Source organism: Liquorilactobacillus capillatus DSM 19910, from assembly GCF_001434915.1.
Lineage (GTDB): Bacteria > Bacillota > Bacilli > Lactobacillales > Lactobacillaceae > Liquorilactobacillus > Liquorilactobacillus capillatus.
In genome coordinates this window covers 1-57,671 of sequence record NZ_AZEF01000041.1, presented here as the reverse complement: position 1 = coordinate 57,671, position 57,671 = coordinate 1, and the positions used below count along the sequence as shown (strand labels likewise).

General features: G+C 37.8%; 56 protein-coding genes and 1 pseudogene (1 of these 57 running past the window's edge). 20 read left to right on the top strand and 37 right to left on the bottom strand.

The genetic code is table 11. The features are described from left to right. The 18 genes from FC81_RS08855 to mscL form a co-directional block, all read right to left on the bottom strand. Nucleotides 1-35, bottom strand: partial view of a carbonic anhydrase family protein gene (locus FC81_RS08855; RefSeq protein WP_057745893.1) — the beginning only. It extends 619 nt beyond the left edge of the window; the window shows 35 of its 654 coding nt (coding positions 1-35); its start codon is at nt 33-35; its stop codon lies beyond the left edge, outside the window. 151 nt (nt 36-186) lie between these two features. Beyond that, a complete protein-coding gene (locus FC81_RS08850) occupies nt 187-1,161 on the bottom strand; it encodes a ribose-phosphate diphosphokinase (RefSeq protein WP_057745890.1) in 975 nt (324 codons plus the stop codon). Nucleotides 1,162-1,306: 145 nt separating this feature from the next. Beyond that, nucleotides 1,307-2,554, bottom strand: coding sequence for a glutamate-5-semialdehyde dehydrogenase (locus tag FC81_RS08845; RefSeq protein WP_162254832.1), 1,248 nt, complete (start codon nt 2,552-2,554; stop codon nt 1,307-1,309). A 10-nt stretch (nt 2,555-2,564) separates the two neighbouring features. Further along, entirely contained in the window at nt 2,565-3,371 is an 807-nt protein-coding gene (gene proB, locus FC81_RS08840) for a glutamate 5-kinase (RefSeq protein WP_057745887.1), read from the bottom strand. 89 nt (nt 3,372-3,460) lie between these two features. Continuing rightward, nucleotides 3,461-4,804 (bottom strand): hemolysin family protein, encoded by a 1,344-nt coding sequence (locus tag FC81_RS08835; RefSeq protein WP_057745884.1) that lies wholly within the window; start codon nt 4,802-4,804, stop codon nt 3,461-3,463. A gap of 215 nt (nt 4,805-5,019) precedes the next feature. Then, a complete protein-coding gene (locus FC81_RS08830; RefSeq protein WP_057745882.1) occupies nt 5,020-5,838 on the bottom strand; it encodes a MetQ/NlpA family ABC transporter substrate-binding protein in 819 nt (272 codons plus the stop codon). Between the two features lie 33 nt (nt 5,839-5,871). Continuing rightward, a complete protein-coding gene (locus FC81_RS08825) occupies nt 5,872-6,558 on the bottom strand; it encodes a methionine ABC transporter permease (RefSeq protein WP_057745879.1) in 687 nt (228 codons plus the stop codon). Then, nucleotides 6,551-7,594: a methionine ABC transporter ATP-binding protein gene (locus FC81_RS08820; RefSeq protein WP_057745875.1), complete on the bottom strand. Its 1,044-nt coding sequence runs from the start codon at nt 7,592-7,594 to the stop codon at nt 6,551-6,553. The genes FC81_RS08825 and FC81_RS08820 overlap by 8 nt, the downstream gene beginning before the upstream one ends. Nucleotides 7,595-7,676: 82 nt before the next feature. Next, nucleotides 7,677-7,814 carry a hypothetical protein gene (locus tag FC81_RS11290; RefSeq protein ID WP_162254831.1) on the bottom strand — a complete coding sequence of 46 codons (138 nt, stop codon included), beginning with the start codon at nt 7,812-7,814 and terminating at the stop codon, nt 7,677-7,679. A gap of 183 nt (nt 7,815-7,997) precedes the next feature. Then, entirely contained in the window at nt 7,998-8,483 is a 486-nt protein-coding gene (locus tag FC81_RS08815; protein ID WP_057745872.1) for a hypothetical protein, read from the bottom strand. Nucleotides 8,484-8,519: 36 nt separating this feature from the next. Continuing rightward, on the bottom strand, nt 8,520-9,935 hold the full coding sequence (locus FC81_RS08810) for a C69 family dipeptidase (RefSeq protein WP_057745869.1): 1,416 nt from the start codon (nt 9,933-9,935) through the stop codon (nt 8,520-8,522). A 136-nt stretch (nt 9,936-10,071) separates the two neighbouring features. Beyond that, nucleotides 10,072-10,284 (bottom strand): hypothetical protein, encoded by a 213-nt coding sequence (locus tag FC81_RS10935; RefSeq protein ID WP_157054773.1) that lies wholly within the window; start codon nt 10,282-10,284, stop codon nt 10,072-10,074. Nucleotides 10,285-10,478: 194 nt separating this feature from the next. Further along, complete coding sequence (locus FC81_RS08805) at nt 10,479-11,123, bottom strand: L,D-transpeptidase (protein ID WP_057745867.1); 645 nt, start codon at nt 11,121-11,123, stop codon at nt 10,479-10,481. Between the two features lie 13 nt (nt 11,124-11,136). Next, nucleotides 11,137-12,684: an ABC-F family ATP-binding cassette domain-containing protein gene (locus FC81_RS08800; RefSeq protein ID WP_057745865.1), complete on the bottom strand. Its 1,548-nt coding sequence runs from the start codon at nt 12,682-12,684 to the stop codon at nt 11,137-11,139. A gap of 161 nt (nt 12,685-12,845) precedes the next feature. After that, nucleotides 12,846-12,986, bottom strand: a complete 141-nt coding sequence (locus FC81_RS11050; RefSeq protein ID WP_164477449.1) for a hypothetical protein — start codon at nt 12,984-12,986, stop codon at nt 12,846-12,848. Between the two features lie 91 nt (nt 12,987-13,077). Further along, nucleotides 13,078-13,986, bottom strand: a complete 909-nt coding sequence (locus FC81_RS08795) for a helix-turn-helix domain-containing protein (protein ID WP_057745862.1) — start codon at nt 13,984-13,986, stop codon at nt 13,078-13,080. Between the two features lie 404 nt (nt 13,987-14,390). Next, nucleotides 14,391-15,629, bottom strand: coding sequence for a glycosyltransferase (locus FC81_RS08790; protein ID WP_057745860.1), 1,239 nt, complete (start codon nt 15,627-15,629; stop codon nt 14,391-14,393). Between the two features lie 446 nt (nt 15,630-16,075). Further along, the gene (mscL, locus tag FC81_RS08785; protein ID WP_057745857.1) at nt 16,076-16,450 is read right to left on the bottom strand and encodes a large-conductance mechanosensitive channel protein MscL; all 375 of its coding nucleotides are present in this window, start codon (nt 16,448-16,450) and stop codon (nt 16,076-16,078) included. A 173-nt stretch (nt 16,451-16,623) separates the two neighbouring features. Here mscL and FC81_RS08780 point away from each other — a divergent pair, with 173 nt between their 5' ends. Continuing rightward, nucleotides 16,624-19,272, top strand: coding sequence for a calcium-translocating P-type ATPase, PMCA-type (locus FC81_RS08780; RefSeq protein ID WP_057745854.1), 2,649 nt, complete (start codon nt 16,624-16,626; stop codon nt 19,270-19,272). A 164-nt stretch (nt 19,273-19,436) separates the two neighbouring features. Here the strand turns inward: FC81_RS08780 and FC81_RS08775 are convergent, their stop codons facing one another. After that, complete coding sequence (locus FC81_RS08775; RefSeq protein WP_057745851.1) at nt 19,437-20,309, bottom strand: diacylglycerol/lipid kinase family protein; 873 nt, start codon at nt 20,307-20,309, stop codon at nt 19,437-19,439. Nucleotides 20,310-20,558: 249 nt separating this feature from the next. On the opposite strand from FC81_RS08775, the gene FC81_RS08770 reads away from it, so the two are divergent. Next, complete coding sequence (locus FC81_RS08770; protein ID WP_057745848.1) at nt 20,559-22,130, top strand: Nramp family divalent metal transporter; 1,572 nt, start codon at nt 20,559-20,561, stop codon at nt 22,128-22,130. A 46-nt stretch (nt 22,131-22,176) separates the two neighbouring features. Further along, on the top strand, nt 22,177-22,605 hold the full coding sequence (locus FC81_RS08765; RefSeq protein WP_057745845.1) for a universal stress protein: 429 nt from the start codon (nt 22,177-22,179) through the stop codon (nt 22,603-22,605). Nucleotides 22,606-22,710: 105 nt separating this feature from the next. Here the strand turns inward: FC81_RS08765 and FC81_RS08760 are convergent, their stop codons facing one another. The 4 genes from FC81_RS08760 to FC81_RS08745 form a co-directional block, all read right to left on the bottom strand. After that, nucleotides 22,711-22,953, bottom strand: coding sequence for a GlsB/YeaQ/YmgE family stress response membrane protein (locus FC81_RS08760; RefSeq protein WP_057745842.1), 243 nt, complete (start codon nt 22,951-22,953; stop codon nt 22,711-22,713). Between the two features lie 199 nt (nt 22,954-23,152). Next, on the bottom strand, nt 23,153-23,371 hold the full coding sequence (locus FC81_RS08755; protein ID WP_057745839.1) for a CsbD family protein: 219 nt from the start codon (nt 23,369-23,371) through the stop codon (nt 23,153-23,155). Nucleotides 23,372-23,530: 159 nt separating this feature from the next. Beyond that, on the bottom strand, nt 23,531-24,199 hold the full coding sequence (locus FC81_RS08750; RefSeq protein ID WP_057745837.1) for a class A sortase: 669 nt from the start codon (nt 24,197-24,199) through the stop codon (nt 23,531-23,533). Nucleotides 24,200-24,280: 81 nt separating this feature from the next. Next, on the bottom strand, nt 24,281-27,019 hold the full coding sequence (locus FC81_RS08745; protein ID WP_057745834.1) for an HAD-IC family P-type ATPase: 2,739 nt from the start codon (nt 27,017-27,019) through the stop codon (nt 24,281-24,283). A gap of 284 nt (nt 27,020-27,303) precedes the next feature. On the opposite strand from FC81_RS08745, the gene FC81_RS08740 reads away from it, so the two are divergent. From FC81_RS08740 to FC81_RS08695, 10 genes are all read left to right on the top strand, one after another. After that, on the top strand, nt 27,304-28,743 hold the full coding sequence (locus FC81_RS08740) for an MFS transporter (RefSeq protein WP_057745831.1): 1,440 nt from the start codon (nt 27,304-27,306) through the stop codon (nt 28,741-28,743). Nucleotides 28,744-29,002: 259 nt separating this feature from the next. Beyond that, complete coding sequence (locus FC81_RS08735; RefSeq protein WP_057745828.1) at nt 29,003-30,121, top strand: ABC transporter ATP-binding protein; 1,119 nt, start codon at nt 29,003-29,005, stop codon at nt 30,119-30,121. Next, nucleotides 30,081-31,037, top strand: a complete 957-nt coding sequence (locus tag FC81_RS08730; protein WP_057745825.1) for a carbohydrate ABC transporter permease — start codon at nt 30,081-30,083, stop codon at nt 31,035-31,037. Before FC81_RS08735 ends, FC81_RS08730 begins: the two co-directional genes overlap by 41 nt. Continuing rightward, entirely contained in the window at nt 31,037-31,867 is an 831-nt protein-coding gene (locus FC81_RS08725) for a carbohydrate ABC transporter permease (RefSeq protein ID WP_420806353.1), read from the top strand. The genes FC81_RS08730 and FC81_RS08725 overlap by 1 nt, the downstream gene beginning before the upstream one ends. Beyond that, nucleotides 31,864-33,228 (top strand): ABC transporter substrate-binding protein, encoded by a 1,365-nt coding sequence (locus FC81_RS08720; RefSeq protein ID WP_057745823.1) that lies wholly within the window; start codon nt 31,864-31,866, stop codon nt 33,226-33,228. Before FC81_RS08725 ends, FC81_RS08720 begins: the two co-directional genes overlap by 4 nt. 50 nt (nt 33,229-33,278) lie before the next feature. Further along, a complete protein-coding gene (locus tag FC81_RS08715) occupies nt 33,279-33,983 on the top strand; it encodes a glycerophosphodiester phosphodiesterase (RefSeq protein WP_057745821.1) in 705 nt (234 codons plus the stop codon). Between the two features lie 224 nt (nt 33,984-34,207). Further along, nucleotides 34,208-34,660 (top strand): Rrf2 family transcriptional regulator, encoded by a 453-nt coding sequence (locus FC81_RS08710; protein WP_057745818.1) that lies wholly within the window; start codon nt 34,208-34,210, stop codon nt 34,658-34,660. 326 nt (nt 34,661-34,986) lie between these two features. Next, nucleotides 34,987-35,991 carry a tryptophan ABC transporter substrate-binding protein gene (gene trpX, locus FC81_RS08705; RefSeq protein ID WP_057745815.1) on the top strand — a complete coding sequence of 335 codons (1,005 nt, stop codon included), beginning with the start codon at nt 34,987-34,989 and terminating at the stop codon, nt 35,989-35,991. Next, nucleotides 35,988-36,893: an ABC transporter permease gene (locus tag FC81_RS08700; RefSeq protein WP_057745810.1), complete on the top strand. Its 906-nt coding sequence runs from the start codon at nt 35,988-35,990 to the stop codon at nt 36,891-36,893. The genes trpX and FC81_RS08700 overlap by 4 nt, the downstream gene beginning before the upstream one ends. Beyond that, nucleotides 36,880-37,659, top strand: coding sequence for an ABC transporter ATP-binding protein (locus FC81_RS08695; RefSeq protein ID WP_057745807.1), 780 nt, complete (start codon nt 36,880-36,882; stop codon nt 37,657-37,659). The genes FC81_RS08700 and FC81_RS08695 overlap by 14 nt, the downstream gene beginning before the upstream one ends. 63 nt (nt 37,660-37,722) lie before the next feature. Here FC81_RS08695 and FC81_RS08690 read toward each other — a convergent pair whose 3' ends face one another. The 3 genes from FC81_RS08690 to FC81_RS08680 form a co-directional block, all read right to left on the bottom strand. Then, nucleotides 37,723-38,757 (bottom strand): polysaccharide pyruvyl transferase family protein, encoded by a 1,035-nt coding sequence (locus FC81_RS08690; protein ID WP_057745805.1) that lies wholly within the window; start codon nt 38,755-38,757, stop codon nt 37,723-37,725. A gap of 192 nt (nt 38,758-38,949) precedes the next feature. Continuing rightward, entirely contained in the window at nt 38,950-39,567 is a 618-nt protein-coding gene (locus FC81_RS08685; protein ID WP_057745802.1) for an NADPH-dependent F420 reductase, read from the bottom strand. A gap of 97 nt (nt 39,568-39,664) precedes the next feature. Continuing rightward, on the bottom strand, nt 39,665-40,486 hold the full coding sequence (locus FC81_RS08680; RefSeq protein ID WP_057745798.1) for a DNA/RNA non-specific endonuclease: 822 nt from the start codon (nt 40,484-40,486) through the stop codon (nt 39,665-39,667). A gap of 138 nt (nt 40,487-40,624) precedes the next feature. Here FC81_RS08680 and FC81_RS08675 point away from each other — a divergent pair, with 138 nt between their 5' ends. Next, on the top strand, nt 40,625-41,131 hold the full coding sequence (locus FC81_RS08675) for a type 1 glutamine amidotransferase domain-containing protein (RefSeq protein WP_057745795.1): 507 nt from the start codon (nt 40,625-40,627) through the stop codon (nt 41,129-41,131). Here FC81_RS08675 and FC81_RS10930 read toward each other — a convergent pair. Together FC81_RS10930 and FC81_RS08670 are read right to left on the bottom strand one after the other, a co-directional pair. Beyond that, a pseudogene (locus tag FC81_RS10930) lies at nt 41,124-41,315 on the bottom strand (hypothetical protein); the annotation flags it as partial. The gene FC81_RS08675 and the pseudogene FC81_RS10930 overlap by 8 nt on opposite strands. 122 nt (nt 41,316-41,437) lie before the next feature. Then, the gene (locus tag FC81_RS08670) at nt 41,438-41,830 is read right to left on the bottom strand and encodes a GNAT family N-acetyltransferase (RefSeq protein ID WP_338041716.1); all 393 of its coding nucleotides are present in this window, start codon (nt 41,828-41,830) and stop codon (nt 41,438-41,440) included. 186 nt (nt 41,831-42,016) lie between these two features. Here FC81_RS08670 and FC81_RS08665 point away from each other — a divergent pair, with 186 nt between their 5' ends. Further along, nucleotides 42,017-42,280, top strand: a complete 264-nt coding sequence (locus FC81_RS08665) for a hypothetical protein (protein ID WP_057745792.1) — start codon at nt 42,017-42,019, stop codon at nt 42,278-42,280. A 213-nt stretch (nt 42,281-42,493) separates the two neighbouring features. On the opposite strand, the gene FC81_RS08660 is transcribed toward FC81_RS08665, so the two are convergent. Continuing rightward, nucleotides 42,494-43,450, bottom strand: a complete 957-nt coding sequence (locus FC81_RS08660) for a ketopantoate reductase family protein (RefSeq protein WP_057745789.1) — start codon at nt 43,448-43,450, stop codon at nt 42,494-42,496. A gap of 801 nt (nt 43,451-44,251) precedes the next feature. On the opposite strand from FC81_RS08660, the gene FC81_RS08655 reads away from it, so the two are divergent. Next, on the top strand, nt 44,252-45,208 hold the full coding sequence (locus FC81_RS08655; protein WP_057745787.1) for a ketopantoate reductase family protein: 957 nt from the start codon (nt 44,252-44,254) through the stop codon (nt 45,206-45,208). Between the two features lie 108 nt (nt 45,209-45,316). Here the strand turns inward: FC81_RS08655 and FC81_RS08650 are convergent, their stop codons facing one another. The 6 genes from FC81_RS08650 to FC81_RS08625 all read right to left on the bottom strand — a co-directional run bounded on the left by FC81_RS08650 (nt 45,317) and on the right by FC81_RS08625 (nt 53,362). Next, complete coding sequence (locus tag FC81_RS08650) at nt 45,317-46,216, bottom strand: LysR family transcriptional regulator (RefSeq protein WP_057745783.1); 900 nt, start codon at nt 46,214-46,216, stop codon at nt 45,317-45,319. 47 nt (nt 46,217-46,263) lie between these two features. Continuing rightward, nucleotides 46,264-47,685, bottom strand: coding sequence for an anion permease (locus FC81_RS08645; RefSeq protein WP_057745780.1), 1,422 nt, complete (start codon nt 47,683-47,685; stop codon nt 46,264-46,266). A gap of 40 nt (nt 47,686-47,725) precedes the next feature. Continuing rightward, nucleotides 47,726-49,135 carry a flavocytochrome c gene (locus tag FC81_RS08640; protein WP_057745778.1) on the bottom strand — a complete coding sequence of 470 codons (1,410 nt, stop codon included), beginning with the start codon at nt 49,133-49,135 and terminating at the stop codon, nt 47,726-47,728. A gap of 131 nt (nt 49,136-49,266) precedes the next feature. After that, nucleotides 49,267-50,649 (bottom strand): class II fumarate hydratase, encoded by a 1,383-nt coding sequence (locus FC81_RS08635; protein ID WP_057745775.1) that lies wholly within the window; start codon nt 50,647-50,649, stop codon nt 49,267-49,269. 323 nt (nt 50,650-50,972) lie between these two features. Next, nucleotides 50,973-51,926 carry a homocysteine S-methyltransferase gene (gene mmuM / locus FC81_RS08630; protein ID WP_057745772.1) on the bottom strand — a complete coding sequence of 318 codons (954 nt, stop codon included), beginning with the start codon at nt 51,924-51,926 and terminating at the stop codon, nt 50,973-50,975. A gap of 47 nt (nt 51,927-51,973) precedes the next feature. Next, nucleotides 51,974-53,362, bottom strand: coding sequence for an amino acid permease (locus tag FC81_RS08625; RefSeq protein ID WP_057745769.1), 1,389 nt, complete (start codon nt 53,360-53,362; stop codon nt 51,974-51,976). A gap of 376 nt (nt 53,363-53,738) precedes the next feature. Here FC81_RS08625 and FC81_RS08620 point away from each other — a divergent pair, with 376 nt between their 5' ends. Next, complete coding sequence (locus FC81_RS08620; protein WP_057745768.1) at nt 53,739-54,641, top strand: cation diffusion facilitator family transporter; 903 nt, start codon at nt 53,739-53,741, stop codon at nt 54,639-54,641. A gap of 169 nt (nt 54,642-54,810) precedes the next feature. Here the strand turns inward: FC81_RS08620 and FC81_RS08615 are convergent, their stop codons facing one another. Both FC81_RS08615 and FC81_RS08610 read right to left on the bottom strand, forming a co-directional pair. Continuing rightward, nucleotides 54,811-55,308, bottom strand: a complete 498-nt coding sequence (locus FC81_RS08615) for a peroxiredoxin (protein ID WP_057745765.1) — start codon at nt 55,306-55,308, stop codon at nt 54,811-54,813. 135 nt (nt 55,309-55,443) lie between these two features. Beyond that, the gene (locus FC81_RS08610) at nt 55,444-56,004 is read right to left on the bottom strand and encodes a TetR/AcrR family transcriptional regulator (RefSeq protein ID WP_057745762.1); all 561 of its coding nucleotides are present in this window, start codon (nt 56,002-56,004) and stop codon (nt 55,444-55,446) included. A gap of 218 nt (nt 56,005-56,222) precedes the next feature. Here FC81_RS08610 and FC81_RS08605 point away from each other — a divergent pair, with 218 nt between their 5' ends. The 3 genes from FC81_RS08605 to FC81_RS08595 all read left to right on the top strand — a co-directional run bounded on the left by FC81_RS08605 (nt 56,223) and on the right by FC81_RS08595 (nt 57,533). Continuing rightward, the gene (locus FC81_RS08605) at nt 56,223-56,984 is read left to right on the top strand and encodes a tyrosine-protein phosphatase (protein ID WP_057745760.1); all 762 of its coding nucleotides are present in this window, start codon (nt 56,223-56,225) and stop codon (nt 56,982-56,984) included. Between the two features lie 98 nt (nt 56,985-57,082). Continuing rightward, a complete protein-coding gene (locus FC81_RS08600; protein ID WP_057745757.1) occupies nt 57,083-57,283 on the top strand; it encodes a DUF1659 domain-containing protein in 201 nt (66 codons plus the stop codon). Between the two features lie 25 nt (nt 57,284-57,308). Further along, on the top strand, nt 57,309-57,533 hold the full coding sequence (locus tag FC81_RS08595) for a DUF2922 domain-containing protein (protein WP_057745754.1): 225 nt from the start codon (nt 57,309-57,311) through the stop codon (nt 57,531-57,533). Nucleotides 57,534-57,671: the final 138 nt, after the last annotated feature.

Here is a 57,671-nt window from a genome sequence, read left to right as displayed (position 1 = left end):
AACTCCCACTTATTTTGTTGTTGATAATCTAACATATTCGAAGCCCTCTTTCTCTTGTGAGTCATCTTATATTATCAACAAACCATATTATTAATTCAAATTCTCTGCTCTCACTTTTTATAATTGACCATAAAAAAACAGCACTGTGCAAAATCACACAGAACTGTCTTTCAATTATATTCTTAATCAAACAGTATGTTTTTTATTAAAGAGTGAATCTACCGAACGATTATTGAAAATTAAATCAATTGCCTTCGCAAAAGTTGGTGCAACTGAAAGAATCTTTAACTTAGGAATCTTCTTGGTAGCGGGAACTTCAATTGTATCCGTTACTACAATTTCAGTATAATCAGAGTTCTGTAATTTCTCGACCGCACCCTTTGAAAAAATCGGATGAGTAGAACAGGCATAGACATCTGTCGCACCCGCGCTTTTCAAAGACCGCACAGCATCAATCATTTTTTCACCAGTATCAATTAAATCATCAAAAACAATACAACGGCGATTTTTAACGTCTCCAATGATTGTCAGATTTTCATCGCTACGGCTTAATCCCTCTTCACGCTTGTCAACGATTGCCAATGGTGCCTTCAATAGGGTTGCCAAATTCCGGGCAATCTTAACACCATTATGATCAGGGGCAACGATCACAACGTCATTAGTAATTCCCTTTTTCACAAAATACTCAGCCTGAACAAAAATTGCAAGTAAGTGGTCAACTGGAATATTGAAAAAGCCCTGTAACTGATCGGCATGCAGATCCATGGTTATAACACGGTCAGCTCCAACAAGTTCTAAGAAGTTGGCAATCAACTTAGCAGTAATCGGTTCACGTGCACGCGCTTTGCGATCTGCACGAGCATAACCATAATAAGGAATCACTAAATTAATCGTCCCTGCACTAGAACGGCGCAGTGCGTCAATCATAATCATTAACTCCATAAAATTTTCATTAACTGGATCAGAGATTGATTGAATAACGAAAACATCATCTCCACGAATGCTTTCATTAATGCTGATCTGAATCTCACCATCACTAAAATGATTAACTGATGCTTTGCTCAAAGGAACTCCAAGTTCTTGTGCAACTTCTTCTGCCAATTTTGGGTTAGAATTTAACGCGAATAATTTCAAAGATGCTTCTGCCTGTTTTGCGCTCATAACTGCCTCCAATTTAGAATGTCTTCATAAATATTATAATAAACTCTTTTCTAGAATACTATTACTTTATTCATTATCTTCATGTTTCTTATCTTTTTTCCAAAAACATCCTCAATTAGCTTACCATCACAACTCTCAATAATCACTATTTTCTAATCTGACCTTGACCACGAACGACATATTTAGTAGTCGTCAGTTCCTCCAGTCCCATCGGTCCACGAGCGTGCAGCTTTTGTGTTGAAATACCAATTTCAGCACCAAAACCGTACTCAAAACCGTCGGTAAAACGAGTTGAAGCATTGACATAAACAGCCGCAGCATCGATCTGATCAAGAAATTGCTGACTACGCTGGTAATCATTCGTTATAATTGTCTCAGAATGCTTAGTATTATACTTATTAATATGTGCTACTGCTTCTTCAAAAGAAGCGACTACTTTTATCGCTAAGATATAATCATTATATTCAGTTGACCAGTCTTCCACAGTTGCCGGTTTTACGACTGTCCCCAGGATTTTTTGCGTCGTATCATCCCCACGTAGCTCAACATGGTATGGTGCAAGTTTTGCAGCAATATAGGGTAAGTATTCTGCGGCAACATCCTGGTGGATCAGCAATTTTTCTATAGCGTTACAGACGGCTGGTCGTTGGCACTTAGCATTAACAATAATATCAGCTGCCATCTTTTTATCACTATTGCGGTCCACATAAACATGGCAGTTTCCCGCGCCTGTTTCAATTACAGGAACCTTAGCCTGATTAACAACAGCGTGGATAAGTCTAGCACTACCACGGGGAATCAAAACATCAAGGTACTCTGTCAATTCCATAAAACGAGCCGCTGTTTCATGTGATGTATCCTCAATAATTTGGATCGCATCAGCATTAACATCATTTGCAGCTAAAACACCACGTAACACAGCAGCTAACTGCAAGTTAGACTGCAAAGCTTCCTTGCCACCACGTAAAATAACGGCATTTCCTGACTTGAAACATAATGCGGCGGCATCAACTGTAACATTAGGCCGTGCTTCATAGATAATCCCAATAACCCCCAGTGGAACACGACGCTTCGCTATTCTTAGGCCGGCCGCGTTGACCCATGCTTTGTCTACTTGTCCAATTGGATCCTGCAATTGGGCGACCTGGCGCAATCCCGCCGCTGCTGCTTCAATTCTGTCCTTAGTCAAGGTCAGACGGTCAACAAAGTTGCGTGGTAGCTCGCTTGCCGCCGCTAAATCGCTTTGATTCGCCTCTAAAATCACAGTCGTCTTCTCAATCAAAGCTTGTGCCATTGCTTCTAAAAGTTTATTTTTTTGAACGGTTCCTAATTGTCCTAACTGACTAGCAGCTTTCTGTGCTCTTTTACCTAACTCAACTACAGTCGTCATTATCTGTGCTCCTTTATCTGTGAGCTTGGAATAAAGTTCCAAGCAGGTCCCCTTGCAATAACTTAAAAATAATTGATGGGTTTTCACCACTAGCCAAAATCATTGATTTATCAGCCCGCAGCATTTTTTGGGCAGCTTTCAGTTTAGTGATCATTCCACCAGTACCCAGCTTTGTCCCCTGCCCGCCAGCTTTTTCAAAGGTTTCCTCATCGATCTCTGTAATCCTTGATATCAAACTAGCATCAGTATACTTACGCGGGTTTTTGTCAAAGAAGCCTTCAATATCTGATAGCATAATCAAAAGTTCTGCATCAATCATAGTTGCCACGATTGCTGATAATTGATCGTTGTCGCCAAACTTCGTATGATGGTCCAACTCATCAACCGCCACCGTATCATTCTCATTTACAATTGGAATAATATTAAGACGCAGCAGATTCTCAAAGGTATTCAAAACATTTTGATGACTTGTTGGATAATCTACCACGTCATGGGTCAGTAAGATCTGTCCAATTTTTTGACCATAAATAGCAAAGCGCTGTTGATAGACCGTCATTAACTGTGTTTGTCCAACGGCCGCGATCGCTTGCTGTTGTGGGATTGAATCTGGTCGTTCACTCATCCCTAACATCCCTAAACCCACGCCGATTGCACCAGAAGACACAAGTACAACTTGTTTACCTTCATTAACTAGCCCACTGAGGGTATAGCATAATTGGTCGATTGCTTTTAAATTCAACTTACCATTTGCATGTGTCAGTGTGCTTGTTCCAACCTTAACGACAATTCTTCTAGCCACGAGTTGACGTTTTCCTATCATTTCTAACTTCCTCCATCGTAACTAATTCTAGATCAACTAAGTGTATTGTCTCAATAATACAGTGTCAAGCGATCCCTGTATACTTTAAACTATTTAGTAGTCTCTTCTACGTTTTCTTCCGTGTGTCGTGTTACTTCCAGCCAATCAATATAATTACGGTTAAACTCTGTTACTTTCAAATCAAACTGACCAATCGTAATAACATCACCATATTTAACCTTATAGTTCTCCAACAAATAACCAGCTATTGTAACACTTTCTGCTTCGTCAAAACTACGGTTTTTAACTCTGAAGAACCGTTCAAAATCATAAAGTGTGGTTTTTCCAGAAATACGATAAGCATGGTCTCCAGTTTTAATAATATATTCACTTGAAACATCATCAATCTCATCTTTTACAACCCCGAATAATTCTTCATAAATATCCTTATCGGTTACGATCCCGCTTGTACCACCGTATTCATCTAAGATCACTACAATTGGTGTCTGCTTTTTGATCATCTGTTGTAACAATCCCTGAATAGGCGTCACTTCAGGTGCAGTAATAATCGTTCGCAGTACTTTGCTGACTAAAACTGTTCCGTCGACCTGTGCCTGCCGAATCAAATCATAAACATAAACGTAGCCTAAAATTTTATCTTTATCATTATTAGCAACTACTGGAAAACGGCTAAAACCTTCTCGCAAATAATAGTTAACAACTGTTTTTACTGAGTCTGTGATATCAACAACTTCCAAGCTTGTTCGGTCAACCATGATATCCTTCGCAACTTTATCATTAAAATCAAACGCTCGTTGCATGTATAACAAGTCATTTTTATCTAGATTACCGCCAGTAACAGCGTTTCTAGATAGACGTAGAATTTCGGTCTGCGTCAAGATATCGTTGCTCTCATCTGCCGGCGGCAACCCGAAAAGTCGGATCACACCCATTGCCGAAACATTTAGCAACCAAACAAAAGGATAGAAAATAATATGAAAATAATGCAGCGGTGTTACTACTAACATCAACATTTTCATTGGCATATCGATACTTAAATTCTTAGGAATAATCTCGGTTAAAACAACCTCCAAGTATGTTAATAGCAAAACACCTAACACAGCTCCCACTGCATGTAGAGCACTGGTACTAATTGGTGTGACTTGTAAGACATCTACTATCAACAGCTCGATCGTTCCTTCTCCGATCCAACCTAAAATAATTCCAGAAAGGCTCACTCCCACCTGGGTCGTTGATAAATATTCATTCAGTTCTTGCACCATTTTAAGTGCTGTCCGTAACTTGCGTTTGTTGCCCTTACCCGCATCAAGTGCACTTTCTAGAGCACTTTTCCTTGTTTGGACTAATGCGAACTCAGCTGCTACAAAGAAAGCCGCAAAGTAAAAAACAATTAACATTATGATCAAATTGATTGCTAGCTGATCATTTGTCAAGAATAATTCCCCATTTCTCTTTACATCTACTATGGATATATCATATCATTTTTTTCAGTCAGATGTTGCTTGCTCATCGCGAACCAGCTGTTAGCAACGAAATTAATTAATGTTATCTCCGCTTCTAAAATAATTTACTTATGTACAATAACAGGAGCTGGCCCTTTAAGGTTCAGCTCCTGTTATTTAAATTACTTTTTTACTACCACTAAAAGCTATTTTACGGGTAAGACACCGCCCTTATACTTATCCTTGATCCAACTCTGAGTTGATTTAGATTGCAAGGCTTTCATCAACTTCTTAATAGCTGGCTTATTCTTATTGTCTTTCCTAACAGCCACAATATTAGCATACGGTGAAGAAGACTTTTCAAGTACGATTGCATCTTTGACTGGATTAAGTCCTGCCTGCACAGCGTAATTTGCATTAATAACAACTGCATCCCCTTCACTATTCTTATAGAACTGGGTCATAAGCTTTGCTTCATAAGTGTGCTTAAAGTGTAAGTTTTTCTTATTTGTTTTGATATCATCAAAAGTTGCGGTTGAAATTTTAGTTCCTTTTTTCAAGGTAATAAGTCCTGCGTCTTTGAAAATAGTCAAGACCCGACCGTAATCCGCTACATTACTGCTGACTAGCACTGTTGCACCATTTTTTAAGTCTTTAATATTTTTTACTTTCTTAGAGTACACACCAATTGGTTCCAAGTGAACCGCTCCGGCTGAAATAAGGCTGCCATTATTCTTTTTATTCCAGTTATCCAAAAACGGTATATGCTGGAAATAGTTGGCATCCAGTTCCTTATTAGCTAACGCCTTATTAGGCATAACGTAATCTTGGAAAACCTTTACTTTAAGGTTTACACCCTCTTTTTTCAACTGTGGTTGCACATGTTTTAAGATCTCAGCATGAGGTACTGAAGAAGCCCCAACTGTAATAGTTGTTTCTTTATTAGCTGAAGATGCTTTACCACATCCAACCAGTAACAATGCTGCTGCAGCTATGGCAAAAATTCCTGTTATTTTTTTATTCATTTAACTCACTCCTATATCCTTATCATTTTTTTGTTAACGTTTATCTAAACGACGTACCATCAGGTCTCCTAAGAATTGAAAAATAAAAACGATGATTACAATTATAATAGTTGCGGTAAAAGTAATCGCATTATTATAAGCTTGAAATCCATCAGTATATGCTAACTGACCTAATCCACCCGCTCCAATTGCCCCAGCCATTGCAGTATATCCAATTAAAGAAATTGCAGTTACTGTAATTCCAGAAGTTAAGGCCGGCATACTCTCTGGGATCAAGACTTTATAGATAAGCTGCCACTTATCTGCCCCCATCGACTCTGCAGCTTCAATAACTCCTCCATCCACTTCATGAAAGGCTAATTCAACTAGTCGTGCATAGAACGGAGCAGCTGAAAAGACTAGTGAAGGTAGTGCAGCTTTAGGTCCAATCTGTGTTCCTACCAATGTTTGTGTAACTGGTAAAAGTAAGACGATTAAAATAATAAAGGGGATAGAGCGAAAAACATTTACAAAAAGTGCAACTAATGCATTTAAACCACGAACGACAATATTATGGCTTCCAGTCGTCTCATATAAAAGCAACCCTAGCAGTAGACCAAAAACCGTAACTAAAATAACTGAAATAACGGTGATCCATAATGTCTCCCATGTCGCGCTCCACATATTATTCCAGTCAACACTGCTAAAATTAAAGTACGTGCTCAAACCTTGATTATTCATGTTTATACACCTCTGTTTCAACTCTCATAGTATTAAGGAATTCTAATGCAGCTTTGATATCTTTCTCGTTTCCTATGAGTTGGACAAAGAGACTGCCGATCGAACCAGTTGCATTTTGCAGCTGATGGACTGAACCTTGTAAAATACTCAACTGTAAATCAGGGAATTGATGCAGCATCTCTGACACGATCGGCATCTTTACTTGATCCCCATGGAATTTTAATTGCAGCAGCTGGCCCTCCGGATATTTTTGTAAAAGCTCACTGATAACATGTTTAACATCCTCAGCTGGTGCAGTATCTGTTTCAACATTTACGAATTTTCTTGTCAACTCTTGTTCTGGCTGTGTGAAGACTTTAGCAACCGTTCCTTCTTCAATCACGCGTCCTTTTTCCATAATTGCAACTCTATCAGCCAACCGCCGAATAACATGCATCTCATGTGTTATAATCACAATCGTTAATTTTAATTTTTGTTTGATATTGGCTAGAAGTGTTAAGACTTCATCTGTTGTTTGTGGGTCTAACGCACTTGTTGCTTCATCCGAGATTAATATTGCTGGATCATTCGCTAATGCTCGTGCAATTCCCACACGCTGTTTCTGTCCACCAGAGAGCTGAGCAGGGTATGCATCGATTCGATCTTCCAAGCCGACTAACTCAGCTAGATGTTTGGCCTTCTTAATTCGTTCACTCTTAGTCATTTTCCCTAACTCTAGCGGGAACATTATATTTTCTAAAACTGTCCGTGACCATAATAAGTTAAAGTGTTGAAAAATCATTCCAATTTTTTGGCGTTGCTGGCGAAGTTCTTTTTTAGACAACTTATCATTTCTTTTACCATTAATAATCAATTCACCACTGGTTGGTATTTCTAGGCCATTCATCATCCTAACCAATGTACTTTTACCTGCCCCAGAAAAGCCGATAATACCAAAAACTTCATTTTCCTTGATCTTTAAAGAAACATCTTGGACGGCTGTAAGTTCTGCCGACTTTGTCTGGTATACCTTTGAGACATTTTTAAACTCAATCATATAATCCCCACCTTATAAAAATAAAAAAGACCCTCATCCAAATCTAAGGACGAGAGTCTCGCGGTACCACCTTGTTTTACTGTTAGTTTGTACTAACAGCCTCAACAGCTATCTTTAATAGCATATGGTTTATACCGTAAACCCACGGATCATCAGCCTCTTCAACCAATAATCGAACTCCAAGTTCATCTTCATTTTTCATCCCTATCCCTTTTTCCACCTAACGAGGGTCTCTGTAGTAAGTCAGAAAAACTACTCTTCTCTTCAACGTTCATTAAACTATATTTAATTAAGTTATCATTTATTCTAATTTTATTTTTATAATTTGTCAACTGCTTATCTTAATTCTAACCATTTTTCTGTTTAAAGTACTTCATAACAGTGCTCCGCACATTTAAAACACTTATTCTTCAGACTCCGCCGTTTTACTTTGAGCTGCTTTGTTTTTAACTAACAACTCTAGTTGGGTATTAATTCCAGCTACCAGTTCTTGGTTAACCTTTTCAGGTGTTGCAAGGTAGTCTGCAACAGTCCCAAAAGAATCGATCCTTAAGCCTGAAGCATTTACATCCTCAGCTTCAACGATCAAATTGATGATGACAGCCGTTTCTTCCTGATTTTCAAAAAAATTATCAACCTTATTACTGTTAGCAAACGGCAAATTGATAATCCCACTCTCCAAAGAAACCATAACTGGTTCTCCTTCACAAAGAAAAGACTGCTTAACTTGCCCCAATGTATTTTGCTCCAACAGCTCTTGAAATTGTTGAAATAATTGTTGGAGATTTCTAATTTCAACTCTTTTTGGGATTTCTGTAGTTTGTAAAGTCACTGTTTGAAACTGGTCATTTTCAATCTTATCTACAAAATCCTCAACCTTGATCTTCATCACACCAACTCCAGAAATAGCTTATTTTTTTGCATACTAAAGATTCTTATCCATATTAAAAGTTAGTTTTGATAATGTCAAACCTTTTGTTACAAAATGTCCGATCATTTCCATTGTCTTAACCTGCATCGCTTTAGAAATCTGGTAATTCTGCTGTGTCAAGAAGTTAGTTGCATCTACTTTCTTTTCACCTGCCAGTTGTTTCTCTCCTTTAGCTAGCAAGCGTAACTGCAATTCGCGACAATCCTTAAGATAATCTAAATCCTCTTGGATAAATTCAGCATGATGCGCTTCAACCAGCATTGAGAGTGTCCGATACATCCAATATGCACTTTGAATATCATACTCTAACGGGGTCTCACTCCAGCTAGGATCAGTATCATGTGCATTAGTGTAGAATGGAACATATGGCGTAAATGAAGGTATTCCAAAACAAACCCACATCAACGCTGCACATTCAGGCTCAACATTGTTTCTAATCTGTAAAACATGTGAATTCTGTGTCCGGTTAAGTGCGATTGGTCTAAACTTTAACTTGTCAACTGCACTCCCATGACCTAACGGATCATACTGAGTTTCATTATAATGTGAGCTCAAAATGTATTCTAAGTCGGTAACGGTAATTAAACGTTCCGCGTGGCAAATAAACGGTAATTCACTTGACATAGGATCTTGTTGTATCCCCGGATTTAGATACCGTTGACCAAACCAAACTCGGGGGGTGTTATAGTGGCGGTCCTTTTCAGTATCAGTTCCAAAGATGTGTCTGAAGTTCCAACCTTCCTTGTCTGGGTTCAGATGATGTTCACTGACAAACTCTTCAATCCCTTCTGACCATAAATAATTGGTACTGTCATTAAAATCTATTTGTTGCTGAGCAACTTGATTAGCTGCAACAGCATAGGCATCATCTGGAATGCGGGTTGCCGCCCAATGGTGTCCTGTAACAATTTCCATATACCAAACTTCATTTTTATCAGAAAAGAGAACTCCATTGCCTTCAGGTGACCCATACTTAGCAATTAGTTCCCCTAAATACTGCACCCCGCCACGAGCAGATTCAATATATGGCGCAACCATTGTCTGTAACGCATCTTCCGCAAGTCCATTTGTAACCCACGGATCATATGCTAGCGCTCTTTCATTGCCATAAACACTCTCAGTTGCTGAAAGTGCAACATTCTTTTCATTAATTGAGCTTTCATCAAAAACGCCAAGATGCTCTGCATCAGCATTAGGTGTTGCCGTGTAGCGGAAAGCCTTAACAGGCAACTCTGCCGTAAAACCGTTTTGATTAGACACTAACTTTCCCTCTTGTGCATCGTTAGCTGGTCTCATTACAAAACGTTGCGGTGTCAATGGTAAAAATGTATCATCATTACGGGCGATCATTGTTGAGCCATCAATTGTTGCTTTTTTCCCGACCAAAATCGTTGTACATGCTTTTTCCATCCTATTTCCTCCAACTTATAACTAAATATTTAGTCTTTTCTATTAACTAATACTGCATACAAACTATTCTAGTACACTATCTAACTTCTAGCATCTCTTTTCTACTTTCGTTTACTTCAAATCTCAGTTATACTGCCTAATTACTTAATGGTAATTTAAGATAAGAATCTTTGCCAAGATATATCGTTTGACTAGCAATGTTTGCTTCTATTTTTTGCGAGCTCCATTCGCCTTCGTGATTCGAGTGTACTGCATACATTGGAAAATTACTTGAGGAGACTAGTAAGACTAACCATGAACCTTTTTTCAACCGCCAAACAATTGTTCCTAATGAGATTTTTAAGCTCACCCGTGTGTTTGGTTCCTAAACTTACAAAGATTTTACATTAATGTAAGCACTGTTTATTGTACTAAATTTATTTTTTTAGGACTATCTTAAAAAGGTGCTGAAAATCGTTATCGATTTTCAGCACCTTTTTATCGAGAGAACTTATTAGCTATTTTTTCGGTAATTATTGTCCCAGTTTTTTCAGAAAGAATATTTTAGCGAATAACTACTTTAGTTCCTGCCGGAACATGCTCGACCATCCATTTCGCATCAGCTACAGATAAGCGGATGTTCCCATGAGTATTAACATCCATATCTTTTTTGCCTAACTTAACTGCTTCGTCATGGCGATACTTTTTATTTTCGTCCGTTGGAACCGAATGAAACAACCGTTTTCCTTCGCCCTTCCACGAGAGCCAGTACTTTGCTCCCTCACCGCTAATAGGATTATAGAAAAACTTTCCCCGTTGCGGTTGAATACGGAACGTCCCCTTTGGTAAGGGTTTGATATCCTTATTATATTTATTTGCAGTACTAATTGATGCATACATTGTGTAAATTGTTTTTTTATTAGACTTAAGGTATACACGCTGCTGTTTAGGCGAAACTTCGATCCAAAAATGACTTACTACGTCTGCACGCGGATAATCGATTTTTTCAGATGACTTACGCCAACTAATCGGCCGACGCATGTTTACATTCTTTATGCCCTGTTTTTTTAACGCAGCCTTCTTCTTAGCTGCCTTTTCTAATTTAATACTATTTTTTTCCTCAGCTTGTTTGACATGAACAATACTCCAAGCTGCAAAGCCAACAAGTACAATCGCGACCAGCCATGCTAGAATTTTTTTCTTACCCACTTTAGATACCTCTCTACTTTTTACTTAATCTAATACTCTCAACATCAAAGACTTTATCAATCCAACCGTCATAAAAGGACTCTTCATGTGTAACCAGTAAAACATTCCCTGGAAAGGCTATAAGAGCATCTTTCAAAGCTGCTTTAGTCTCATCATCTAAATGGTTCGTCGGCTCATCCATAATTAAAAAATTACTTGGTTTAAGTTCTAGGATGCAGATCTTTACTTTGGTTTGTTCTCCACCACTTAACAATTTGATTGGCTTCATTGCATTAGCCGCGTTAAGTCCTGCACGCGCTAATCGTTGCCGAATAGTTTTAGGTTCCAGTTTAGGATACAAATCTTGTACGAGTTGCAGTGGAGTACTCATATTGTTATCCCATTCCAAATCCTGTGTAAAATAGTTAACCTTCGTTGCTTCAACGAATTTAGCTGTCCCACCAAAGGTAGGAATCAAACCTAAAATCGACTTAATTAGGGTCGATTTTCCGACACCATTAAAGCCTTTTAAAACAACTTTTTCACCGTGGCTCATTGAAAAAGTTACCGGTGCTAATAATGGTGACTTGTAGCCAACGGAAAGATCTTCAACGGTTAACGTTGCGGCTGACATTAACTCAATATAAGGAAAATTAAAGTGTGCCTGTTGTGCATCACTAGGCGGGTCGATGCGCTCCATCTTATCCAGTCTCTTTTGCCTTGATTTGGCCATCGTCGAACGTGTTCCAGCCTTATTTTTCCGAATATACGCTTCATCTTTTTCAATTTGTTGTCGCTGCTTTTCATAAGCTTTCAGCTGAACTTCCTTTTTCACTTCTTTTTGCTTGATCGCCGATTTAAAACTACCTGTATATTTAGTAATCTTCCCGAATGCAACATCAATTATTGTGTTGGTAATTCGTTCTAGAAAATCAAAATCATGCGAGACTACCATAAAGCAACCACTGAAACTATTCAAATAATTAATCAACCATTCAATATGCTCAGTATCTAAATAATTTGTTGGTTCATCCAAAAGTAAAACATCTGGTTTTTCCAAGAGAAGTTTAGCCAAAATAATCTTAGACCGTTGACCGCCACTGCACTGGCTTACTTTATGGTCCTTTCCGATCGCATCTAAGCCTAATCCGGCCATGACCTGCTCAATATGTGTTTGAATTTCATAGAAATCATTAGCTTCCAGCTGTTCCTGGTATCGTCCAGCCTTTTCCATTAATTTTTCATCCATTGTTTCAGCATAGTCTTCATAGCATTTAGTCTGTGCTGCACTAATCCGATACAATTCAGCAAATGCTGTTTTTAAGAATTCAAAAACTGTCAAATCATGTGCACCTTGGGCATATTGGTCTAAATAACCTATCTTACATCCATTCTGCCACTTGATTTGTCCATCATCTGGTAATTGCTGACCAGTAATAATCTTAATCAAAGTACTTTTACCGGCACCATTTTGACCGATAATACCCATATGATCTTCTTTATTTAATCTAAAACTTGCGTCTTGATACAATTGCTTATCTGCAAATGTATGTGAAAGACCATTAACTTCTAAAATACTCATCTTTTCTCCATCCTCTTACCGATTGATTATATCATATCCTGTCTAAATAAATTTCTTCTTACATAGTCCTCAATTAATAATATATTCCATTAAAAAAGACCACCACAAAACGCTGGGGACGTTTCATGCCGGCCAATGCAACTAGAATAGCTTGCACCGATTTATTTAGCTGCTTTTTCTAGTTCTTCACGGCTCTTCAAGAAAGCTAAAACAGCTTGATGTTGAGCACGACGTTTTTTAATATTTTTTTGGTTTACAGGGCGACGATCATTGGCAACCCCAACATGAGTATTTTGTGACATTACTGCTCCTCCTTTCGTCATCCACATATTTCTTTATTTTATACTGTAACTGCAAATTTTTCAAGCTTTATCCGCTAGTTAACAAACTTGCTTAAGCTTTACGCCGGCGCCGAGTCTCTTTTTTTTGTAACTGTGTACTCAATAACTCTTGTAAAATCTCAACGTGTTCATGATACAAATCATCCAGTCCAAGTTTTTGATATAATGAAAAAGTTTCTGAAATTATTTTAATCCCTTGTTCGTAATCTCCATCGTATATTGTCTTTAACCCCTTGAAGAAACGCTTGCTGCTCCGTGCATAGATATTATTATGACCTACGTTCAGCTTCGTCAACAGGTTATAGTAATAAGCTGTGTGTTCTTTTTTATTAGCCTTCATGAATAGTAAAATAGCTCCACATAAAGTTTTAATTTTCAAATCTTCTAATATTTGATCTTGTTCGCCATTTGCTTCTAACCATTCATGATTCTGCAATAACTTTTCTGCTGATGTACTATCAAACATAAAAATTGCATCAGATAGTAAACCATATTCATAGTGACCCCAATGTTTGCTTCGCAGAAGGTAGTGTGTAATTTCCTTTCGCTCTGCTAGGACACTTTCGTTGTTATGACCTAATTTTTTCTTCATAGCTGTAGCTACTAATTTTAAATTATAAAAACGTAATAATTGTGTTTCTTCATAACCGCGCTCCAACTTTTTCTCCAGTGTTCTAACTTCAGTGAAGTTACCATCATGAAATGATTGCAGTAAGTCATTCCGATATTCATTATAATGGAAACGCGATTGTTGCTGCATAACTTGTCTGAATAGTAGGTCAAATTCACTTGACTCCACGTTCAAGCGATCAAGTATATGCAAAAACGTATCTGCTGTCGTTTCGACCAGTCCGCTCTCATACTTGTAGTACATTGAACGTGATAATAAGTTATCATAGACCGTTTTAGCCTTTATTCCCTTAGCTGTACGAATATTCTTTACCAATTCCCCAGTTTTCATCCCGTAAACTCCTTTGCTTATTAACTGCACACGTGTTTATTAAATAACAGTTTGTTCATCAATATACCCATCTACTTACAGTACGTCTCCTTAAAAAGACTTCAATTGGTACTTTAGCTATTTCTGACAGCTATCTATGTAACAAGCAACAGATGCTTAATGATTCTTTTAAATGTATTTATTTTATTTAAATTGAGTAGAGTCAAGAAACTCTTTATTTTAAATAGTACCATTTTTATTAAAGTAATCATAGCAGGTCATGTCTCCAAAAATAACCATTTAATCAAAAAATCTTCTTTTAGGTTCCATACTTAATACTATCGGACACTCTTAGATTAATTTAACCAGTTAAATCTATTCGTATAAAAAGATAGAAATTATTCTAGCCACCCTTAATTTCCAAACTAATGTCTCTTACTAATCGTTCTTAACCACTCACTAAATTTAGAAGCCTGCAACAAATTATTTAAAATGGGTAACCGTCTTAAATGCCGATAAACCTTCAGATACCATGGAGCATAGGCCACACCTAAAGTTTTCTCTAATCGTTCTTTAGTTTTTTTCTCAACATTTTCCAAGCCTCCAACTGAAACCATCCCTTCTCCTGAAAAAATAGCTGTTTTTTGCAGCATCTTTTCAGTATACGCAGACTTCATTTCATTTAAAAGTTTTATGCTGGTCATCAATTCTTCTTCCTGGATATTTTCAGTAACTGCGGCAATAATTTTCGCGGCATCAGTACTGATGTCTTTTTTAGATAGCCAACTTACCAACGGAAATTTTTTAAAGTTTTCATATACTACCTGATCGTCTCCAACATATGCAATAACACGATGACCTTGTGCAACAGATTCTGCAATTGTATAACCCAAAGTCTCCACATGAGCTGTCGAAAGCGCAATATAATCATCTGGTAAGCCCTTGTTAATAAAGATAGAAGACCCTAGATGGGCTTGCCTTATCATTTGTCTATAGCATTGTTCATCCGGCCCATATCCCTTTATATATAATTTAATATCATTTCTTTTTAGTTTCTTAATAAGATATGTTACTAAACTAATTGCATAGCTGATGTCTTTCGCCTTTTCGTCAAAGCGTGCATAGACAACAAGGTTGCTTGTTTTATTTCTATTAATATTCTTAAAAGAGGTCAACTTTAAATGGGCTAAACTAACTGTTTGAACATATATGCGATCAAAATGGTATTTCTGCGCAAAGGTTTTTTTTATAGATGGTGTCGCTACCCGCAAGCATGTAAAATAGTCAAGCTTAATATTAGCGAAATCTTTTTTTAAAAGTTGCAGTGGAGTATGGACTTCTCCTATAATGAGCGCTTTCAAATTATATTTTCGTATTACTGCCGCTAGCGGAAAAAGATCTTCACGTGTAATAAAAAAATACTCTTTTTCTACTGCTTTTTTTTCAGTTAACTGATATAGTTCAGCCACTTTTTTTATCTGAACATTTTTAGTAACCTGTTCTTCCTTATGTAATCTACGTAAATCGAGAATATCAAAATCAACATAATTATAATATGTTGTAGAATAATGATGTTTGCTAAACTCTGTCATCAAATTTAAATTGCTGCGTGTCGTTCCACCTTGTGCAAATATGTTGTAACCAACAATATTTATTTTAACCATAATTTGAACCTTTCTAACTTGTTAAAAAGTCATATTTCTTACCCATCAGTAAAAAAGTCTATAGCGGTAATTTTAACACATAATTAGGCCTCTAACTGCTATTTGTCATATTTTTAACTTTAATAAGTTTGCTTTTTATACCCGATTTTTTTATATTCTAATTATATCTATAACTTTAAATTACTTCTAGTATTTTTAATCTTTTTAGCCACGGTATACTAATGTCAGCTCAACACAATAATTACCTAACTAAAAAAACCAAACTTAAATTTCACTTTTAGTTTGGTTTCTTTGTTATTCCAGATATATTTTGATATTTATTCGAAAAATATGTAGCCGGTTCACTTATGCTCGTTCGCCTTTTCTTCATATATAAAACGAACATCCTTAGTTAATAAGCGTTTAATAACTCGCTTTTTCACTCATAATTTTACTCTATCATTCGTCTACTTTTTTTGATTTTGTAATAAATCACGAATTTCTTCCAGTAATTGAACTTCTGGTGCGATAACAGGTGTATCTTCTTTCTTTTTGCGAATTAAAAACTTGTTCACGGCTTTTACTAGAAGAAAAACAATAAATGCTATAATCAAAAAATTAATGACTGCATTAATAAAGCTACCAAACTTAAAGGTCGCACTACCTACTTTGAAAACCCAATCGGAAAAATTAATTCCCCCGATAAAAAGACCGATCAATGGGTTAATAAGATAATCTACCAAAGACTTAACGATTGAGGTAAATGCGCCCCCAATAATAACCCCTACTGCTAAGTCAATCACATTACCACGCGAAATAAACTCTTTGAATTCTTTAATCACCGTATTTTCCTCCCTATGTAGTTACTCTATCTCAACTTAACAATAACTATCCATTTTTTCAACCTTTAATACTTTTTAGTTTAATTTAGGAAGAGAAAAAGCGAGTATAAAACTTTCCTAACTTACCTTTCCTATGCTACATTTAAGGAAAGAAAAAGGAAGGATTATCCAACATGACACAAAATTATTATCAGCTATCTTCTAATAAAGTTTTGTCCGCCTTAAATACTACGGAACAGGGCCTTAAAAGTGAAGAAATACAAAATAGACTGACAAAATACGGCCATAATGTTCTGACTGAGCAGAAACAGACAACTCTGTTACAAAAATTCATCAGCCAGTTTAAGGATTTAATGATCATTATCTTGATGATCGCTGCCGTTATTGCTTTTTTTGCCGGTGATGCCTCTGATGCTGTGATTATTTTCTTAGTTGTCGTATTGAACGCGGCTTTTGGTGTCTTTCAAGAAGCCAAAGCTGAGAATGCCATTAATGCTTTAAGAGAGATGACCACTCCTTCATCACGGGTTCGAAGAAATGGTCAGATTCAAACCATCAAGAGTTCTGACATCGTCCCTGGCGATATCGTCTTACTTGAAGCAGGTGATATTATTCCAGCCGATTTACGTTTTATTAAAGCAAATTCCTTGAAAGTTGAAGAAGCCGCACTGACCGGTGAATCAGTTCCTGTTGATAAAAACAATGTAACGTTGGAAGCTGAAAAGCTACCGTTGGGCGATCGGTACAACCTTGGTTATATGAATACTAACGTTACCTATGGAACTGCTGAAGGTGTCGTGACAGCGACCGGCATGTATACCGAGGTCGGACATATCGCCAATATGCTGAATAGTGTTGATAAGTCCATTACGCCGCTTCAAAAAAGCATCATTAATTTAAGTAAGATTCTGAGTGTCCTTGTTTTGGTCATAGCTGCACTAGTATTTGTTATCGGTATTGTGGCTGATCGTGCTTCTATCCTCGAAATGTTGTTAACTTCGATTTCATTAGCTGTTGCCGCAATTCCTGAAGGTCTGCCAGCAATTGTTACTATCACGCTTGCGTTAGGGACCCAAGCAATGGCAAAACGCAATGCATTGATTCGAAAGTTGCCCGCAGTTGAAACGTTGGGGACAACTGAAATAATTGCTTCTGATAAGACTGGGACGTTAACCCAAAATAAAATGACTGTTGAAAAACTTTATCATGACAATCAGCTGCAAGACGCGCATACTGTTGACTTTAAACTTAGTAATCGACTAGCACAGATAATGATCCTTGCTAACGACAGTCAAGAATCTGACCGAGGTCTTGTAGGTGATCCAACTGAGACTGCTCTTATTCAATATTATTTAGATCATAAGCAGCCGGTCAATGATGTTACCACGGATTTTCCGCGTGTTACTTCATTACCTTTTGATTCTGACCGTAAATTAATGTCAGTCGTTGTTTCCAATAAGGAACAGCAACTGATTATGACTAAAGGCGCGGTGGATGAATTGCTTAAGCGGGTTACCAAGATTGAAGAAAACGGTAAGATTCGACCTTTAACCTCAAAAGACAGTGATCAAATCTTAGATACTAACCGGCAGCTTGCGCAACAAGCTCTACGCGTTTTAGCATTTGCCTATGCACCTACACAAAATATCGATGCTACTGCAAACTATACCTCTGAGGATCTCGAAAATAACCTAATTTTTGTGGGCATGATTGGGATGATTGACCCTGAAAGACCCGAGGCTAAGGCAGCTGTCGCTGAAGCCCGTAGAGCCGGGATTCGTCCCATCATGATTACTGGCGATCATAAGGATACTGCAACTGCGATCGCCCAGCGGTTACAGATTATTGATGAAGGTGATAATGGTGTTATTACCGGTAGCGAGCTTGATCATCTTTCAACCGAACAGCTGGATGCAACTGTTGAGCAATATTCTGTTTATGCTCGTGTCGCCCCTGAACATAAGGTGCGTATCGTCAAAGCTTGGCAGAAAAAAGGTAAAATCGTTGCTATGACTGGTGATGGAGTTAATGATGCTCCTGCATTAAAAACTGCCGACATTGGGGTCGGCATGGGAATTACCGGTACAGAGGTTTCAAAAAATGCTAGTGATATCGTTCTTGCTGATGATAACTTTGCAACTATCATCGTTGCTGTTAAAGAAGGCCGCAAAGTTTTTGCCAACATTCAAAAGGCTATTCAATATCTCCTATCAGCTAACTTAGGGGAAGTCCTTACCCTCTTCTTTATGACAATGCTTGGTTGGGATATTTTTGCACCGGCTCAAATCCTTTGGATCAACCTGGTAACAGATACTTTTCCAGCGATTGCACTTGGAATTGAGAAAGCCGAAGCTAATATGATGGAAAATGAGCCGCGTGGAAATAAATCTAGTTTCTTTGGTGATGGTGTAATGTCAAGTATCTTCTATCAAGGTTTACTTGAAGGTGGTTTGACTCTGGGGGTCTATCAATTAGCCTTAACCTTCCCATTCCATCATTCTTACGAGCTGATCCATGCTGATGCATTAACCATGGCTTTTGCAACGTTAGGTTTGATTCAGTTATTCCACGCCTTTAACTCTAAGTCGATCCATGGTTCTATTTTCAGAAAAGATCTATTTAACAACAAGATGTTTAACTGGTCCATTTTAATCTCTGGTGTCCTGTTATTTGCTACTATCTTTGTTCCAGCATTTAACGATACTTTCAAAGTTACACCACTCGCACCACAACAATGGTTAGTTGTTTTCATTGGCGGATTCCTAATGTTAGTCATTGTTGAAATTATTAAGTTCTTCCAACGGATGCTGATCAAGAATTAAATTACCTTCACTGCTTTGCAGTATTAACTAGCTGTTATTATAAAGTTACTGCACAGAAAGAATTAAGCTCTAATAGACCGGGGTTTAAATCAAAAGTTGCCTTTTGATTTAAACCCCGGTCTATTTATATTATTACCCTGTAGTTATTTTTACCATATATAATCTTACATAAAAACTGAGACAAAGTTAGGTAACCACTCTATTTTCACGGGTAAAGCAGGACCAGGATCACCATCTATCCTTGTTCCAGCGGCTTTGCCATCGGTTGTTTTAATAATAAGTTTCTTGATATCAAATGATGTTAACGTCGTTGACTTGCGCAAATTACCTGTAAAGGCAAAATAACTGTAATTCAACAACTTATTAACTTTCATATTATTTAACATAGTCACATGCAAGCCATTATTTTTTGCCCCTAAGTAACGCCGCCCACCAATAAAGTCCGTCGTTGTTATTAAACAGAACCAAACCTTGGCTGGCATTGAAAAAACATCATTATAAAATTCTGTTTTATATGAACTATTTCGGTGTAGGTTTTTAAGAGCTTTCAATCCATAAACCGCTAAACCATACTTTTGTTTTTCGCTCTGTCGTACATCATTTGAAATATTAGCCAAGCTTCCGAAAGTCAATGAACTGACAACGGCCTGCCCATTACATTTACCGATACTTACCGGCTGTAAATCAGCTTTTATAATTTTGGCAAAGGCTTGATCCTTGTCTAACGGAATTTTCCATTTCTGAGCAAAATTGTTAACCGTTCCGTTAGGAATAAGACCAAGTGGAACGCTTTTCTTGGCTCGAATAAAAGCAGTCAGAGCAGCATTTAAAGTTCCATCTCCACCAATACAAATCACAGCTTGGGCTTGCGAAAGATTAGCAATTAACTGCTTGATAGCCTCTTCTTGTCCCTCTGCTGCTAACTGAACAACTTGTTTTCCTCGCAGTTGCAATTTATTTTCAAGATCTTCAGCAACTTTTTGCGCTGTTCCCTCTCCGGCTTGTGAATTAAAAAAAAGTAGGTATTTTTGCTGCATTATCTTTTCCTCTTTTCTACTATATAGGCTTTATCTTCTACCTTAAAGTAGCATAAATAAGTCCAACATTCTCTTTACAGGACTTTTCTACTTTTCTAAAGAAAAGATTTTCATCTTTTTAAGGCTATCCCAAAAATATTTTTCACAACTTTTTATTTTGTAAGGCAGACCTAAAAAACATTTTCAATACTTATACTTTAGGTGTACAATAGTTTTTGAGCTCATGAAAATTGAAAGGTGGTATTTATTTTGAGCGAAAACAATTCAAAGCCAAGGAAACATAAGCTGATAGAATATGCTAATGGTCCTTCGCTAGAAGAAATTAATAGTACAGTTACAGTCCCAAGAGGAAAGGGATTCTGGAGAACACTTTTTGCCTATTCTGGTCCAGGTGCCCTAGTTGCCGTTGGTTATATGGATCCAGGTAACTGGTCAACTTCTATCACTGGTGGACAAAATTTCCAATACTTACTAATGTCCGTTATCCTGATGTCAAGTTTGATTGCGATGCTTCTTCAATATATGGCAGCTAAACTTGGGATCGTGAGCCAGATGGACCTTGCACAAGCAATTCGCGCAAGAACAAGCAAATCTTTAGGTGTCGTGTTGTGGATCTTAACCGAGTTAGCTATTATGGCAACCGATATCGCTGAAGTTATTGGTGCTGCGATCGCCTTATATCTTTTATTCCATATTCCATTAGTGGTCGCTGTTTTCGTTACTGTATTCGATGTTTTATTATTGCTCTTATTAACTAAAGTTGGATTTCGTAAAATTGAAGCAATCGTTGTTTGTTTAATTTTAGTTATCTTAATCGTTTTTGTTTACCAAGTTGCCTTATCTGATCCAAGTTGGGGTAATGTCATTAAAGGTTTAGTTCCAACAGCTGATACTTTCTCAAGTACTAAGAGCGTTGGTGGTGAAACTCCTTTAACAGGTGCATTAGGAATCATTGGTGCTACTGTTATGCCACATAACTTATACTTGCATTCAGCCGTTTCTCAAACACGTAAAATTGACCATACAAAAGATGAAGAAATTGCTCAAGCAGTTAAATTCTCTGCATGGGATTCAAATATCCAATTAACAGCTGCTTTCTTCGTTAACTCACTCCTCTTAATTATGGGTGTTGCAGTTTTCAAGACTGGTGCAGTTAAAGATCCTTCATTCTTTGGATTATTCCAAGCTTTATCTGATACTTCAACATTAAGTAACGGTGTCTTAATCAGCGTTGCTCGTTCTGGTATCTTATCAACCCTTTTTGCTGTTGCTTTATTAGCTTCAGGTCAAAACTCAACCATCACTGGTACCTTGACTGGTCAAGTTATCATGGAAGGTTTCGTTCATATGAAGATGCCATTATGGCTACGTCGTTTAGTTACACGTCTTATCTCTGTTATCCCTGTTTTGATTTGTGTTACAATGACTAGCGGAGAGAGCGCTATCGCTGAACATACCGCATTGAATAACTTAATGAATGATTCTCAGGTCTTCTTAGCCTTTGCTTTACCATTCTCAATGCTTCCATTATTGATGATGACTAATAGTAAGGTCGAAATGGGTGAACATTTTAAGAACTCACTTTGGGTCAATATCTTAGGTTGGTTCTCTGTTATTGCCTTAACCTTCCTTAACATGAAGGGCTTACCAGACCAGATCGAAGCTTTCTTTGGTGATAATGCTTCAAAAGCTCAATTAGCTGTTGCTGATAACATTGCTTACGTCCTAATCGTTGGTATCTTAGCATTATTAGCTTGGACTATCTACGATTTGTATCGTGGTAACCGTCGAATGGCTGCAAAATTGGATGACGCTGAATAATTATAATTGCTATACTTCAGTAAATGAATGGAGTTGAATTAATACAATGGAAGATTTTAAAAAGATCCTAGTAGGTGTTGATGATTCTGCTGATGCTTTGCTCGCATTTCGTTATGCTTTAAAAAGAGCTAAAGATGATAAAGCTGAATTAGTTATTGTCTCAGTTCTCGAAAGCCAAGAAATGAACGTCTTTGAAGCTTTAAATAAAGATTATATTCATGGTGAACGCGAAGATCTAGAGAAACATATCCTTAAGTACCAACATGAAGCTCAGGCAGCTGGCGTTGAAAAAGTTAGCGCTGTTGTTGCTGAAGGTGAAGCTGGTGAAGCAATCGTCAAGGATGTTATTCCTCACGTTGAACCTGATCTGCTGATCATTGGTTCTCAGTCTAAGAAGGGTTTAGCTAAACACTTTGGTAGTCAAGCAGCCTATATGGCTAAATATGCTCCTATCTCTGTTTTAGTTATCCGTTAAACAACGCCTTCTTACTAAGTAAGTTTTAGAAAAGAAGCCATACAGCTTAAGCTATATGGCTTCTTTTCTTTATCATATTTTATATTGTCATGCTATTTAAAATCATTATGAGCGTGATAAGAAAAATGAAACGACTAAAACTAAAATAATTGCTCCTATCACCGAAGGAATAATAGCCATTCCTGCAACTTGCGGTCCCCATGAACCTAAGATCGCTTCACCTACGGCTGAACCTACTAAGCCAGCGATAATATTGCTAATCCAGCCCATTGACTTACCCTTATTGGTAATTGCTCCAGCAAGTGCACCTATAATCGCTCCAACGATCAAAACCCATAACCAATGCATAAAAACTCCCCCTATCTTATTTCTTCAAATAAAAAGCCAGCTTAAATCTCTAGTTATTCGGACTACTCTCTCGCTCTTCAGCTTTTTCCGACTTTTGTTGTATCTCCTTCTACAAAAACAGGACAAAACTAGTAATAGCGTTGTCCTCTTAAGTTTTTATCTATTTTTCAAAAGTCAGCATGCTCATGGTATGCTTAATTTATTTTTTGTCCTTTTTATCGACTTTTTCTTTTAGATCGTCGACAGCATCTTTAACTGCATCCTTGGCATCGCTTAACTTCTCTTTTGCTTTACCTAGAACTCCTTGAGCTTTTCCTTGTGTTTCACGTGCCTTATCACCGGTTGCCTTACCTTCAACCTCTTTTGCTTTACCAGCAACTTTATCTTTAGCACTATCGATCTTTTCTTTTTGACTCATAGCAGCAACCCCTTTCATAGTTCAAACTAGTTAAAAGAAATAAGCCACCCACAAATACACACTAACTATGGCTTATCTTCCTTAGCTTCTATTAAAAGGTTAACATTGGATAATATTAGAAGCAATAATACTGCTCATTTAACCATAAGAATAGCTAACCTAGTCAAAAGCTTTAGTCTTATTTAAAGGAATGCTTTTAAGTAATTCTCCTTGAACAATGATCCGTCGGTTTTCACCAGCTTGTGCTGTTAAACAGGTTACAAGTGTCACCAATTTCTTTTCTGGGACATCGTCAATCCATTGAACTTGATACTCATCAACCACTTTCTTCATTATCACTCGATATTCGTATGCTTGTTTACCATCTGTTAGATAAATCATCGTACCATTTTTAACTTTTGCTAGTGGTGAAAATAGAACTTTAGGATTATTCATGTGATGACCAGCCAAAGCATAATTCCCCTGTCCCATTTTTTCAGCTGCCTTCATTGTTCCTGTTCCGCGTAACAAATTTTCATTACTCAGCCCATAAAAAATAGCTAATTTAAGCTTAACAGTGGGGATCGCCAGCATTCCAATTGCTTGTGTATCATCTTTCCATGCATTTTTTACGGCCGAGATTCCCGCTGGCTTAACCTTTTTAAAATTAAAACTTGTTTTTTTCTTATTGATTTTGCTAATCGACTGTATCTTATGTTCCACCGCCGTTTGCGTCATATTAGTGATAACCATATTTTTAATTTGTTCATTAAAAATTAGAATTATTCCTACAGCCATTAAAACCACTAACAACACTAATTTGACTAATGCTACCCTCTTCTTATCCATTATCTACCTCTTATTCCTAAAACTATGTAATAGAAAAAGCAAAAAAATACCAAATTAAGCACTTTCTTGCTTTCTATAAAACTATTTTCGCTGTTCCTTTTGTAAAGATAAACGGTCAACAAATGCACGCCCGTACTTAACTACTTCTGTTACAACCAGAACAATTATACCAGCAATAATTGGGACCAACCAGCCGGCTGTCCATCCCGGTGCTGTTGTATGGAATATTTCTTGCATAAACGGCAGGTAAATTATTCCCATTTGTAAGACCACTAAAACAGCGATAATATAAAATGCCATTTTATTTTGGAAGAAGTATCGTGAAAAGACCGGGTGCTTATTACGCATATTAAAGAGATAGAAAATCTTTCCAAAAATAATCACGTTTAGAGTCATCGTACTACCCACAACCTCTGACATCCCCTGTTTAGTCATCAGGTTGTATGCAAGCATTCCCAAACTTGAAATCAGCAATGAAACATAAGCGATCTCTATTACATCCACTTTTCTTAAGATCCCTTGGGTAACTCTCCGCGGTCCACGCGCCATTATACCTTTTTCTGCAGGTTCAAAGATAAAAGCAAATTGGATCGTTAATGCCGACACCATATTTATCCATAATAACTGAGTTGGATACAAGGGCATTGTTTGATCCAACAAGATACTCATCACAACAATCAACCCTTCAGCAAAACTTGTTGGTAGTAAAAAACGAATCGTTTTACGAATGTTGTCGAAAATATGTCTACCTTCTTTAACAGCTGTTAGAATAGTTGTGAAGTTATCATCAGCTAAAACCATATCAGCCGAACTCTTAGCAACATCCGTTCCTTTAATTCCCATTGCTACTCCAATGTCAGCCTGCTTTAACGCAGGAGCATCGTTGACACCATCCCCCGTCATTGAAACAACATGCCCTCTTTTTTGTTGGGCTTTAACTATTTTCAACTTATCACTGGGCGTTGTTCGCGCAAAAACAGTGTATTTATCAATTTCTGCAGCTAAATGTTCTTCTGTCATCTGATCAAGCTCCGGCCCCGTAATAACATTAACCTTATCTGCTAAATTCAGTTGTTCAGCGATTGCCAGCGCAGTGTTAGGGTCATCCCCAGTAATCATCTTTACTTTGATCCCTGCATACCTAAGCTTGCGAATCGCATCTGCTACTTCTTGACGCGGCGGATCGATAATCCCCACTAGACCTACTAAGTGAAAGTTCTGCCCGATATCAGCGGTAATGATCTTATCTGTCATTTCTTCTGCTGTTTGATAACCTAGCGCAACTACTCGTTTACCCTGCTTAGTCAATCGCTCCATCTTAGCTAGCCATTGTTCTTTTATAAGTGGACTATTATGCTGTTCCATCTTCTTAAAAAGTGTTTGCGGAGCACCCTTGACCATTAAGACTTTTTGTTTATTAAGTAGTGCTAACCGTGCTGAATAGCGAAAGGCTGAGTCAAATGGTAATGAATCGATTTCGTTTACAGTTGGAGCTACTCCTGTAAATTTATGGAATAAACCGGTCAGCGCTCCATCTGTTGGCTCTCCAGTCAACACCCATTGCCCTTCTTCTTGGTGGAAAGATGCATCTGTTGTTTGTCCCGCGATTTGAATCAACCATTTTAATTCATCATTTTCTTTCCAATTTACCTGTTGTCCATCTGTTTTTTGAATTTTCCCAGTTGCAGCATAACCTACACCTGAAACTGTATACTGTTCATGAGCCGTTATGATATCCGTTACCGTCATCTCATTTTTAGTTAATGTTCCCGTTTTATCCGTATTAACAATATCAACAGCTCCTAAAGTTTCAACGGCAGGCAGAGTCTTGACAATCGCTTTTTGACGAGTCAATTTACGTGTTCCCATGGCTAAAACAACTGAAACACTGGCAGGCATCCCTTCCGGCATTGAACCAACAATCATTGTAATGACCGCAATTAAGAGTACCGGTAAGGTGTATACTTGGAGAAAAGCACCTAAAATAAATAGTCCGACCGCAATCGCGACGATCGCTAAAGAAAGAAGCCAGCCTAGCTTATTCAAATTTTGCATTAGAGGTGTAGCTTTACTTTTTACTTCGACGACATCTTGCTGAATATGGCCAATTTCCGTGTCTGTTCCAGTTGCTACAACAACCCCTACCCCTGAACCACTAGTAACCGAAGTCGCAGCATAAGCCATATTAGTTCTTTCAGCCAAGGGAACTTTCTTCGCGTCGAGTGCGTCCTCGGTTTTAAGGACAGAATTCGTCTCACCAGTTAGGTTCGACTCTTGGATCTTCATATTATCTGCCGATACTAATCGCAGATCAGCCGGAACTGTATCACCAGCTTCAAGATGAATGATGTCCCCAGCAACGACCTCCTTTGCAGGCAGTTCTAGTTTATGCCCATCACGAATAACATAGCATTCTGAAACTAAAAGCTCTTTAATTTTACTGAGTGCATTATCTGCCGAAACTTCTTGAAAAAAGCCCACTAATGCATTTGCAATTATTACGGCTCCAATAACAACTGAATCAGGATAATGCTGGAGTAACAGTGTAACGATCGCCGTTGCAGCTAAGATATAAGTGATACTATTATTAAACTGTTTTAAAAACAGCAGCCAATTAGAAGTCTTTTTTGTCAGAAGTTCATTCTTACCGTTTTCTGCCAATCGATGTGTAGCTTCTGCACTAGTTAGTCCTTGTTCAACATCTGTTTTAAAATCCTTCTCTAATTCCGCTGTTTTTCTTTTCCAGAGCTGCTGTCTAGGCCCAGCATCATCACCATCATCCTTAGTACCCGTTAAATTTGACTGCTTTTCTTCCTTCATAAAAGACCATCCTTTATTATTCTATTATTCTAACCCTTACCTGCAAAATATATGTTAGACTATATTTTGCACTTGATAATACCACTGCAATTTATTTTGCAAGACTTTTAAAGGGTACAACAACTGACTATATTATAACTTACCGCTTGATAGAATGAGAATTTTTTAGCTTGCAATAATTAAACTTTCTCCATCATTCTATTCAATTGAAATTAACATCGTTTTGTTAAATAATAGTTTAGTAATTTACCCTGAATTATTAAATAACCAAAGGACGGTTCTTTATGAAAAACAAAACACGAATCTGGATCTTGATTGCTATCTTTATTGCAACTTTTATGACTTCTGTCGAAATAACGATCGTTACTACCGCACTACCTTCAATTATCAGTGAACTACATGGCTTAGCCTATCAAAGCTGGATCATGAGCACTTATTTGTTGACCACTGCCATTACTACACCAATCTATGGTCGATTAGCAGATAGCTGGGGGCGTAAGAAAGTCTTTCAGATTGGAGTAATTCTCTTTACTCTAGGGTCACTCTTAAGTGGCCTCTCTCCCTCGATCTTCTTCCTCATTTTAGCCCGTGCTTTACAAGGGTTAGGTGCTGGTTCAATTATCCCACTAACCTTTACTATTATCGCTGATATGTATTCTTTTCAAGAACGTGCTAAAATTATGGCTTTCAATAATACAGCATGGGGATTATCAGCTTTACTAGGGCCGCTACTTGGGGGTTTTCTAGTCGACACGTTAAGTTGGCACTGGGTTTTCTTTGTCAATGTTCCCCTAGGAATTCTAATCTTCTTAGTTATCAGTTTTAGATATACAGAGACTCTGGATATTAAGCATCACCTCCATGTTGATTGGCTTGGTATCTGTTGGCTTACCTTTTCCTTAGTCACACTATTAATCGGCATCCAACAAATTGAAACAGACCTTTTGATCGCCATTATCTTATTTGGGATTGCCCTACTGAGTTTTCTATTATTAGTCAAACAAGAAAAAAAGGTTAGTGACCCGTTAATTCCCTTTATTATGTTTGCTAATCCGACTTTTTCAATTCAAGTTATTACTTCGACTCTTTTAAGCGGTATTTTAATCGGGTATCAGATTTACTTTCCAATCTGGTTACAATCACTTTACCGTGTTCCAGCTACCGTCTCTGGACTTGTGGTTACCTCTAGTTCAGTTATGTGGCTCTTCGCCTCATTTCTTGTCGGTAACTTGTTGCAACGATTCTCACCTAAAAAGATTGTTTTAACCGTTGTTTCAGTACAATTTCTAGCTTATCTTGCGCTACTTTTTATTGACTCTTCTTTCCCTTATTGGGGTTTTTACCTGATTGCTGCAATTAGTGGCTTTGGGATGGGGATCGTTATCAGTCTCAATATTATGTTAAGCCAGCATCTTGTTAGTAAGGATTTGCTAGGCTCTGCTACAGCGATTATTACCTTAGGACGAACACTCGGGCAAACTCTAATGATCGGCGTCTATGGTGCTGCGCTTAACCTCTTTATCAGACTCCAGTTACATGGCTTAAGCTTTTCAGCTGTCAATAACTTTATCAGCTCAACTAATACTGTTACCGTAATGGCACAGAAAATTTTTACGCCTATTATTCTCAACTCACTACACGGTGTTTTTGGAATCGTCAACTTACTTTTCATTATTATTTTAATAATAAACTACTTAGACCCTAATAAAAAAGTTATCAACTAAACCATTATGCTTTTGTATATAATAAAAAAACCCACCGTTTGTATGGTATTGAACTTTTATCGAAATATTAAATTAGCTAGGATTACACTATTTTGGGGTGTAATCCTAGCTTTTTATATTCTAACTACTCTGATCTCCTAACTTATTTTTTTACTTATTCGTTACACGCCAAGCATAATATCGTTACATTAACTAACTATACTTGAACTGTAATTAGCTGCATAACATTACACACATCAAGTAATCAAGGAGTGATTAAATGTCTATCGAATTAAAAAATATCGCTAAAACATATGATAATAATAGTTGGATTTTAAAAGGTATCAACACTAGGATCAAAACCGGTGAGTTTTTTGCAATCGTCGGTCCTTCTGGTTGCGGTAAAAGTACTTTGCTACGTATGATCGCTGGTCTTATCCCTATTTCATCAGGTGATTTGCAAATCGACAACCATTCTGTAACTAATCTTCCTCCATGTGATCGTAATCTAACCATGGTTTTTCAAGATTACGCATTATTCCCTTTTCTTGACGTAGAAGCCAACGTTGGTTTTGGTCTTAAAGCACGGAAAATGGATGTAGTGAAAATTGAGGAACGAGTTGCAAATGCGCTTGCTTTAGTTGACTTAACGGCGGTAAAAAAACGAAAACCACGAGAATTATCTGGTGGTCAGCGCCAACGAGTAGCTTTAGCTCGTGCCATTGCAAGTGATGCTAAAATTTGTTTGATGGACGAACCTCTTTCTAATCTTGATGCTCAATTACGCGGTAAAATGCGTTCCGAGATTCGTGAATTACAGCAACGGCTCGGCTTAACCTTGATTTATGTTACTCATGACCAAATCGAAGCTATGACTATGGCCGATCGTATTATGGTCCTCAATGAACAACAAGTACAACAAGTTGGGTCTCCTGCAGAAATTTATCAATATCCAGCGAATTCATTTGTTGCTACTTTTTTTGGGACTCCACGTATGAACCTCTTAAAAGCTCATTGCACTCAAATACATAATCATAGCTTAGTAATTGATCCCCAGCTAAGCTTTCCAACGCCCTTTGATCTTCCTGCAGGTGACTATTTTATTGGTATCCGTCCCCAATCCTTTACTATTGTAGCTCAAATATCCAAAGCTAATGCGACTATCAAAAATATTGAATACTTAGGAACTGAGTTCATTGTATATGTCGAACTTGATAACGGCGCAAAGATTCGGATAGCTGCTGCAAAGCAATCCTCTCTCTCACTTAATGAGCGTATTCTAGTTAAAACTCCAGAAGATTTTCTTATTTTTGATCATGCTGGTAGAGCAATCTCATCTATGAAAGGAACTCAAAAAAATGGAAGAACAACTAAACAAGCAGTTCAAACCGCTCAATAAAATTGCTATCCCCAAGTTGCAAAAGCTTAAAAAGATTGGCTATGATGTAAACGCTAAGGATAAAATATATGCCTTTTTGTTTTTAGGACCTTCCTTACTGATTTTAAGTATTTTTGTTTTCTATCCCATGCTGCGAACTCTTTATCTAAGCTTTTTCTTAACTAATACTCTTGGCAAACCGACTGTCTTTGTAGGCTTTAATAATTATGTCAATCTTCTAACCTCCAGTACCTACCTTAATAGTTTGAAAGCAACGATTACCTACGTGATAGCTGTGTCAATGCTAACATTAGTCTTGGGAATTCTACTTGCCCAAGCTGCCTCTAAGAAAATTGCCGGTATAAATTTTTTCAGAACTATTTTTTCAGGCACAATGGGTGTTTCTGTTTCTGTCGCAGCTATTTTCTGGTTATTTATCTTCAATCCTTCTGTAGGTCTGCTTGATCAAGTAACAACTTTTCTACATCTCCCCACTATCAATTGGTTAACTCAACCTGGTTGGGCCATGTTAGCCGTTATTATTTCAACAGTTTGGATGAACCTTGGTTTTACTTTTCTAATTTTCTTTGGTGCGCTTCAATCTGTGCCTAAATTTTTGTATGAGGCTGCAGAAATAGAAGGGGCCTCTAAGTCTTATCAGTTCTTTCACATAACGTTTCCTATGATTTCTCCCACGATCTTCTTTATTTCAATTATCACTCTTATCGAGTCATTTAAAAGCTTTGGCTTAATTGACCTGATGACTGCTGGTGGACCGGACAATGCTACTAACTTGATGGTTTATCGTATTTATCAAGACGCTTTTCTAAGTGGCAATTATGGTTCTGCTAGTACTCAATCAGTTATTCTAGCAATCATTATTTCTTTATTCACATTAATGCAGTTTAAATTATTAGAGAAAAAGGTGACTTACTGATGCTTAATAATATGAAAAAATCAAAGAAAGACCTTTTGTTGCAATACACAGGGCTTACTATCTTGGCAGTCATCATCCTTATTCCTTTCCTTATTGGTTTTTGGACCAGTTTTCTTCCAACAGAAGAGATCTCCAAAGGTATATTATGGAGTAATCATATTTCTTTAAACAACTATATAACTGCTTTCACACAAACACCCATTATCCGTTACTTATTTAATAGCTTTATCATCTCCTTTTTAACGATGATTGCCCAAATTTTATTTTGCTCCACAAGTGCATATGCTTTTGTTTTCTTAAAATTCAAAGGGCGTGACTTATTATTTTATGCTTTTTTAGCAACGATGATGCTTCCATTTGAAGCTGAGGTAATTCCTAATTTTGCAACTGTCCGCAGCCTCAACTTATTGAATCATTATTCCGTAATGATTATCCCCTTTTTAGCATCTGCTTTTGGAACATTTATGCTGCGCCAAGCATTTTTACAGATTCCAGGTGAATTAAAGGAAGCTTCCGATATCGAAGGATTATCTCACTGGAAATTTTACGCTAAGATCGTTCTTCCATATTCACGTATTAGTCTCTATACATTAGCTGCATATAGCTTTCTCACTAGCTGGAATCAATATCTCTGGCCTATGCTAACAACTTTCAGTGATAATTTTCGACCGGTTCAAGATGGACTACGGCAGTTGCAGTCGCAAGAATCTTTTAACAATTGGGGCATGATCCAAGCTAGTGCTGCTATCGTAGTTATACCAACACTGATCGTTTTATTTTTTGGACAGCATTTCTTTAAGAACGGATTAAATGAAGGAGCTTTAAAATGAAATATTTACGTCATTTTTTAGAATTTACATTCTATATTCGAAAATTCTTATTAGCAGCTCTTATCTTTCTTGCAACTGTTAGCTCTTTCGGCACTCAAGCTAGTGCTAAAACACGTACGAAAATAGTTTTTTGGCACGAAATGACTGGTCCCGCACAAGTACAGCTTAACAAATTTGTTAATAATTATAACCAGAGTCAAAGTAATTACACTGTTATTCCCCAATTTGAAGGAAATTATAATGAAGCTGTTCAGAAGATTTTGAATACCCATGGGACTAGTGCTTCGCCCGCTCTTTTTCAATCCATGGATATCTCGACTAACCAAATTGCCAGCAGTGGTTACACGACTCCTGTTCAAAAATTCATTAATGAAGATAATTATGACGTTAGCAAAATTTCTTCTATTGCACGTGCATTTTATTCCCAAAATGGTAAACAACTTTCCATGCCTTTTAATACATCTCAACCTGTGTTGTACTACAATGCTAGCCTCTTAAAAAAATATAAGATAACTCCACCACCAGTAGACCCAAGCTACAGCGATATAACTCGTGTTGCAAAACAGCTTTACCAACATTCTGACAAGAAGGTCAAAGGGCTCAGTATCGAAATTTATGGGTGGTTTTTTGAACAATTCCTTGCCAATTCTGGAACATCTTTAGCTAATAATAATGATGGTCATAGTGGTACTCCAACTTCAGTAAGTTTTGATAACCCCGCAGCTATTGCAGCCATGAAATGGATTCAAACAAACATAAAAAACGGTTCATTTATGAACTATGGAGCTGGTACAAATGCTTCGACAAACGAAATGGCTAGTTTTCTATCTGGTAAACTAGGAATGTTCTTACAGTCATCCGCCAGCATAAGTCAATTAACTGCAGGTACCAAAGATAAGATCGGCGTAACTTACTACCCGCATCTTGATAATAAAAAAGCTAATGGTGTATCCATTGGCGGTGCATCACTATGGATCTCAAATGATAAATCTTTGCAAGAACAGCGAGGAGCATGGGAATTCATCAAATATTTAATGAGCCCCACAAATCAAGCTTCTTGGCAAAGTGCTACTGGGTACCTTGCTCTCAATAAAGGCTCTCAAAATGAACCTGTCCTACAAAAACTTTACCAACACTATCCCAGCAGTAAAGTTCCCAGCCTCCAGCTAAGTAAGACTAGCCCGAATAATACCAACTCAGGTGTTTTCATGCAGGGGCTGATTCAAGAAAGAACGTCTGTTCAAACAGCAATGGAACAGATATATAATGGTGGTAACATTCGACAAGCATTGCAGGAAGCTGAGAACTCAATGAACAGCGCTGTAAAATCAGCTAATAAAGCTAACAAAGTTCAAAATTAACTACCTATGAACGCTGTAAATATCTATCCAATCAATCAAGGAGTGATTTTATGTTAAAACATACCTTAATCTTCGGTCATCGCGGCTGCCCACAAAAATTTCCTGAAAATTCACTTGCTGGCTTTAATTATGGTCTTCAACACCACATAGATGGAATTGAGTTTGATGTCCATCTAACCAAAGATAATATTCCCGTCATTATGCATGATGAAACAGTTGACCGCACAACTAATGGAACTGGGGAAATTGCATCTTATACTTTTTCTGAGCTACGTCGTTTCAATCTCAAAAATGCTGAACCAATTCCAAGTCTTGCTGAACTACTGAAACTTGTTGCTCAGCAACCTGTACATCTTAATCTCGAATTTAAAACTGATAAAACAAACTATAAACATATTGAAGAGATCGTATTAGCATTAGTTAAAAAAACAAAACTTAGATTTCCCATTATCTTTTCTTCCTTCAACCTTACGACCTTGAAAAACTGCTACCAAATTGACCCACAACAACAATACTGCTGGTTAACTAAAGATTTAGTTGATAATGCTGCAGAATTTGTTAGAGAAAATAACTTAGCTGGCTTACATCTCCAGCATTATCAACCAACAAATATTTTGCAACGCCTATGGACGATTGACAATAAAGAAGACGCACGCCACTTATTTCAACTAGGCGTCGCTGGGCTAATTACTGATGATTTTGAACAGATGCATGCACTACAAGAACAACTGTATTCTTCACAAGAAGCTATTTAAATTGCATTAATAAATTTCAAATATAAATTCAAAATAAGCTTCAAAACCACTTTTCTTATTCAAAAAAGTTGTTTTGAAGCTTACATGTTTTTTTATGAAGTTAGCTACTTTTGTATTATCTAAGCATAAAGCACTTTAAAAAACAGCTACTCTGGTTTTGTTTTCAGCATCTTTTATGCTATTATTACTTTAAAAGTAACAACTATGAAAGGAGATGCCTCATATTGGCTAATAACCGTCTAAGTGATTTAGTCCACATTCTAGTCTTTATCCAGATGCACTCTGGCAGCAAACTAACCAGTGATTTTATCGCCAGCAGTCTAAACACTAATCCAAGTTTAGCTCGTAGAATGATGAGTCAGCTGAAAAGAGCTTCCTTATTAGAAACTACCCAAGGCACCGCTTCGCCCCATCTGACACATTTGCCTACTAAAATAACCCTTTTTGACGTTTATATGGCGACCCAACCAGATGAGCCACTATTGAAAGTTGATAAAAATACTTCCCAAAATTGCGCTGTTGGGCATGCTTTACCTAAAGTTCTTAATAAATACTATTTGGATATTCAAAGCACAGCTGAAGCTAAAATGCGCAAAATAACTATTCAAGATATTATTAATGACGTTAAAATGGATATTGAACATCACAGTAAAGGTGCCACAACATTTGATTATTAGCTCTAAACAAATTCTTTTAATAAAAATATTGACAATTCCTCACCATTTTCTTATACTATCTTTAATAAGTTTCAGGAAGGACGGATAAAAATGCGAAAGTTAATTACTGCTAATCTGAATAGTTATTGGCAAAGCCGGCATTGCTGGTTGTAATTCGTTGTTACGGATGCAATCTGGCAAACAGTTTGTATCTGTGCCGACTAACTTTCGTATGTTACGAAGTCTGCATGGGTCTAATACAGCAGGCTTCGGTTTTAAGGGCAAAACCAGAGCTTACTGGTTTGCCCTTTTTCTTTTGCCCTATTAACGATAATGGAGGACTTAAAATGAAAAGAATGTATACATTAATTGCTGCACTTGCTGTTTTCCTAATCTTTGCCTTTTTTACAACAAATAAAAATGAACAAGCCCGTTCAGCCAAAGCTAAGATACCTACGGTAGGTATCTTACAGCTGATCACACATCCTGCGCTTGATCAAATTCACCAAGGTTTTATTGCAGGCCTTAAAGAATACGGCTACACCCCAGGTAAGAATATTAAAATCGATTTTCAAAATGCACAGGGTGACCAGAGCAACCTTAAAACAATGAGTACAAAATTTGCTAATGAGAACGTTGATTTGATGGCAGGGATCGCCACTCCTGCAGCCCAAGCTTTAGCTAATGCAGCCAATAAAAAAACACCTGTTATTTTAGCAGGTATTACTGACCCAGTCGGTGGCGGGTTAGTTGATTCTGACAAACATCCTGGTGGCAACATTACAGGGACTTCCGGTGAATCTCCACTTAAAGAACAACTTGATTTGTTAAAACAGATCCTACCTAACGCTAAAACAGTAGGTATCATTTACACTTCCTCAGATCATGGTGGTCAGTACAATGCTAAAAAGTTTGCTAAAATTTGTAAGCAACAAGGCATCAATTACAAACTCTATACTATTTCCAGCACAAATGATATGCAGCAAGTCGCTGAAGAAGCAACTTCACAAGTAGATGCAATCTACGCACCGCAGGATAACGGGATTGCCTCAGCTATGAAAACACTAGTCAATGTTGCTAATAAAGCTAAGATACCAGTTATTCCTTCTGCAGATACGATGGTCAAAGACGGTGGTTTGGCTTCTTACGCTATCAGTCAATACGATCTTGGGAAAGTTGCTGGTGAAATGGCTGCACAAGTGCTGCGCGGCCGCAATACAGCTAACTTCCCAGTAGCATATATTACTAAAGGCAAGTATATTATCAATCAAAAAGAAGCTCAGTTATTAGGTATTAAGTTACCGCAAAATATTGTTGAGCAAGCTGAAAAAGAGGGGGAAGTTTTTAAATGAGTATGATTGTTTCCGGTATCGGTCAAGGCCTATTATGGGCCATTTTAGGGGTCGCCCTTTTCCTGACTTTTAGAATTCTTAATTTTCCTGATATGACAGTTGAAGGAACCTTTCCTTTAGGTGCGGCTACTGCTGTTACTGCCATTTCCCATGGAGTTTCACCGCTTTTAGCAACTGGTCTAGCTTTTATAACTGGTGCTCTAGCTGGATTGATTACTGGTTTACTTTACACGAAGGGAAAAATCCCCATCTTACTTGCTGGGATCCTTGTCATGACAGCATGTTTATCGATTAACTTACGTATTATGGGTGGTGCCAACGTTTCACTTCTAGGTAAAAAAACTATTTTTAGTAGTCATTTTTTACAATCATTACCTAAATACTTTGACAGTGTTTTTGTCGGCCTCTTAATGATTGTTATTGTGACAACCCTGCTTATTTTATTCTTGCAAACTGATCTTGGACAGGCATTCATCGTTACTGGGGACAATCCTGTAATGGCTCGTTCTTTCGGTATTAATACCGACAATATGACCATCATGGGCTTGATGCTTTCAAACGGTTTGATCGGTCTTGGCGGTGCATTGATTTCACAAAATAATGGTTATGCCGACATCAATATGGGAATTGGAATTATCGTTATCGCCCTTGCATCAATAATCATCGGTGAAGTTGTTTTTGGTGAATTAACCTTAAATCAACGGTTAGTAGCAGTTGCACTTGGTAGTATTCTCTACCGTTTTGTTTTGCTGATCGTTCTCCAGCTCGGTTTCAGTACTAATGATTTGAATTTATTATCCGCGATTATCTTAGCTCTGTGCTTGATGCTCCCTAGCCTCAGTAAAACTTTAAAGTTAACACATGTCTTTCCAAAAGGAGCTGGTAGTAATGGAACAAAATAATATCCCTATCCTTTCCCTAAAAAATATCGTAACTTTTGTCAACCAAGGAACACCTTCCGCGACAATGATTTTAAAACACTTGAACCTTGACGTCTTCAATGGTGATTTTATTACTGTTCTCGGTTCTAACGGCGCTGGAAAATCAACACTTTTTAACACCATTGCTGGTACACTGCCCCCTACCAGCGGTCAGATTTTACACATTGGCAGTGATATTACAGGTGAATCTGTTGAAAAAAGATCGCGTTTTCTAGGACGTGTCTTTCAAGATCCTAAACTCGGTACAGCACCTCGAATGACTGTCGCTGAAAACCTACTTTTAGCCACCAAGCGTGGGCAGCGTCGTAGCTTAGCCTTACGGCAGTTGAAACAGAATATGCCAGCCTTTAAACAAGCAACCGTCTCCATGAATAATGGCCTCTCTGAGCGGTTAAACACCGCAACCGAGAATCTTTCCGGCGGGCAGCGTCAGGCGCTCAGTTTCCTCATGGCTACCCTTAAACGGCCTGATATCTTGTTGCTGGATGAGCACACAGCTGCATTGGATCCAAATACCAGTACTCAGCTGATGGAACAGACTAACAAAAAGGTCCTTGACCAAAAATTAACTTGTTTAATGATTACCCATCACTTAGATGATGCGCTTAAATATGGCAACCGTTTAATCGTTTTAGATAACGGTCAAGTTAGATTCGATGTTCGCGGAGAAGAAAAAGCTGCGCTAACAAAAGAAAAACTACTTAGTTTTTTTGGTGATATTGCTTAAATAACTTGATAAAAAAGGACTACAGCGAGCGTTTTCTCTGCTGTAGTCCTTTTTTGTCAACAATTATCGCAGCGTTGCCACTGCTGCGATATAATTAACAATAATCTGCCTCAAAGGTCGAAAATTAGGTTGTAGATCATAACTATGTGTTTGAGCACTGGTTATCGCTTCTATTTCTCTTCCTATCCTAGTAATGTCACGTTCATCGCTATATTTAATCCAGCTAATATTTTCTAGCCAGTCATAGTAGGCATGCTTACCCTTACCATAGCTGTTTCCAAACAATAAACACGGTGTTTGTGTTAAAACTGAAAATACCATCGCATGGAAACGATCAGAAATAATCAGCTCTTGTCGGGCGATTTTCTGCAACTGCTCTTCAAAGAGTCGCGCACGCGTTATAGGTGTAATCCTAGTTGGCATTTTTAAAACAGTATCTGTCCGATCAAGAGAGTAGCGTTTTTTCAAAATCATCCTTAACGATTCAATAAATGACTCATCTAGAATTTTCTCACCATCATGCCGTAAAATAAATAAAGCACCGGTTCGTTTGAATTTAAAGTCTGTGGGTTTCAAATACAAGACCATATCTGGAATAAAGACCACTTTATTTTCAAATGTTTTCTGCATTCGGCGGTAGCTTTGGGCATCACGCGCTAGTAAAACCAAATTATGGTTTTTACCGTAAGCTTCTTGGCTTAACTGTTTTTCTTTTTCTCCATAAGCTGTTTTCTCAAAATGAATTGACTGGGGGAATGAGATTGTCAAGTTCGACGTAAATGTACTAAATACGGCACGCCGGTCTTCTTCAATATCTGTATATAAGCTACCCATGTTGCCGCCTCCGACATAACCTACAATATCTTGTTTTGTAATAATTTTCTTGACTGCCTCAATGCCCGCATTATTATCATAATCCATGATCTCAATATATTGATAGTTAGAAAATTCCTTTTCAAAGAAGATCCGTGCAGCTAATGAGACAGCTTGGTCTCCCATATTTGTATAGCTTGGAATTCCAAACATAAACATCTTCGGTCTATTGTTTTGCGGAAGCTGTGTACTTGCAGTATCCGTATCAATAAAGAAATCCGCCATCTTGCCCATCTCCCTACTAATCCTAAATTGTTTTGCCTTAAGGGGGCTATAATATCCTTACAATGCTTATCATGGTCTTTACACCCTCATTATGCAAGAAATACGAACATAAGTATAAGTATCCTTGTTACCAAAAAAAGATTATGCCCAATTTGACATAATCTCCCGTGCTATCTCCAGATAGACCCCAAACTATCCATTTATCTTTTTACTCAACTCTTTTTCATCACCAACAAACAAGAAGACGGGTGTGTCTGACTGCATTTTGGGACTATCTGCAAGGCTACCGACATCATAAGCTGTAAAACCAATTTCTCTGATCAAAGCTGCAACCTTTTGTTTGAGAGGAAGGTCGTCACCCGCCAGGGGTAAGGCAACTTTCTTAGTCTTTTTAGCAACAGCTAACCTTGCTAAATCAGCAACTGGGATTGTATTAAAAGCCTTGACAAAGGTAGCACCTTCAAAATGTCGTGCCATCAGTTGGGTCGTTCCAAGCCGATGCTCACGTAATTCAGCAATATCACCATCCCGATGTGGAAAATAATTAGTAGCATCAATAACATTTTTTCCTTCCAACAGTTGGGTATCAAGCTCAAAAAGTGCTTTATAAGGTACAGCAAGAACAACTAGGTCCTGCCGGACTACTTCGGCTAGATTGCCCACTTGTGCTTGTGAACCTAAGCGTTCCACAACAGGTTGCAGTCTTTCTAGACCATGTTTATTTGTTAAAACAACTGTATGACCTGCCTCAATAAAAAGTTTGGCTAATACCTGTGCAACATGTCCTCCACCAATAAAACCGATTTTCATGCGCTTCACCTCCAATTAATCTCTTGCTTCTAAAATACGCTTTCGCCGTCATTTTAAGTCATCTAAATTTAAGTTACAACTGAACTGTCTTTTTATACTATGATTTTAAATTTTCCGGCAGTGCAACTTGAAAAGAAGCATCTTTAGTTGAACGACCAGACTGATAATCGAAAATATACCGCGGCTGGACATTAAATAAATAAACGTTGAAGTTTAAAGAACCGTCATCAGATAATGCCTGCAGATGGATACCTCGTGCCATTAGTTCCTGACCCCTAAAGAGTGGCTGTGCCTGGTAGATTACACGGTGACCGTTTCTTAACGCCTCACGAATCTTTTTTTCATAAATCGTCTGCAAGCGTTGATTTGAAAAAGCTGTCTGTGTGAATAGATTCTTAGGATTATTTTGATCACCACTTTCTCGTGTCTGATTATAATCCCCATCTTGGGCAATCCCGCCAGAAATGGAGTAAGCAATCAAATGCCCACGATTAATAATAGCTTCTCCATTATCCTTTTTCTGATGCCAAGCTGTTGGCTGGACATACTGGCGCGTCCGCTGTTCATCATTAACAACATTTCTTTGTTCCAAGTATCCCGTATTAGGACTAGATGTTCGATTTAAGTTATCTAGCGGACTGTAAACTACGGTGTTCTTCTTCCAAGCATTCATTTGTAAAGTACTCTTATTATTGTTGACCGTTACAATTGGAGACTCACCCGAATGAAAATCCATCTTAACTAATTTTTCGGCGGTGACATCTTTAATAGCCGCTTGCTTTTCTGTTGTTGACGCCGGGGTCCCACTATGTGGATTGCTTTTTAAAAACTGCTGCGGATGTGCTACCGCTAAAACTAGCAGTAACATAACAACTACTGTACTTGGTAAGACTGTCTTACTCTTCCTTCTTCTTCCCATTACTCTTTTCCCAACTTCCTTATCCTCTTACTTAGATCATTCCAAGTCGATAAATTTGTACGCTAAAATGATTCTTGTTATATTGTAACAGAAGACAAGCTTAAAAAAATATATTGATATATTGTAGGAGGATGCTTTATGAGTAAGATCGCAGTTATTGTTGCAGACCATTTTGAAGATGTTGAGTATACATCTCCCGTTGATACCTTAAAAAAAGAAGGGCATCATGTTGTTACAATCAGTTTTCTAAATAAAGATAAAGTAACCGGTAAACACGGAACTGACATCAAAATCGATAAATCAATTAAAGATGTTCATTCTGCCGATTTTGATGCTTTATTAATTCCAGGCGGCTTTTCTCCTGATCAATTACGTGCAGATCCCGACTTTGTTAATTTTACCAAAGCATTCTTGCTTACAGGTAAACACACTTTTGCAATTTGCCACGGCCCACAGCTCTTTATTCAAACTGGATTAGCCAAGGGACGCACTATGACTTCGTACCTCACCGTTCAACCAGACCTCTATTATGCAGGAGCAATTGTTAAAGATGAACCGGTTGTTATCGACAATAATTTAATTACTAGTCGAACCCCAGATGATTTACCCGCGTTTAACAAAGCCATCACAAAAGCACTTAAATAAAAACTTTATTCCTTATAAAATTAGTAGTTAAGGGGCTGTGCCATAAGTCCCTAAGATAAAGAGACTTCAACAGAAAAAATAATGACTTTTCTGTATGGATTCGAAAAATACACATTACCATGGTTCTAAATCTGAAGAAGCTACGATAACCAAAACCGGCTCGTTTAATCGCTTTAATTTTATTATTAGTTCCCTTGTAACTGTTTTATAAACAAAAAGAAGAGATTAGTAAAAATCAAACGATTTTCGCTAATCTCTTTTTTTTGGAAGGACTTATGGCACAGCCCCTTGTGAAACAATTCTGTATTAAATTTCATCTCTTAATATACCATATTTGATGGAGTCATAGTATTCATTTTCCCAATATCTGACTTTTCGTATAACTCCTTCTCTGGTCATGCCAATCTTTTCTCCTATGGTCTGCATACCAATATTTCCAGACCATGTTGTAAAACCAACATGAGGTAAGTAATCGAATAGTTGAAACATCTCTTTTATCCATTGCTTACAAGCTGCAGTTCCGATTCCATGTCCCCAATTAGTTGAGTCACAAAGAACGATACCAATATCTAACCACCGTTTTAATGTATCATCTTCCCAGTAAGCCGATACATCACCTACAATTTTATCATTGTATAATATGAGCTTCCTCATAGGGCTATGTACTGCCTCTTCTTTATAATACTCATAAAATCCCAACTTTCAACAGGGCTTTTGAAATATGGGCCATTATATTTCATCCATTCCAGATCTGCTTGAGGACCGAACCGTTTTTCCCACCACGCTTTTAGGTCACTTTCTTCCACAGTTTTTAATCTAATATTATTTTCCATATTATCTCCCAACGCTTTAATTATAGTTAAAAAGGATAAAAAGGTAAAAATTATGGTCTTAGATATTAAAAAAATTAAACTTTTTTTGGAACAATCTATCACAGATTTAAGGACAATTGAAAAACTTAGCGACCTTGAACACCTAGAAGAGCTTAATAACGAATTGAAGAAAGTATTGGATAGTAGCGAACTGGAATCAATTAACCCGATGCTGCCACCGTACATCGTTCAAATTCGCAAAAATATCGGCTTTATGATTGGTAATTATCGTTCTACCAAAACACATGCTATCAATCGTAGTAAATATTTGATGTAGTTAAATTAATAATTATCGCATATCAAGCGTTAATCAATTGTAGGGGTAGTAAAGTTTGCTGATACATAAGACCATTAGTGAGCGTTTTAATACATATTAGTAACCTTTCCCGACAGAGTGGCGAGTGAAGCCAGTCATACCACGCCCTCGCTCTAGCGTAGCGTTAAAGAGCAGGGTGCATGGTCGTCATAGTTAAGTAATAAATTACTATTTCTAATGATATTTACGCATTTTTTCTGCTAAGTGTACTTGCTGAGTTACAAATTCATGAGTCCGGCATACATAATCATTTTTACGCCCTAATTCAGCTATAAAGCCATTAATATAGTCAACTTCAGTTGGTCGTCCTTTAGAAAAATCTTGATACATTGAAGGGTAATGATATTTGTAAGCATGACTAGCAGCTGTTACCGAATCAACTTCTTGCTGGCGTGTTTCGATCAAATAAATGCCTGCACGTTCACACGCATCATAAGCTTCATTAAATAACTGACGAGCCATATCAGGAACCCCCTCATACTCAATAAACTGTCCCATCTGGACTTCAAACATCGTACAGAGAGTATTGACAACCGCGTTGAAAACAACCTTGGACATACACATCCCTAAATAATCTGTGGCAAAAATTGGATTAAGAATTGCTTCCTTAAAATCAGCCATCATTTTCTGGGTAACTATGTTTGGCTCGGACCCAATATACTGTGCCACATGCATTTCTTCGCTGCCCTCAGCCCCCATAAAATCAACATTAGCAGGCCCATCAAGGCGCGTTGCGATCATTGCTGTCCCGCAAATAATGTGTTCTGCTGGGAAATACTCAGCAATTTTTTCAAAATGACCCATCCCATTCATTGCAGAAAAAGCATATTGATCTTTGTGAAAAATTCCAGCAGCACTATCACGTTTTAATTCTTCAACTAGCTGCATCTGCTTTTTAAAAATAATCCAAATATCAGGGTGCCCTTGATATTCCTCAGGATAGAAAATATTAATTGGGATGATTTGACGATTCTGATGGTCACGTGCAACAGAAACTCCACCTTGTTGCCGGACCTTTTCAACATTAGGTTCCCACGTATCAATAAAGTCAACTTCAACATGTGCATTTTCTTGCAGCATCACACCATAACGATATCCCATTGCTCCTGCACCGATAATTCCATATTTCATCCAGATCCACTCCTTAAATTATTTTGGGGGTTTAAAAAAGCCCTTCTAGTCTTTCGACCCAAGAGCATTTTTGCGCGGTACACCTTTTTTATTATTCTTCCGAATAATCTCTTTGTATGTAAATAGTACATACACACCTTAATGTGTGCTAGCCATTCGTCTCGTAAAACGAAATTCTAAAATCAAAATTTCTAATAACAGTTCTGATACCCTTTCACCCCAGCAGTATTCTCTAAACAGTACTATTACTCGTCTGATCTCAATGAATCTTATTAAATAATTGGTGTTAGTTTAACCTATCTTCTGCTTCCACGTCAAGTATAATTATCATTTTTTTCTAATTATAAAGTCATCTTGCTATAAATACTTTATAGCTTGTAAAAGCTGGTACTCATTAAAAAGCAATTCTTACTTTTTCAATAAAAAGATTGACTATCTAATTTAATTAGCTTAAACTGCAGATATATTAAAAAGTGATGAGACAAAACACGTTGATAAGAAATGATTATTTACCCAGTTGGTTAAGCGAGCCTGGTTTGGTGAGAGCAGGTACCCAAGGATAAACCATCAATCATCTTGGAGTGCTGCAATCAAAGGTCAATGATTAAGTAAATTGCAGTGGGATGCACCCATTATCGTGCTGACGAATTGATTTTTAGTTCGGATAAGCGGCCTACTGTGTTTTAATGGTCAGGCAAAAAAGGTGGTACCACGCAAAAGCGTCCTTTAGATAAAAATTATCTAAGAGACGCTTTTTTTATTTAGAATCAGTGATGACACTTTTATGAAAGGAGTATTATTATGCATTTTACTATTTTAGGTTCTGGAGCAATGGGGTATCGTTATGGTGTTTTACTACAAGAAGCAGGCAATAAGGTTGAGTTCGTCGATGCTTGGAGGCCCAATGTTGAAAAGGTCCGACAACAAGGAGGGGTTTATGTTTCTCGTGATCACCACGGACGTCACCTCGTCCCCATCAAAATGTTTTATCCTGAAGATTATGTTGGTCACCCTGATGTCTGGATTGTTTTTGATAAACAGATGCAGCTCGCTGACTTGCTTAAACGAACCCAGCAGAGCTTCGACGGACAGCAATATGTCTTAAGTTGTATGAACGGGATGGGGCATATTGAAAAACTACTGCAGTATTTTGAACCAGCAAAAATTATCGCTGGGACAGCTCTCGTCGCAACTGTTTTAAACGGGCCTGGAGATGTTGACTTCATTGGAGCTCGCGGAGCAGGTACAATGAATCTTGCTAATTATACCGAAAAGCCGGATAAAATGACCGCTCAAATTGTCACTGAACTCAAAAAAGCTCGCTTCAATCCAACTCTTACAACTAATTTTATGGGGACACTGCTCGCCAAAGTTGTTTTCAATTCAGTTGTCAACACGCTGTGTACTTTATTTGAAATCACGATGGGTGAATTCGCCAGCTATCCTAAAGCAGATGCATTAAGTGTTCGCCTAATTGACGAAGCATATGATGTCTGTGAACGTGCTGGAATTCAGATGCTTAATACTCGCCAAGAAGAGCTTGCTAGTGTCAATTATGTCTCAAAAGTTGCAAATCCATTACACTATCCTTCAATGTATCAGGATATGTCGCATAATCGACCTACCGAAGTCGATTATATTAACGGTTATCTTGTAAAATTAGGGCGCCAATATCATTATGAGGCAACGACACATGCCTTTTTGACCCATTTAGTTCACTTGGCTGAACATACCCGGCATCAAAAAGTTTCATACTAATAGCCATCAGATTTTAAGTGTCAATTATTGGTACCTAGTTCTGTTACCAATAAGCGGGACTAGTCAAAGGTTAGCTTTTGACTAGTCCCGCTTATTTATTTTCTTCTGTTAGTCACTGGTCCCAAGTAGACTTTTTAACTTGAATAGAACACTGATAAATTCCTGCTGTGTTTTATCAGGTAAAAAGTCTTTTCGCACAACCAGTGACATATTGAATTTTTCTGGCAACGGATCATCTAACGTTAAGCAGCAGAGGTTATCTTGTTCTTTGACCGCATCATCGACCAATAAACTAACGCCTAATTCAGCATTAACTAACTCTTTTATAAGTGACAGAGTTGGTGTACTAAATACGATCTGTGGTCTAAAACCAGCGTATTTACTATAGCTTGCCAAGGCTTGTGGATGAACAAAATTATTAGTAAACGTCACAAATTTTTCCCCTTTAAGTTCAACAAATGAAATATGTTTCTTTTGGACTAAAGGATGCTTCCGACTAACTACTGCCTTGAAGGAATGAACTGACAATAAAAAGGTGTCTAGTTTTTTTTCTTGCAGTGGCCTAATCGATCCTAAAAGCGCAACATCGACTTTTCCCTGTCTTAATTTTTCCAGTAATTGATCAGACCCAGCCTCAATCGATTGTACATGTGTTAATAGTCCCTTATCCAACAACTCCTTAGCTACCAAAGGAAACCACATTGTTCCAATTATTGGTGGCAATCCAAAACGTATCACAGAAGAGTCTGCATTTTGAACCTCACTGTAAGCTAGCTCTAGACTTTGCAATATCTGTTGTGTACGTTGAAAAAGTAAGACGCCTGCACGGGTCACCAGTAAACGGTTATGCAGATAATCTCGTTTAACGAGTTGGGCTCCAAATTCATTTTCAAGCCGTTTAATTGCAACTGTAATCGTAGGTTGACTAACAGAAAACTTATTAGCCACCTCAGTATAGCTCTTTAACTCTACTAGGTCATGAAAATAAGCCAAGTCTCGCGTGTTCAATCTTATCCGCCCCTTAAATATCCTGCTACTCCATCATTAGGTGTATCTTACCACATCCCAATGAGTTTCATCCAGAATGTTCCTGCGCTCAACCAAATAACAAGGTAAATAATTCCTAAGACAGCATTCATTTTCCACCACTCGGTTTGTTTTACATAACCTGAGCCAAATAGAATCGGTGCTGGACCGGAAGAATAATGTGTTGTTGAGGCAAACAGATTTCCGAAGAAGCCTAACATCAAAGCCGCTAGCATCGTTGGAACACCTGCTGAGATTGCAACTGCTAGCAACGCGCTATACATTGCACTAATATGTGCCGTTGCACTTGCAAATAAATAATGACTGTAGAAGAAAGCAATCACAAGGATTACCAATACGATAAACCAGTTTAAACCATTAAGTGAATCAGCAATCGTTTTGCTTAACCAAGGGATAAATCCTAGTTCATTCAGTTCAGTTGCCATCATCACTAGCACTGAGAACCATGTTAATGTATTCCAAGCCCCTGTTTCATGCAAGACATCTTGCCATGATAAAACACCGGTAATCAGTAGTAGCGCTAACGCAATAAAGGCTGTTAAAGTAGCATCGACATGGATAAAACTACCAACAACCCACAGGATTAAGGCAACTAAAAAAACTAAGGTCATAATTTTTTCAGGAAGTGTTATTCTCCCCATCTTTGTCAGTTGTTTATCAGCCCACTCACGTGCATTAGGCGTTGCCTTAATTTGTGGTGGATACATCTTATAAATAATGAAAGGTACGACTAGCAGCGAAATTAGTCCTGGAACAAGCCCTGCAAGAAACCAGTCCATCCATTCAAGATCAACATGGTTGCTCTTGGCTAACGATTGGGCTAATGGATTGCCGGCCATCGCGGTTAAGAACATTGCTGAAGTAATGATATTACCTTGAAATTCTGCGAAAACTAAAAACGAGCCCATTTTACGCTCAGTTTTATTTTTAGGATCTGATCCAAAAGCTTGTGCCAATGATTTAATGATCGGGTACATGATCCCACCAGCACGAGCTGTATTACTTGGAGTTGCAGGTGCTAAAATCAGATCAACTCCGATTAAAGAATAGGCTAACCCCAAAGTTTTCTTCCCAAAAGCGCGAACAAAAATAAAAGCAATCCTTCGGCCAAGTCCTGTTTTAATAAACCCACGCGAAATAAAGAATGCCATTGCAATCAACCAGATACTGCCATTACCAAAACCAGTAATAGCTTTATCTATCGGAACCGTTTTGGTTAACGTTGTTAAAGTAAAAGCAATAATTGCAACTGCTCCAATCGGCAGTGGTTGTGTAATACATCCAATAATAGTTGCCACAAATAGAGCAAACATATGCCACGCCGCAACCGATAATGTCTCTGGACGCAACGGTGTCGCAAACCATAAAATTAAACCTGTTAGAAGGGGTATAAGAAATTTTTTATATTGGATCTTCTCTAAAGACTGCATCGTCCATACTCACTCTCCTTAATATGATGACTGTATCTTATCAATTAACGCCATTCGTGAGAACATATTCTGCTGCTTGCTCGCCAGACTGTCTTCCGAAAACAACCGTCTCCGAAATAGAATTACCGCCAATTCGGTTATTTCCATGCAACCCACCAGCAACTTCCCCAGCTGCAAATAGGCCTTGAATAATATCTCCATTCCCATCTATAACGCGGGTCTGAGTATCAATATGAATTCCCCCCATCGTATAATGAACTGCTGGTGCAATGTGAATTGCAAAGAACGGTTTTTCAACTAATTGACGGTCCATCCCTGTAGCCCGTCCAAATTGCTTATCCTGCTTACTTGCTACTGCAGTATTCCATTCATCTACAGTTTGTGCCAAAACAGCTGGTTCCATATTGACTTTTGCTGCTAACTCAGTAATGTTCTCCCCCGTAACAACTAAACCAATATGGTCATAAAATTCGATTGCTTTAACCCTGTTTCTAACGCTTTGGTCAAAAATTAGATAGGCGCCTTTTTCAGGTAATGCCACAATTGAATTAGAAACAACTTTCCGTGTCCCTAGTTCATTTACAAAACGTTTTCCCTGCGCGTTTACTAAAATTGCACCCTCACCCCGAACTGCTTCGCCGATCAAATACGTGTGCGGATTATCTTGTTGAACTGTTGGATGGACTTGGATAAGATTCATCTGAACTAATTCTGCCCCAGCTTCTTCCGCTAACTTCAGTCCATCGCCGGTTGCTCCAGGCTGATTAGTTGTTTTATAACCTGCCAAGTCTGGACGATATTTTTGAATAATATCTTTGGAAGCTCCAAATCCACCTGTAGCTAAAACCACTGCTTGACTGGCCAAACTCATTTTACTGCCATCTGGGAGCTGAAGCTCAACACCACTTATCTTTCCCGTATCATCTTTTTTCAAAGAAGTTACGGTTGTTTCAGTAAATAACGGAATGTTTTCCTGTTGGACGATTTTTAGCAAATTCTTAACTAGGAATGAACCGATCGGTGCCATTGTTGCAGGACGGTGTGTACGCATTTTACTCATCCCACCCGTAATTGTTAAATCATCAAGCTTAATACTATGGTCTGCCAACCAATCTACCGCCAGTGCCGCATGTGATGTAAAATAAGCTAATAGATCTTGATCATTAAGCTTTCCTCCACCCCGGTATGTTTCACGGTAAAAATCATCAAAACTATCAATGATCCCATGGTGTAGTTGAACATTTGTTTCAGCTGCATTCATACCTGACGAAGCTCGATTAGTATTACCACCAAGCGCCGTCATTTTTTCTAAAATAACAGGTTTTAACCCCAGTTCATGTGCCTGAATCGCACTCACTAAGCCAGTACTCCCTGAACCGATAATTATCGTATCATAATGACTTTGCATTTTTTCAATTGGTGTTGGTGCAAAAACAAATTTGGTAGTCATCTACTACTCCTCCTTGTGGACCTTCTACAGTTTAGTTACTCCTCAATATACCTTTTTTATAAAAATGCAGCTGCTTATTAGCTAGCTGCATCTGTATTCATAGACTACTTCTTCCTAACTGGCGCTCTTTTTTACCGGTCAACATTCGTCATTTTCAAAGGATCAACCCATTCATCAAATTGTTCTGCGGTAACCTTACCCGATTTAAGTGCTGCTTCACGTAAAGTACTGCCCGCTTCATCAGCTGCTTGCGCAATCTTAGCACTATCGTGATACCCAATATGCGGTGAGAGTGCCGTAACGGTCATCAATGAATTATCAACTAATTCTTCCATTCTCTTCTCATTAACCGTTAATCCATGAACTAGTTTATCTGCAAAGCTTTGCATGGTTCCGCGTAATAATTCTGCCGATTCAAGGAACGCATCTATTAAGACAGGCTTGTAAACATTCATTTCAAAATTCCCCTGCGAAGATGCCATCGTTACCACAACATCATTCCCCATGACACGTACTGCTGCCATCGTAATGGCTTCCGCTTGGGTTGGGTTGACCTTGCCTGGCATGATAGATGAGCCAGGTTCGTTAGCAGGGATGTTCAATTCATCATAAGCCGCACGAGGTCCGCTTGCTAAAAAGCGAATATCATTTGCAATCTTCATTAGGTCACTAGCCATTGTCTTAAGTGCCCCATGCACAACATTCAGTCCAGAATGAGCCGCTAATCCGTAAAATTTATTGCAATCAGCTGTAAATTGCTGTCCATAAACCTTGCCGACCCGTCCTGCGATATCTTCTGCAAAGCCTGGTGCCGCATTTAACCCAGTCCCTACAGCGGTCCCGCCCATTGCTAATTCAAGGAGTGTCTGATCTAATTTCTTCAAATAAGCAAGATCATGTTCCAACATACTTACCCAACCACTAACTTCTTGTCCAAAAGTCAGTGGCGTCGCATCTTGGAGATGTGTCCGTCCAATTTTAACCGTTTGCCAGTATTTTGCCTGTTTTACTTTTAACTCTTCAATCAGGTGTTGCGCTGCTTTTTCAAGATCGGCAATTGCTGCACTAGCGGTTATATTCATTGCTGTTGGGAAAATATCATTTGAACTTTGACCGTGATTAACATCATCATTAGGTAGAATTTCGATTTTGGCATTTAATTCGGCAGCCTTATTCGCAATAACTTCATTTGTGTTCATGTTAGTCTGTGTCCCGGAACCTGTTTGATAAACTTTTAAAGGAAAGTCTTTACGTAAGTCATCATCATTCAAAGCTAGTAGTTCATCAATTGCTTCTGCAATCAAGTCTGCTTTTTCTGAAGACAATTGTCCCAACTCTTTATTTGCTTGTGCTGCTGCTTTTTTTATCTGCAACAAAGCGCGGATAACTACTAACGGCATAAACTGTCCTGTTGGGAAATTATTACGACTTCGTTCTGTTTGTGGTCCCCAAAGAGCACTTGCGGGAATCTTTACGGGACCTAACGTATCTTCTTCTACACGGTATTCTGACATCTTACTTCCTCCTCTAATTGTGAAAAAAACAACATGGAATAACGAAATAAAGTACTTTATAAAAGATTGCAGACTTTGTTACCTAATTAACAATCTTATAATAGTAGTTCAAGTCCTCTATAGTCAAACGCCTCAGGGGATATTAATTTATTTAATATCTATGCCAAAAAGCCTTATTATTCAAATAATAAGAATAATAAAGCTTTTTAACAATCCTTAAGCAAGACCATAATATTATCTTTTTCTAAAAAATAAGCAGCTATTAATATTAGTTTGCATGATTCTGAATTCACAAGTATTATTGACTATTACTATTGGTCTGTTTACCGCTGTTTAAGTGTTTTAGCAATCTCACTAATATCTGCTGGAGTCGTCCGGCAGCATCCCCCAATTAGTCTCACACCTGCCTGCTGCAACTTAGGCACTATCTGGTTAAAAGTCACAGTTTGCACGTTAGTCTGCCATGTTTTTGTTTGTGGATTATATCGATCACCGTTATTAGGATAAACGATGAGTGGTTTAGCCGTTACCTGCTTGATCGTTTCAACCACTGCTGCAACTTTCTCTAACGCTAGGCAATTAACACCGATAGCCGTTACCTGCTGATAACTTTCAAGATATTTTACCGCCTGAACTAACGGCGTTCCATCACATAAATGCGTACTATCCTTTACACTAAACGAGACCCAAGCTGTATTTTTAGGAAACCGATCAACCAAAAGATGCACTAACGCTTTAACCTCATTAAAGTTAGGTTGTGTTTCAAATGCAAATAAATCAACCCCAGCTTGCGCTAGTAACTTTAACCGTGAATAATGAAACGTATAATATTCCTCTTCCGTTAATAAATAACTGCCTGTGTATTCACTCCCATCCGCTAGATAGGCCCCATAAGGTCCAACACTTCCTGCAACTAAAGGATAGGTTGCTCGTTTAGCACGTTCTTCAGGTGTTAACGATGAGTAAAAAGCTGTTCGGGCTGTTTGGGCACAACGGACAGCTTGGACGATTAATTTCTCGCTTTGGCTACGAGTTAAACCCATTTTTTCAAAGGCTGCGATATTTGCTTGATAAGTATCAGTAATCACAACATCAGCTCCTGCTTCAAAAAAGCTTTGATGAACTGCTGTTACTTTCTCCGGCTCTTTTAACAAAGCTGCGGCTGACCATAAGGAACTATTAGTATCAACGCCCCTTTTCTCTAATTCTGTAGCCATTGCGCCATCGATAACTATCGCGTCCATCTTCTTTAAATTTTCTGCAATCAAATCTGGCATACTTTATATACTCCTTTTAGCTTATCAAACTTAATAATCTATTTAATTTAATTATTTCGGGGCCATTTTTTCTTACCATAATAAACCAAGTAACACCCGATAATGAAGGGCAACATATAAAACAGGGCTGAGCGCTGAGTTGGGTCAAATATGATCAATATACATGAAAGAAAACTTAATATAAATGCTAACCAAGGCACAATAGGATACCATGGCGTTTTGAATTTTAGTTCTGCGGCTGTATGTCCCTGCTGAAGCCATTGCTTTCTAAAATTAATTTCTGAAAGAGCAATTACCATCCACACGATAACAACGGCTAAGCCAGAGATCGAAACAAGTACTAGGTAAACCGTCGAGGCAGCTACAACACTAGAGACCAATGCCAACACACCTCCTAGCATACTAACCACCAATGCTATTAGCGGTACCCCATGTCTATTCGTTTTAGCATAACAAGGTGCTATCATTTTCTCATGTGCAAGTGACCATAACATTCTAGTCGAAGCGTATAATCCTGAATTAGCTGCCGATAAAATAGCGGTTAGGACAACAAAGTTCATTACGTCACCCGCAAATGGTAAACCAATACTCTTAAAAACTAATACAAACGGACTTTGATCAACACCTGCTTTTTGCCATGGAATTAAAGCTGCCATAACGATAATACTACCGATGAAAAAAATAACGAGGCGCAATAAGGTCGTTTTAATCGCCTTAGGAATATTTTTTTCTGGATCCTTTGTTTCACCAGCAGTTACACCTATCAACTCTGTCCCTGAAAAGGCAAAATTAACTGTCAGCATGGTTGTAAAAACACCTTTGAATCCATTAGGAAATAAACCTTCTGCATATAGATTACTAAAAAAGGGAGCATGCGTATAACCTCTTATTGGAAGCAAGCCCGTGAGAGCTAATATGCCGATAATGATAAACATAATAATGGCAACGACCTTAATACTTGAGAACCAAAACTCTGTTTCTGCAAAAAAACGAACAGATAATGCATTAGAAATAAAAATAACTAGCATAAATAATAAACTCCAGAGCCATGTAGGAGAACCAGGGAACCACGTTTGCATTATCAACCCAGCAGCTGTAAATTCAGACCCCAACGCAACAGTCCAAGTTAACCAGTACAAAATAGCCACTGTAAAACCGGTTCCTGGCCCAATAAATTTGTCAGCATATACGTGAAAAGAACCAGTTTGTGGCATCGCAACAGCTAGTTCTCCCAAACACAACATTACCAAATAGACTACAACTGCTCCAATAGCATAAGCCAATATCGCTCCCACAGGTCCAGCCTCATGAATCGTGTACCCTGAACTTAAAAATAAGCCGGTCCCAATTACACCACCTAACGAGATCATCAGCAAGTGTCTTGCTTCCATCCCTCTTTTTAAGTTCTGCCCGTCTTTGTTAGACTCATTTTCCATTTTTAACCTCCATAAACACCACGACTCACTTATAAAAAAACTTATCCCTATAGATTAAGTATAGGGATGAGTCTTCATTATAATGCCGCTAATCTTTTAAAAATATATCTTCTTCCGTTGGTTTTTTGTCCTTCAATGATCACTAACTTAGCATATCCTTTATGGTAAGCCGCTCCCTACACCTTGTCAATCAGTGCTTAGTCCGAACTATAATTAACGAGTTTTTGATAGTCCTCTCTTATAACTAGTATTATTTCGCCAGTTAGTTAACAACTAATTGTCATCTATTGCTTTTTTTTAATTTTAATGCTACATTTTAATTGTGATATGAACATATGCTCATATATAAAATTTACATACATTAGGGGGTTTTATTATGGAAGAACACAAGTTACAAACAGGCAGCCGTTTCTTATTAGTCACTTTACTCAATCTCATTATTACTTTATTTGAATTGATAGGTGGTCTCTTATCAGGAAGCCTTTCACTAATATCAGATGCCTTCCATAATTTTGGTGATGCCTTTTCACTTATCTTAAGTTATGCTGCTAATCGTATTAGTAGACGAGCTCCAACTGTCAAAAATACATATGGTTTTCGGCGTGCTGAAATTCTCGCGGCTCTTTTAAATTCACTCTTATTAGTTTTTATTTCCCTTTTCCTACTAACTGAGGTCTTCAAACGCTTTATGCAGCCAGCGACCATTCATGGCAAGCTAATGTTTATTGTCGCAGTCATCAGTTTGGTAGCTAACTTAGCTGCAACGATTCTACTGAATAAGGATTCTAAACATAACTTAAATATCAAAGCAGCTTACCTGCACTTGTTAGGTGATGCACTCGCTTCAATCGGTGTTATTATTAGTGCTATCCTAATTACTATTTTCAAAGTATACTGGATAGACCCTCTGATGACCTTATTAGTTTCACTTTATATTATTTATGAAGCCTGGCCGATTATTCGTCAAACTTTTAGTATTTTAATGGAAGAATCTCCACAATTGAATTTTGAAGATATTCAAAAAGATTTATTAACCATTCCTGAAATAATGGGTGTCCATCATCTCCATGCCTGGCTGATCGACGAACACGAACTAGTCTTATCTGTCCACGTTAATATGGCCGATCTTCCCTTAAGTCAAACCGAATGTGTCTACTTGAAAATTGAAAATATCCTTCAAAAAAAATATGGCGTGGCGCACGTTACCATTCAGGCCGAATGCAACCGTGGCCGCAACACTAAACTTTTAATAGAAAAAGAAAATTTTCAAAATAATTAGGTTTTTTCTCAAATTCTAAATAATAGCTGACCTCTTTTAGCTCAACTTAAAATAGGGGACTAAATCGAAATTTATTTTTCGACTTAGTCCCCTATTTATTTCCAAATGGATGTATTCTAACGGTCAGAAGTCCCCGGCTGATTCTTTTAGGTGGACCCCTACTTTCGCGCTATTCTGCGTGCTCGCGCAAAAAGGCTAACGCACTCTGATAATCAGGCTCGTTCGTTTGTTCTACTATTAATTCACGGTAAACGATCGTACCTGCTTCATCCAAGATCCAGATACTGCGTGCATCTATTTTATTTGCAGCAATATATATTCCTAATTCTTTCCCCAACTGTCCCGTAGCGTCAGAAAGTAAAACCATTTTAGTTACACCTTCAGCTGCACACCATTGCTGTTGTTCAGCAACCGTATTAGTTGAGACCGTATAAAAATTAATATTAGTAAACTTATCGACCTCTTGATTAAACCTTTTAGTCGATAGGCTACAAACACGTGTATTAATATCTGGAACAACACTGATTAAACTAAATTTTCCCTGTGCGGCTGTAATATCTATACTCTCGTTTGCCGCATTCTTCAGCGTGCTATGAGGAAACACCTCACCTAATTTGAAAGGTGTCCCATTCGTTTGACCAGCCTCACCATGAAATGCAATTTCCAACTCTACCATTCCTCTCAATATCTAATTTTCAAGTACTATGAGCAGTTGAATTGTACTATAAACAAATCTGAAAATAAAAAAATTTGCTTTGTTTAACTACTTAATATTTGACTTTATAGTTAAGCCGCTAAGCTTCTAACACGCTATTCCTGTTAAAATCATTTTATATAACACTTTAATTGCCTCTTTAAAGTTAAGCCCCTTGGTCGCAAGATAATTATCTTGGAGAAACTTTCGTGTCGTTTGCTGAATCATTACCAATAGAACTTCCTTTTCTGCTGTAGTTAAAATGCGCACATGGGGATCGATGATGAAGAGATCATATAATCTCTTCCCTAACTCATTAAGATATGCATTCAGTTTTATCCACTGCTGGGGATACCTTTTTTCTAAAACCCTTGCATGTTTAGTCACCTTTTCAACCTGCAGCACCCCAGTAAAATCCCCTAGATATTTCTGTAATAATTCTCCCGAATGAAAATACGTTTTTCCTATTAGTTGCTGCGAATCAAAATAAAGATCCTTAAAGATATAATCAATCACTTTTTCAATAATCATTTCTTTGCTAGCGAACATCTTATAAAGTGTTCTTTTGCTTATTTTTAATTTTACGGCTAATTCTGCTGTTGTAAACATGGGACCCTTTTCTTCTAATAAGTAAAGGATAGTTAAGTATATTTCGTCATCAACTCTCATTTTATCCCCCTTTTTAAGCGTATATACTACGTACCCCTTTCAAAGAATACCATATTTTACATATTTTAGTAGCTTTAAAAATAGATACTTTTTTCTTTTAAACTTATTAGTACTATTTATAAAAAATCTTTTAGAAAACGATCTTCCTATGCTGTATAATTTCTTCTGAAACCAAATTTAATTACCAAATAAAATACTCACGATAGGAGTTGGCTTACATGGTATCAGAACAAGGAATCATTCAAACCGATATTACTAATTTCAGAGACATTGGTGGTTATCAAACAGCTGATGGTCATCTAAAAAGTGGCATTTTTTTCCGTAGTGGTGAGCTTTATAACTTAAAGCCGCAAAATATTACTTTTCTCAACGATACACTTCACTTGAAGAAAATATATGATTTTCGTCGCCCAGAAGAAATTAATAGCCGACCAGACACTAGTATAGATAAAATCTTATACGAGAACATTAATCTATTATCATCACCACGCAAGGCGAATCCTAGTCTAAAAAATATGGTTATCGCCACCAATATCGAAGAGCATATGCTTTCTGTTTACTCAGAGCTTGTCCTTAGTCCCGCATCACAAAAAGGATATCATCAGTTTTTGGTTGAGATCCTCAACAATACTGATCCAATCGTCTTCCACTGCTTCGCAGGCAAAGACCGTACGGGTTTTGCTGCCGCCTTACTTTTAAAAATAGCTGGTGCCTCCGATGCTGATATTTTTGAAGACTACCTTCTGACAAACCAAGCTCGCAAAAAAGAAAATGCACAAATTCTTGCACGTTTCCAACAAAAATTACCACCTGAAAAACTCACAGCTTTAGATATCTCTCTTAATGTTAAAGCAGCGTATCTCGCTCATGCCTTTACTTTAATCAAGCAACGTTATGGATCATTTGACACTTACTTAGAAAAAGGTCTGCAACTACCCAGCAGCTACATTTCACAATTTCGCAATCTGTATATTAAATAGCTACTTTCAATTAACACTTTTGTTCCAACTACCGTTATTAGATATGTAAGCTATCGCGATACTTACAAATAACTAGTCAAGTTGAAAGGAGCATTCTGATGAGTAAAACATGGATCAAAACTAACTTAAGTACTGTATCAACTTCAACCGATGGTGATAAACGTAAACGCAGTTTTAACAATATTAAAGCAGCTGTGACAGATCAAGAAATCGTTGAATTCGGTAAAGTATTAGCTCTCTTAACTGGAACCTCAACGGATGAACTTAAACTTACGACCATTGATGACGTTAGTGTCTAACTTCAACCATTAAGGAGGTTTCACTATGAAACAACTAGACTTAGTATTTGCTGGTCAGACTGGCCAAATCAAGCATCATTTACGCTTAAACTATATCAATAACAGCCTTGACAAAGAAACGGTCCTGAAAGCTATGCAAGATATCACGGAGTTAGGGATTTTTATTGATAAAAAGGGTGAAAAACTTTATGATCGCCCTCTCTCTGCACAATATGTTGATAAACAAGAAACACCGATCATAACTGCGTAAACTAAATTTACTGTTTTTTAAATATCTACTTTATTATAAATAGGGCAGCAAAAATCTTGTGATTTTTGCTGCCCTATTTATAATGGCTCTTCGTCAACTGTTGTTGGTGAATCCACTTATAAAAGTTCTAATTACTTT

What these genes read in the sequence shown, in the direction of transcription:
- FC81_RS08850 (WP_057745890.1), bottom strand. Translation starts at nt 1,161, where the DNA reads ATGAGCGCAAAACAGGCAGAAGCATCTTTGAAATTATTCGCGTTAAAT.
- proB (WP_057745887.1), bottom strand. Translation starts at nt 3,371, where the DNA reads ATGATAGGAAAACGTCAACTCGTGGCTAGAAGAATTGTCGTTAAGGTT.
- FC81_RS08830 (WP_057745882.1), bottom strand. Translation starts at nt 5,838, where the DNA reads ATGAATAAAAAAATAACAGGAATTTTTGCCATAGCTGCAGCAGCATTG.
- FC81_RS08825 (WP_057745879.1), bottom strand. Translation starts at nt 6,558, where the DNA reads ATGAATAATCAAGGTTTGAGCACGTACTTTAATTTTAGCAGTGTTGAC.
- FC81_RS08820 (WP_057745875.1), bottom strand. Translation starts at nt 7,594, where the DNA reads ATGATTGAGTTTAAAAATGTCTCAAAGGTATACCAGACAAAGTCGGCA.
- FC81_RS08815 (WP_057745872.1), bottom strand. Translation starts at nt 8,483, where the DNA reads ATGAAGATCAAGGTTGAGGATTTTGTAGATAAGATTGAAAATGACCAG.
- FC81_RS08810 (WP_057745869.1), bottom strand. Translation starts at nt 9,935, where the DNA reads ATGGAAAAAGCATGTACAACGATTTTGGTCGGGAAAAAAGCAACAATT.
- FC81_RS08800 (WP_057745865.1), bottom strand. Translation starts at nt 12,684, where the DNA reads ATGAGTATTTTAGAAGTTAATGGTCTTTCACATACATTTGCAGATAAG.
- FC81_RS11050 (WP_164477449.1), bottom strand. Translation starts at nt 12,986, where the DNA reads ATGTCACAAAATACTCATGTTGGGGTTGCCAATGATCGTCGCCCTGTA.
- FC81_RS08795 (WP_057745862.1), bottom strand. Translation starts at nt 13,986, where the DNA reads ATGAAAACTGGGGAATTGGTAAAGAATATTCGTACAGCTAAGGGAATA.
- FC81_RS08790 (WP_057745860.1), bottom strand. Translation starts at nt 15,629, where the DNA reads ATGGTTAAAATAAATATTGTTGGTTACAACATATTTGCACAAGGTGGA.
- FC81_RS08780 (WP_057745854.1), top strand. Translation starts at nt 16,624, where the DNA reads ATGACACAAAATTATTATCAGCTATCTTCTAATAAAGTTTTGTCCGCC.
- FC81_RS08775 (WP_057745851.1), bottom strand. Translation starts at nt 20,309, where the DNA reads ATGCAGCAAAAATACCTACTTTTTTTTAATTCACAAGCCGGAGAGGGA.
- FC81_RS08765 (WP_057745845.1), top strand. Translation starts at nt 22,177, where the DNA reads ATGGAAGATTTTAAAAAGATCCTAGTAGGTGTTGATGATTCTGCTGAT.
- FC81_RS08760 (WP_057745842.1), bottom strand. Translation starts at nt 22,953, where the DNA reads ATGCATTGGTTATGGGTTTTGATCGTTGGAGCGATTATAGGTGCACTT.
- FC81_RS08755 (WP_057745839.1), bottom strand. Translation starts at nt 23,371, where the DNA reads ATGAGTCAAAAAGAAAAGATCGATAGTGCTAAAGATAAAGTTGCTGGT.
- FC81_RS08750 (WP_057745837.1), bottom strand. Translation starts at nt 24,199, where the DNA reads ATGGATAAGAAGAGGGTAGCATTAGTCAAATTAGTGTTGTTAGTGGTT.
- FC81_RS08745 (WP_057745834.1), bottom strand. Translation starts at nt 27,019, where the DNA reads ATGAAGGAAGAAAAGCAGTCAAATTTAACGGGTACTAAGGATGATGGT.
- FC81_RS08740 (WP_057745831.1), top strand. Translation starts at nt 27,304, where the DNA reads ATGAAAAACAAAACACGAATCTGGATCTTGATTGCTATCTTTATTGCA.
- FC81_RS08735 (WP_057745828.1), top strand. Translation starts at nt 29,003, where the DNA reads ATGTCTATCGAATTAAAAAATATCGCTAAAACATATGATAATAATAGT.
- FC81_RS08730 (WP_057745825.1), top strand. Translation starts at nt 30,081, where the DNA reads ATGGAAGAACAACTAAACAAGCAGTTCAAACCGCTCAATAAAATTGCT.
- FC81_RS08725 (WP_420806353.1), top strand. Translation starts at nt 31,037, where the DNA reads ATGCTTAATAATATGAAAAAATCAAAGAAAGACCTTTTGTTGCAATAC.
- FC81_RS08720 (WP_057745823.1), top strand. Translation starts at nt 31,864, where the DNA reads ATGAAATATTTACGTCATTTTTTAGAATTTACATTCTATATTCGAAAA.
- FC81_RS08715 (WP_057745821.1), top strand. Translation starts at nt 33,279, where the DNA reads ATGTTAAAACATACCTTAATCTTCGGTCATCGCGGCTGCCCACAAAAA.
- trpX (WP_057745815.1), top strand. Translation starts at nt 34,987, where the DNA reads ATGAAAAGAATGTATACATTAATTGCTGCACTTGCTGTTTTCCTAATC.
- FC81_RS08700 (WP_057745810.1), top strand. Translation starts at nt 35,988, where the DNA reads ATGAGTATGATTGTTTCCGGTATCGGTCAAGGCCTATTATGGGCCATT.
- FC81_RS08695 (WP_057745807.1), top strand. Translation starts at nt 36,880, where the DNA reads ATGGAACAAAATAATATCCCTATCCTTTCCCTAAAAAATATCGTAACT.
- FC81_RS08690 (WP_057745805.1), bottom strand. Translation starts at nt 38,757, where the DNA reads ATGGCGGATTTCTTTATTGATACGGATACTGCAAGTACACAGCTTCCG.
- FC81_RS08685 (WP_057745802.1), bottom strand. Translation starts at nt 39,567, where the DNA reads ATGAAAATCGGTTTTATTGGTGGAGGACATGTTGCACAGGTATTAGCC.
- FC81_RS08680 (WP_057745798.1), bottom strand. Translation starts at nt 40,486, where the DNA reads ATGGGAAGAAGAAGGAAGAGTAAGACAGTCTTACCAAGTACAGTAGTT.
- FC81_RS08675 (WP_057745795.1), top strand. Translation starts at nt 40,625, where the DNA reads ATGAGTAAGATCGCAGTTATTGTTGCAGACCATTTTGAAGATGTTGAG.
- FC81_RS08665 (WP_057745792.1), top strand. Translation starts at nt 42,017, where the DNA reads ATGGTCTTAGATATTAAAAAAATTAAACTTTTTTTGGAACAATCTATC.
- FC81_RS08660 (WP_057745789.1), bottom strand. Translation starts at nt 43,450, where the DNA reads ATGAAATATGGAATTATCGGTGCAGGAGCAATGGGATATCGTTATGGT.
- FC81_RS08655 (WP_057745787.1), top strand. Translation starts at nt 44,252, where the DNA reads ATGCATTTTACTATTTTAGGTTCTGGAGCAATGGGGTATCGTTATGGT.
- FC81_RS08645 (WP_057745780.1), bottom strand. Translation starts at nt 47,685, where the DNA reads ATGCAGTCTTTAGAGAAGATCCAATATAAAAAATTTCTTATACCCCTT.
- FC81_RS08640 (WP_057745778.1), bottom strand. Translation starts at nt 49,135, where the DNA reads ATGACTACCAAATTTGTTTTTGCACCAACACCAATTGAAAAAATGCAA.
- FC81_RS08635 (WP_057745775.1), bottom strand. Translation starts at nt 50,649, where the DNA reads ATGTCAGAATACCGTGTAGAAGAAGATACGTTAGGTCCCGTAAAGATT.
- mmuM (WP_057745772.1), bottom strand. Translation starts at nt 51,926, where the DNA reads ATGCCAGATTTGATTGCAGAAAATTTAAAGAAGATGGACGCGATAGTT.
- FC81_RS08625 (WP_057745769.1), bottom strand. Translation starts at nt 53,362, where the DNA reads ATGGAAAATGAGTCTAACAAAGACGGGCAGAACTTAAAAAGAGGGATG.
- FC81_RS08620 (WP_057745768.1), top strand. Translation starts at nt 53,739, where the DNA reads ATGGAAGAACACAAGTTACAAACAGGCAGCCGTTTCTTATTAGTCACT.
- FC81_RS08610 (WP_057745762.1), bottom strand. Translation starts at nt 56,004, where the DNA reads ATGAGAGTTGATGACGAAATATACTTAACTATCCTTTACTTATTAGAA.
- FC81_RS08605 (WP_057745760.1), top strand. Translation starts at nt 56,223, where the DNA reads ATGGTATCAGAACAAGGAATCATTCAAACCGATATTACTAATTTCAGA.
- FC81_RS08600 (WP_057745757.1), top strand. Translation starts at nt 57,083, where the DNA reads ATGAGTAAAACATGGATCAAAACTAACTTAAGTACTGTATCAACTTCA.
- FC81_RS08595 (WP_057745754.1), top strand. Translation starts at nt 57,309, where the DNA reads ATGAAACAACTAGACTTAGTATTTGCTGGTCAGACTGGCCAAATCAAG.